The following is a 56,956-nucleotide window of genomic DNA, read 5'->3' as shown; positions in this document are numbered from 1 at the left end:
ATGACCTCCACCCGCAAAAGTGAAAACAGCAAATCCATCCGCGAGCGGGTCATTAAGGGAAGAGAGCGGCAGCGCGAGCGCTTCCAAAACAACCCCGAGGTCTACTGCAATGCCATGATGCCCTCCCACATGGTCAAGGAAATCTGCCAAATCAATGAAGCCGGAAAAGCCCTGCTCAAAACCGCCATGGAGCGGCTTGGACTATCTGCCCGGGCTTATGACCGCATCCTGAAGGTCGCCCGTACCATTGCCGATATCTCCGGCACTGCCGACATCAAAGTCGAGCACCTGGCCGAAGCCATTCAATATCGAAGTTTGGATCGAGAAGGCTGGGCGGGGTGAAAGAAAAAGTTTGAAGTTAGAAGTTTGAAATTGTAAAAAAAGGAATGCTACGGAAGTTTAACTTGATTTTTAATTGATGGCCAATACTTATACTCAAATTCACCTACACGTAATCTTTGCCGTTCAAAATCGTACCTGCCTTATTCAAAAAGAATGGAAGGAGTACCTTTTTAAAGAAATTCGAAGTAGACTTTGACCAGCGATTTATTTTACAGGAAGCGATGTATGATAATGAATAAGGTTATTCGAGTACGTGCCGCTAGGCACAGCATGTGGGTAGAAAACCATCAAACCAAAAGCATCCCGTCCCAGATGGGACGGAACAAAGCCATCAACTTATGTTCTACCTGTATGAAGCCCCTAAAGGGACTAGTGATTCGGAATTGCACAATAAATTTAAGACTATGAAATTCGGCAAAACAATAAAAATATTCCTAATTGATGGAGACCCAAACGGAAGGATGAGCTGTGAACTTTCTAATTGGTCTGGAAAAGCATCATACCCAATATCCCGAAATCCAGGTAAAAGCCTTTTCTCAAAGTCATGACCGCTTTTTATTGATAGACGGAAAGGAACTGTATCACTTGGGGCTTCACTCAAAGACTTGGGTAAAAAATGGTTTGCATTCCATCTATCCGAAAAAAATGGGATAACTTGAGGTTCCAAATTGGAACTTCAAATTGAAAATGAACTATAAGAATATGTGACAACTTGTTTCAAAACAGAAGAAAAAAAATTAAAAAAAAACAATGTTTGAATTTTAAGGAAAGCAAAACAGATTTAAGCCCTACCTTTGAGAAAAATAGAAAAGATATTATATGAGATTTATTGGTAACAAAGAATTAATAATGTCAGACATAATGAATATGTTGGATAAATTAGGCCTGACAAACAATGGATTAACATTTTTTGATGCATTTTGCGGAACAGGAGCAGTATCTGATTCTCTTAAAGATTCTTTTAATCTTATATCAAATGATTTGCTCCAATGGTGCATGATTTATACGAGAGGAAGAGTCTGTTCTAGTAATTGTTCTTTTACCCATTTAGGGTTTGATCCTATAAAGTTTTTAAATTCCAACACAAATTCTTTACAAGGATTTATTTATAACAATTATTCACCAGGAGGTTCAAACAGAATGTATTTTACAGCAGAAAATGCAGGAAGAATAGACTATTTCAGAGAAACTATAGAAAACTGGAGAACAGAAAACTTGATAAATGAAAATGAGTATGCATACTTATTGGCAAGCTTGGTAGAATCAGTTTCTGTTGTATCAAATACAGCCGGAGTTTACGGCGCATTTTTAAAACACTGGGATTCAAGAGCGCTTAAACCAATCGAATTTAAAAGAGTTTTGGCTAAATTTTCAAATCCAAATGAAACAACTTTTTTAAATACTAAAATAGAAGATATAATTTCAGACATTGAATGTGATATATTATACCTAGACCCGCCATACACCCAAAATCAATACGGAACACAATATCATTTATTAGAAACTTTAATTTTAAATGATAATCCTAATATAAGTGAAATAACTGGGTCAAGACCAACAACCCCTATGAAATCAGATTGGTCAAAAGACATAAAAACTCACATATTGTTTGATAAAATTTTAGCAAAGACAAAAGCTCAACATATTGTTTTCAGTTATAGCAAAGATGGTTTTATGTCAAAGAGTTTTATTGAAGCCAGCATGAAACGTTATGGAAAATCTGAAACATTTATTTGCAAAAACCTAAATTACAAAAAATACACAAATTCAAAATCTAAAGAAAAAAATGAACATTTTGAATATTTGTTTTATATAGAAAAGAAACCAGAAAATGAAGTCTCTTATGTTTCACCTCTAAATTACATAGGAAGTAAGGCGAAAATGGCTCAATTTATCAAGTTAAATTCCCCTAAAAAATTTAGCACATTCGTTGATGCTTTTGGTGGAGGTTTTAACGTAGGAATAAACATAAAAGCAGATAGAATTATTTATAATGACATCAATCATTTTGTTCGAGACCTTGTTTCATCATTTAAAATCAATGACACTTATCAATACGTTCTTTATTTGAAAAGAATTATAAAAAAATTTAAATTAGAAGCAGAAAACGCAGAAAGTTACATTAAGGTGAGAGATCACTACAATTCATTGCCCTCTGAAAAAAGAGATCCCAAGCTATTATACGCAGTAATTCTTTATGGATTTAACCAACAAATCCGTTTTAATGGAAATCACGATTTCAATAACCCCGTTGGCATGAGATGGTTCAATGATAAGGTATTGGAAAAAATGATAAGCTTTTCAAGAGTTATAAAAGAAAAAAATATATCGTTTGAAAGCAATGATTATAATGAGATTTTTTATGAATTAAATAAAAATAAGGAAACTTTTACCTACTTAGACCCACCATATATGTTAACAACAGGAGCATATAATGATGGTAAAAGGGGCTTTCACGGATGGAATACTGATACCGAAAAGAAATTTTTTGATTTTGTTGACAGATTGAATGATGACAACAAGTTGTTCATGATTTCATATGTTTTGGAACATAAAGGGAAATATAATTTTCAACTTAAGGAATGGATCAAGAAAAATAATTACAACATTATTGAAGTTGATCCTCAATTAGTCAATAACCGTCAAGAAATATTAATCACAAATTATATAATCAATGCCAATACCACACTTTACAATAAAAAATCATTTTCAGAAGCGACATGAGCTTTATGAAGAAATTTTGACTAAGGAAATTTTAAAAGATATTTGCAAGAAAATTACTGGACAAAATAAATTCACAGTAACTTTTGACAATATTGGATACAATATTGGAAGGTTAGCAACTTTAGAATTCAATGGGAACATTGCATATGTTTCCATCTCTGAATTTGAAATTAAATCTAGAAATTCCTTTTTCCAAAGTTTCCCAAGCGCCCTAGTTAAGTTTCATGAAGAAACAAACTCAAATAAAGCTATTTTCTTTTATTTTTTGAAACCTAATGGCAAAATTAATACAGCTTATTTCATCTTCATGTATAGGCTTATGAAAACAGCAGGTACTATTTTTTTAAATGAACATGATCACTTGGGTATTTCCATAAACCCATTTAATTCTGTATCTGACATCATAGTACAAAGAGATTTCAATAGAGGTAAAAATAAAGGAAATGCATCATCTTATGTAACCATAGATGAAAATGGAATACTTCAAATTTTTGGAAAAACATATGGAGCAAATAAATATGAAACCACCTTGCTCTGTCTTGCAATTTATGCGATTTCATCTCAGCCAATGGAGTTATATGAGATTCAAGAAAAAGAATTAATTAAATTACCAAAAGATGCAAGAAATGTAATTCTGTCCTTAGGAATAAAAGTAATTACTTCGAATCTAATTCTTGAGCGTGAGGAATTTGAAAATAATGACAGTTTACGATCTCCTACATATATATATAATCTTTTAGAGAAATTAGGAGATAAAAAATGTTGCCTATGTAGTTGTGAAATTCCCCAAATAATTCAAGGAGCACACATATGGCCTGTTGCAAGTATAAAACGAAATTCGGCATTAAATAATGATTTGAAACTTAAGCACGCCATCAATGGTGATAATGGTTTGTGGCTTTGTAACAATCACCATAAACTCTTTGATATCAATTTGCTTTACATCTCCAAGGATGGGAAAATCAGCTACAAAACAGATATTGAACAAAGTCATGAAGATTTTGTAATTAATTTTATAGCAAACAAACAACTTCCAAAGGAGATTCTTACACCCGAATTCATTTCGTATTTAGAAAAAAGAAATAGCCTACTAGAATCAACTGATTACACCCTAATTATTTAAGCTTTCAGAAAAAACCCAGCTCTATTCCAACACATTTTTTAATTTGGGATTAAATGATAATTTTACTCTTCCCCCTAATTTGATGCAAAATCAACTACTTTCAATAGAAGGTTTCCTTTTTTATATTACCCATTAACAACAGAAGGGAACTGGCTCTCCAATTTAGACACCCCACTTACTTTTCGGAATAACCAGTTTGCTTTTTTGCCAAACTAATTAGCCTCGGAGGGTAAACATATACTTTCTGAGGCTAATTAATTACCCTCGGAGGGTAGTGGTCTAGCCTCAGAAGGCAATCCTCTACCTTTTCTAGGAAACTACTTATCTACCGAGGACAAATAAAAAGGCCGGCTGCAAGCAACCGGCCCAAATGGGGTCATTAAAGCAACTTTTCAAGCATTAAGAGTCTCCAGGAGGTTTCCTTCTCCTGCCCTGCCCTACGAAGCGCTTGCCTAGATCTTCTGAGATTGGCTTGGCGTCAGGGTAGTTCATCACGGCTCCTATTTCCACTCCTTTGTAATAGCCTAGGCAGGCCTTATACAGTTCGGAGCCTGCTTCCATGATCGTATCGCTGAGATTGCTCGCCAGCTGATCAATGATGCGAAGGATGGGAACCAATTGGTTGATCGCTTTCCAGTCCTTGTCCATTTCTTCCGCGCTCAGTACAGCTGGAAGAAACTGTGGATTGGATTTGACATAATCCAAGACCTTTATCACAAAAGGTTCGGAACCGTCTCCCATCTTGAGCATCATGCGACGCTGATCGGGGGAGAGTGCGATTAAGTACTTCCGCAGGATGTCTGTGACAATCTTTAATGCGTCCTGTACTTTTTTGATATCCTCTTCCGGGATATCAAACGATACTAAGTTTTCTGCGCTCATAGGCAAAAACGTTTAATGGTGAAAAATAATTTAACTATCATAAGTTAACTAACTGATCATTAAGACAAAAAATATTTTCCGGTTTTTTTTCTTCACTGTGATAGAATCAGCATGTCAATATTCAATTCATGGAATAGAAAATCGATTATTTATACCAAAACCATATTAAAGTTGGCCATAGAAAATCTAAAATGAAATTGCAGGAAACTTGAATGATCTTTTTCTTTAGGCCTATCTAAAATAATTGATAGAGGAGGCACAGGAAATCGAGTTCAAGTAGATTGAATCGATGGCTGTATTTTTACCCCAATAATCCCTAACTTCCAGCGGGTTACTTTTCCAAATCGCTCTATGCATCACATATTCACCCGATCACCACAACTCCTTTTGCAAGCCTTCCTTGCGATAAGTTTAACTGTCGGCTGCGCCTCGCCTCCGGCAAACTATTCAGAATATGAAGACAGCACCGCACCGGTGTATGGCCCCTATCGCCTGATCAAACTTCCCATCCAGAAAGGTGTGACTATCCTCAATCCCATCCAAATCGCCCTGAGTCCAAGCGGGGACCTTTTTGGAGCAAATCAAAGCGGGGAAATTTACACCCTGATAGATTCGGATGGGGACGGCGTGGAGGATGAGGCCAGATTGTTTGCAGATCTGAATGAACTTGGCCTTCGCTCCCCCGCAGGATTGGAATTCAGAGGGGATTCGGTCTATGTCGGCACGAGCAGTGAAATCCGGATCTTCCTCGACCGGAACAAGGATGGCAAATCAGACACCTCCTGGACATTTTTTGATAAAATCCCGGTCAGCGAGCATCCCTATGAGTGGAGCAGCGCCTTGAATTTTGGACCCGACGGATGGCTGTATTTTGTCCTGACCACAGACTCCTGGAATCCCGGAGCCTCGCCGGATTCCCTGGGTCTAAGGGGCTCGATGGTGAAAGTCTCCCCCGATGGGACCTCCTTCGACATCGTGGCCACGGGGATCAGATCCGTACACGGCATGGACTTCAATGCGGATCGGGACTTGTTTTTTGCCGATAACAAAGGCGGAGGCAATGCCACGGAAGAACTCAATATCCTGCAAGTCGGGCAATTTTACGGACATAATCCCCGGAAATACGAGGGAAAATTTGACGTGGCAGTTCCTCCGGTTTTCTCTTTGGAACACGAACTTGCACCGAGTGGGTTGGAATTCAATTCCCTGGAAAATGATTTTGGAGGCTCAGCAGGAAGTCTCTTTGTAGCCTTTTACGGTCCAAGTGAGCGCTGGAACCGAGGTGGCGTGGCCCGAGTGACCATTCAGAAGACAAGTGTGGGGTACGAATATAAAGAACTCCCTGTGGTCGATATCCCGAAACTCTCCGATCTGACTTTTGGCAAAGACGGATCGCTCTATTTAGCCCAGCACGGCATTTCTGACTATTGGTACAATCCTACGGAAGTGAAAACGGGCGGATTCTACAAATTGATCCATGATCCAAGTCGGGAAGGGAAACACCTCACCAAGCGGGAAATAAAGGAAGAATCTTTCCCCGAAGCATCGCTGGAAAAAGGCAGGGAGCTCTTTGCTCTTCGTGCCTGCTCGGCCTGCCATAGCATAGACGGGGAAACCGATTTGATCGGTCCCAATTTGAATGGCGTCGGAAGGGAATTTTCTCAGGAGGAGCTTTTGGAAGAAATCAACGCCCCCTCCAACCGGATCAAAGCGAGCATGATCGCCACTAAGATCACCCTGAATGACGGCAAAGTCCTGTTGGGAAGAGTGGTCTATTCGGATGCTGACCAGATTTCCATCATGCTGGTGGGAAATCATACAGTCCAAGTCAAGAAGTCAGATATCGAAAAAACCGAGGAAGAGTTGAAATCGCTGATGTACGAAAATCTGTTGGCCGGCCTCTCCCCGTCTGAGATCCAAGATTTGTTAAATTATCTCTCGAGTCTTTGACAAGTGGTAAAACCTGTACAATACTGTTGGAGTTAACCATCTAATCAAATGACCCCACTCCCATGAAAAAATTAACGTTTCTTTTTTTGCTCCTTGCGTTTGCTGCATCGGCTCAGGATCGGATTCCTGCCCAAGGCGGTGACATTATCATCCAACCCATCCTCCACGGCACATTCGTGATGGAATATAATGGACTCACCATCTATGTAGATCCCTATGGTGGTGCAGACAAGTTTGCGGGACAAAAAACCGCTGACTTGGTTCTGATTACAGACATTCACGGTGACCATCACGATCAAAAGACTTTGGACGGATTGGACCTCAGCCAAGCCACCGTTGTTGCGCCTTTGGCTGTCGCAGAGAAACTGCCTGCCGGAAAATACAAGTCTATCGAAATCCTAGAAAACGGTGAGAGCAAATCGCTGTTGAATACCAAAATCAGCGCAATCCCGATGTACAATCTGCCTGAAACCGCTGACAGTCGTCATCCAAAAGGACGTGGCAATGGCTACATCCTTACACTGGGTGGTAAGCAACTCTACATTTCCGGCGACACTGATGATATTCCGGAAATGAGAACACTGAAAAAAATTGATGTGGCCTTTGTCTGCATGAATATGCCCTACACCATGGATGTGGAGCAGGCAGCCAATGCTGTTGCAGCCTTTCAGCCAGCTGTAGTCTATCCATTCCATTACCGAGGACCTGAGGGTTTGGCCGATACCGAAAAGTTCAAGAGCTTGGTTCAAGCAGCTGCACCAAATGTAGACGTACGGCTGAGAAATTGGTATCCTGAAAATTAATTACCTGTAGGATAGAAAGCTGGCCTGAAAAAATATCAGAGCCAGCTTTTTTTTGCCTGAAAGTCACTCCAGTTCATAGACCATGCCTTCAGCGCACAATTCCACCTCAAAATCGAGTTTGAGATTCTGCGTAGACTTTTTGAGCATTTGCTCCAATTGCTCATCTGACCGGGTAGGTTCGTGGTGAAATAAGGCCAGTCTTTTCACCTTACACATTTTTCCAAAAGCAATGGCATCCCGGACAGAGCTGTGACCCCAACCGATCTTAGTCATGTATTCTTTGGATGTATAGGCAGCGTCGTGAAACAGCAAATCTGCAGATTTTGCAATTTCATAGCCGTTGGTCCATTCCGGTTCATTGGGGAAATTGGAAGACCCCATCTGCAATTCATGATCCGAAATGTAGGCAAACACTGAATTGCCCGCCGTCAATCGATAGCCAAGTGTAGCCCCAGGATGGCAGACGTATTCTGAGTTCACCTGCACCTCACCGATTGAAAATTGGCAATTATTTAGCTCGTGGATGATTGGGTGTCTCGGCAATTCACTAAGTCGAACCGGAAATAAAGGCGGAGAAAAATAACGTCTCAGGCGGTTGACCAAGGGTTCGTTGCTGGTGGATGGTCCATAGAAATGGACTTTAATAGACGGATTGTATAAGGGGGTAAAAAAACCCAATCCCATGGTATGGTCCAAATGAAGATGAGAAAAAAGGACATGAATTTCCTTGACATTTGGATTGAGATATTTTCCCAAACGAAGAATACCGGAGCCCCCATCCAAAATAATACAGGTTTCCCCATGCGTGACCTGAATGCAGGAAGTATTTCCTCCGTAAATTGTATTTTCCGGTCCAGGGGTGGGTAAAGACCCTCTACAACCCCATACTTTTATCTTCATATTTCTTTGGTTTTCCAAAACATCGCCATTGACCCCAGTAAACGATTGGATCTTCCCATAATCGGAAATGAGGACACTGTGATTTGAATCCGCTCCCCTGTGAGACTGTTGATAAAGAACGTCCCAAAGGCAGGATTCCCGGTGCTGATTGTTTTGACTAATGGAAGATCTTCGGGTACTAAAGCATTACCATTGGCATCGGAAGGAGTAAAAACTGTAGCCCATTCCTCCACCCTCATTCCACCGGTCTCTCCAAACCGCAATCCAAAAATACTCTCAGCAGCTTCGTTGTAAAAAAGTAAATTTCCGTCAGGGTCTACCAAAAAGCAAGGCATACTTAAGCTATCGCCAAATTGCCTTGCTAAAATCAATTCCAAAGGTTGTGATGGCATATGATCTTCAGGAGCTATGTTGAAAAAACGTTAGAAGTTAAGTATTTTTCACCAATCTCAGAACTATCTACAATTTATTTGTCATTTCGGCTAATAAGACGCTATTCAAGTTGGAAATTTATCTTTTAATCACAAAAAATGACAATCGAACTTCTACTTCGCTATTTTCACTTCGCCAGTATTTTTGTAATCGTGGGGGCTTTGGTGTCAGAACACCTATTGCTGAAACCGGCCCTTGCCAAAAAGGAAATTGACAGACTTTCAAAAATTGATGGAATTTACGGACTCGCGGTACTTTCCCTACTTGCCGCAGGACTGTCCCTTTGGCTTGGAGGATTTGGCAAACCCACTGAATTTTACTCCGAAAATCCGCTTTTCCACCTTAAACTCGGGCTTTTTGTAGGGATTGGCATACTATCCATCTATCCCACTGTTTTTTTTATCAAAAATCGCAAAGGCAATGCAGATGAATTGGTCAAAATTCCCAAATCCATTATTTGGATGATCCGGTTGGAGATTTTATTGATTTTTATCATTCCATTTTTGGCTGGTTTGATGTCAAAAGGATTTGGTCTTTGATGCTGGACTAAGGTAAAAATTGGATTTTAATAGTTCTTTTAAAAAACTTGAAATAACTTATTGCTTCATTGATTCCACAGTCTTTCTCAATGCAACTAAATGAATAAAATTTTCCTTTTAATCGTCGCCTTCCTGCTCGTCCTTCCCAGGACACAAGCCCAACAGAGTCAGGAAAACAGAATTTTGATCGAAGAATACCTCCGGCAAAGTGAAAACCAGAAAAAAACAGGCTTGATCATGTTGGGTGCAGGTGCCGGATCGGTCCTCTTAGGCACCGTACTTTTCGGCACCGCATGGAATAGCGAAAGTAGTTTCGCGGGTGGTGCAAGTGTTTTTTTCTTTATTGCCGGAAGTATTTCGACCCTTGTCAGCGTTCCGATCTTGGTCAGTTCTGCCTCAAATGGTCGGAAAGCAGCTAAACTTGGGGTCGGCACAACGCAATTAATGGCACCAAGTCCAAGTGGGTTTTCACCAAAAACTTATCCCTCCTGGATTATTTCCATTCCCCTAAATTCTCAGAAACAATGAAGCATTTATTTTTATTCTTGATGCTGCTGAGCCTAAGCTTAAAGAGTTTCGCCCAAAATGCAGAACCTTCTCCAATGCAGTGGGACCTGATCCAAAAAAGTGACACGCAATACAAGGCAGGCTGGATTTTTCTGGGAGGGGGAACTGCACTTTCTTTAACTGCAATACTAATCCCAAGAAATTTTGATTACGACAGCGGTAAAAACAATACACGGGTCATTTCATTTTTGGGCTGGACCGGTGTGTTATCCATTAGCACGAGCATCCCGCTTTTTCTCAGTGCCGGACAAAATGCCCGAATGGCAGCCAGGCTTTCACTTGAAAATCAGGCAATCCATCAGCCCATTATTTTGCCAGGAAATCGCAGATCCATTCCTTCCCTAAGCCTGAAAATCCCCCTTTGAGGATTTTCAGGCGTTACCAGGGTTCATTTTTTCAGCTTTTCAAACAGCCAATTTTCAGATTTCTGCCATTGTTCAGGATAGGCCCAATGTCCTGTTTCAAGAACCAAAAACACTTCTTTTGGTGCCTTTATTTGATTGTAGGCAGAATAAAAAGAAGTTGGAGGACAGGTATCGTCATTGAATCCCCAAGTATAAAAACCCGGTGTTTTTAAGATTTTGGCAAAATTCACCACGTCGTAATAACCGATGGTCTCTAGTGTTTTGGGATTATTGAAGTTTTGCAGGTTATTCCCTGCAAAAACATGGGGCCAACCACCCGCCCTACCATGCAGGTAACCCGTCATGTCACTCAAGGCAGGATACATGGCTGTCAAATAGTTAATTCTAGGGTCCAAGGCCGCTGTAACTATTGCCAAAGCCCCGCCCTGACTTCCACCCTGAATCCCCAGGTTTTGGCCATCATATTGTGGTAAAGAAACCAAAAAGTCCACGGCGCGGATACATCCCAGGTACACCCGCCTGTAGTAGTACAAGTCTTTGTCAGATATGTTGAAGTTCCAATAGCCATTCAGTGCCCCACTGGTCAGATTGGCGTAGACTTCCGGTGCCATGTCTATGGGAATTCCATGAATCCCAATTTGCAAAGTGATTGCTCCTCTGCCTGCTTTTCCGAGATCTCCCGAGTAGGGTCGAATACCTGCACCCGGCACCTGAAGAATGGCCGGATATTTCCCATCACCTTTTGGCACAGTTAAGACCCCGTAGATTCGGCTGTTTTTGACGTTTTGAAAATTAACATGGTAGACATCCACTGTTTCCGTACTCCGTTCGGGAATATGAATCATCCTGGGATCCATGGGGATTTTGGCTAATTCAGCTTTTTCTTTCGCCCAAAAGGCTTCAAAATCGGTAGGCATCTGGACGGTCGGTTGGATTTTTTCCGGTTCAAAAGCCGCCGTACCTAAGCCACGATATTCCTTTCCGTCAATAGTAGCAAACACTTCACAACGGAGGAAACCAGGCATTTTCATTCCATCCGCAGTAATACTTGCTTTCCCTTCCTGTAGCGTTAATGGGCCCTCTTTGATAGGATCCATTTTTTCTTCCTTCACGAAGTATCTTACATTTTCCACAGAAATTGGTCTTCCGGACTGGGTGACAGAAACAATGAATTTTACATTTTCACCCAATTGGTAGGTCCAATCCGGTTTGTCTGGTAAAACAGAAATATCCAAATATTGCCTTGGCAATTGGGCTGAGGCAAACTCAGCAAAACTAACAATTGCCAGCGCAATTAGTCCGGCGAAATAATGCTTTAGATTAAAATAGTTTTTCATTTTGGGTTAGGATTAAATCAATGGAAATTAATATAAAATAACAGGAGAACGTGTAATTCACTCAATCTCCAAAAGAAATCCCCAGTCCTTTTGCCGCTTGGACCAAGGTGCCATTTGGATCCACCACGTTGTAAGCGCTGATGGCCTCCTGGATAGGGACGGAGGTGTAATCATTATTTTGCAAAACAACCAGTTGCCCAAACTTACCGGCAAGAACCAACTCAATGGCCTTGACTCCAAAGACCGAAGCAATCACACGGTCAAAGGCAATGGGCGTACCACCGCGCTGCGTATGTCCAAGCACTGTCTCTCTGATGTCTGCCTCCACTCCGGCATCTTTCAGTTGCTGACTCAAGGTGTAGCAAACTCCCCCCAAACGAACCGCTATCCTGCCCTCCTCTCCTTGGGTCGAAGTGATGGAACCTTCTATTGCATGCGCACCTTCTGCTATCACAATATTGACAAATCCGCGTCCATTGTTGTATCGACTTTTGATCCGATCGACCACTGCATTGATATTATAAGGAATCTCCGGAATAAGACAAATCTCTGCGCCACCCGAAATGGCCGTATAGAGGGCTATCCAACCCGCATGCCGTCCCATCACTTCCATAATCATCACCCGATGATGACTGTTGGCAGTAGTCACCAAGCGATCAAATGAATCTGAGGCTGTCTGAACAGCTGTCTGAAAGCCAAACGTAAAATCCGTTGAACTGAGGTCATTATCTATCGTTTTAGGTACCCCGACCACCGGCATTCCTGCCTCAAACATCGCTTGAGAGATCGCCTGAGACCCATCCCCTCCTATATTGATTACTGCGTCAAACCCTTTGTCCTTCAGTCGGTTTACTAATAGGGGAATTCGATTGACTATTTTGGTCGTACCGTCAGGTTGCTTTTCGGGAAAGCTCAGAGGATTACCCTTATTGGTAGTGCCGAGGATCGTACCGCCTCTGACATGAATACCGGAAACCGTACCTTCATCCAATCGGATCAGCCGGGTAGGTTCTTCCATTATTCCGTTCAAGGCCTCAAAGCTTCCCCAGATTTCCAGGTCTTTTTCTTGGGATCCTCGCTTAACTATTCCTCTGATTACAGCATTCAAACCGGGACAATCTCCTCCCCCTGTTGTAACAAGTATTTTCTTCATGATTGATTTTGGTTAAAAAAAAGAACCTAAAGCTAAGCTTTTATTCATTTTGGTCATTTGGCAACGGTTTCTAATTGTTAAATCCTTAACTTATTTCAACTATCAACCTCAGGATTAGCCGGGGAATTTTATACTTCCATAGACTAGAGTCCCTTTATATCAAGGAGTTTGTGAAAGATTGATGTTGATCAGTTACCAAAACCAATAAAGTCAAAACAAAATATCAACACGATGCTAAAAAGTGAAGAAGATCGAATCAAAGACTTAAAAAAAATGAGCGATAAGGACCTGATCAAACGGGCCAAAACATTTGCCAAAAAATATTACGTCGGAGAAGGTAAAAAATTCAAACTGAAGGATTACTCTACCTCCCCCAAAATGACGCTTGGCCCGGAAGACAAACCTTTGGTGAAAGAGGCTTTGGAACAGGGTGTGGATGCCCTGGCGGCACTTCAGGAAATTCTTTATGCTCAAGATCGCTGGTCTTTATTGGTGATATTCCAGGCAATGGATGCTGCGGGAAAGGACGGGGGGATCAAACATGTGATGTCTGGAGTCAACCCCCAAGGGTGCCAAGTCTCTTCTTTTAAGGCACCAAGCGCAGAGGAACTGGACCATGATTTTCTCTGGAGATGCTTCAGACGAGTTCCGGAGCGGGGAAGAATCGGAATTTTCAACAGGTCCTACTACGAGGAAGTCTTGGTGGTAAAAGTGCACGAAGCGATCCTCCAAAGTCAGAAACTCCCGAAAAAACTGATCACCAAAAACATCTGGAAACAGCGCTATGAGGACATTCGGAATTTCGAGCAGTACCTCCATCGAAACGGGACAGTGGTAATCAAGCTTTTTCTACATGTATCCAAAGAAGAGCAAAAACAACGGTTCATTGACCGAATAGATGATCCGTCCAAAAACTGGAAGTTCAGCACGGGAGATGTAAAAGAGCGAGGGTATTGGAATCAATATCAAGAAGCCTATGAAGAAATGATCAAAAACACCTCTACCAAAGACTCTCCCTGGTACGTCATTCCGGCAGATAATAAATCCTACGCCCGAATTGGAATAGCTTCAGCAATCATCAGCGCCCTGGATCAGATGGATTTGGAATACCCTCAGGTAAGTCCGGAAAAAATCGCGGAACTTCAGGAAGTGAAAAAAGCGCTCTTGGAGGAGAAGGAGTGAAAGTTGGGAGGTGGAAAGTTAGGAAGATTGGAAGTCAGGAAGTTAGGAAGGAATGAGTGATTGGTTTCCAGTCGCAGTTTTAGGCAGTCCCTAAAGGTGCTATGTTCTTGGATTCAAACAGTTTTCCCATCGCAATTTTATGTGTCTTGAGTCTAAATGCTTCTGTCTTGATACTTACGTCTTGCTACACGAGAAAATCAAATATCAAACTTAATCCCTTGTGCCAAAGGCAGTGAAGTGGAGTAATTGATGGTATTGGTCTGTCTTCGCATGTAGGCTTTCCATGCATCTGATCCGGATTCACGTCCTCCACCGGTTTCTTTTTCTCCGCCAAAGGCTCCCCCAATCTCAGCTCCTGATGTTCCGATGTTCACATTGGCGATGCCACAATCCGAGCCTGCCGCTGACAGGAAGGCCTCAGCTTCACGGATATGGGTAGTCATGATGGCTGAGGAAAGCCCCTGAGGCACTCCATTTTGCAACGCAATAGCTTCAGGCAAAGTGCTGTACTTGATCAAGTATAGAATCGGGGCAAAGGTCTCGTGCTGCACGATTTCAAAGTGGTTTTCGGCTTCATAGATTGCCGGCTTCACATAGCAGCCCGACTCATATCCTTCTCCTGACAACACTCCTCCTTCAACCACAGCCTTTCCTCCTTCAGCTTTTACTTTTTCGATAGCGGAAAGGTAATTTTTCACTGCATCCTGATCGATCAGTGGCCCTACGTGATTCTTTTCATCAAGTGGATTGCCAATGACCAATTTCGTATATGCTGAGGCCAATCTACTTTTGACCTCATCGTACACGCTCTCCTGAATAATCAATCGGCGGGTAGTAGTACATCGCTGTCCGGCTGTCCCCACTGCACCAAAAAGTGCTCCACGGATAGCAATTTCCAAATCGGCATTTTCGGTAATGATGATGGCATTGTTTCCTCCAAGTTCGAGCAAGGATCTACCCAAACGCTCGCCTACTGCTTTTCCTACTAATTTTCCCATTCTAGTAGATCCTGTTGCGGAAACTAGGGGAATTCGAGGGTCATGGGACATCAATTCGCCGATCCGATAATCTCCGATGATCAGATTCGATATCCCCTCAGGCATGCCATGTTTTGCAAAAACTCTAGCAGCAATCAACTGGCAAGCAACTCCTGAGAGCGGCGCTTTTTCGGAAGGTTTCCATACACAAACATCACCACAAACCCATGCCAAGGCGGCATTCCACGACCAAACGGCCACCGGAAAGTTAAAAGCTGAAATGATCCCGACAATCCCAAGCGGATGCCACTGCTCGTACATCCGGTGACCGGGACGCTCCGAGTGCATGGTCAGGCCATAGAGTTGGCGGGAAAGTCCCACCGCAAAGTCACAGATATCAATCATTTCCTGTACTTCACCAAGCCCTTCCTGATAGGATTTTCCCATTTCATAAGAAACGAGCTTACCCAGATCCGCCTTCACTTCACGAAGTGCATTCCCGATTTCACGTACGATCTCTCCACGTTGCGGGGCAGGTACAAGTCTCCACTTTTCAAAGGCAAGTTGAGCCTGTGCCAGGATGGACTCATAGGTTTCAGCATCGGAAAATTGGACTTGTGCAATGAGCTGTCCGTCAGCTGGTGAAAATGAGGAAAGCATAGTTTCGGCCGATTTCAGCCAGTTTTGCCCGGTAGAGGATCCTAAGTTTTCAGATTTTAAACCTATTTTTTGTAATGATTGAATAATCCCAAATGAGTCAGTCATAAAATTTGGATGGTTTTTGGTTGACCAAAGCTAAAAATAAAAAGAGAGGATATTTCGAGGGTGCTTAACCAAAAATCCTTGTGATAATATTTTTGGGATTAAATTTCGTGTAGGTTTTAGTGAATTTTGGCCCAGGATTTATTTTATAAATTAGGTGTATGCGGTAGTTTCCTGTAGTGGTGGACTGAGTAATATCCTGCTGGTTTGCAAGGTTTAGATTCTTATATAGATAACTCCCACTTATTGAAAATCGCTCCCCGTTATATCCTCCAAAACCTCTAAGAAAATATCCTGACAACAAGTCTGCTTGTCTCGTTTCTTTATCTTTTTCTGCTTTTGAAAAACCGATTCCTAAGTTGTAAGCGGCCGCACCTGTGAGAAAGAATCCTTTGCCAAACACTAAGCTCCCCGCTAAGCCCACATTGGGACCAATTTGGTAAAAATCTCCTCTGGTATAATTTCCCGGAATTGGGGAATCATGCGGAACGACAAGCGAGTCCGCACTTATTCTGACTCGATAAGCCTCGAATCCTACCATCGGTGAGAAGGCAGATTTCTTTTGAATAGAAGTCTGATGAAATGCTGCTTCAAAGGAAAGTCTGTCGCCATTGATCAAATAATTTACATTCGCTCCGAGCTTGACAACTTTGATATCCTTTCGGAGATAATCTTCCCCAGACCCCTCATGATTTTTAATATAATACCCGTTGTAGAACTGTGCAAAAATGTCAACAATCCACATATTGGGATAAATATGGGCCTGCAGGTCCAAGAACCTTGGCCATTCTTCTTTTCGATTGGGATTCAAAAAAGAGACAGGCACAGCTACATTGAGGGTGAATTTTTGAAAAGTAAATCCCAACCCCATATTCAATCCGCTATTAGGTTCATATAATCCGGCCTGATTGCCAAAATCAAGATTTGTGAATTTTCTGGAAATATAAGAACGGACGGCCAGCGTTTGAGGAAACTCCTTGATATAGGTAGTATCTATTCCTTTTGTCTGGGCCATTTGTCGCCCAGAAAGAAGAATAAAAAGTGAAAAAAACAGGAGTCGCTTCATAAGCCCGGTAGAATATTTATTCCCATTGATACTGATAAGATACCTGACTTTCGCCAAGCAGGCTCACAACAAGTATTCAGCCAAATGATTCAAATAACTTTACCTGAAACAAATGATACCGATTGATGGGCTTTTTCTTGGAATCTTCAGTTGAAAAACACGAAATTTGGGTAATTTAAGGCCTTTCTGAGATTGACAAAATCATCCAAAAATTTGTACTAACTTTTGAAATACAGCGTTTAATTAAATTTTAAATCCGTTTGTAATTTTGGTTATACTGATTTTATTGTCCAAACTAAACCTATCAATCAACCGTGTCAACCCCAAATTTGTCACTTAAACGAAGAATTCAAAATCAATGGAAAAAGTATCGATTCCATTTAAGTGCTACTCAAAGCCCACTTTTTTTAGGGTTTTATCGGTACCTGTATTCACCTAAAAAGGGGAGTCTAAGCGAATTTTTAAGCACTTACTCGCTTTCTAAAAAAGGGGATTTTACAGTAATACAGATCGGAGCAAATGATGGAATAAGTAATGATCCGATTCATAAGTTTATTAAGAGAGATAATTGGAAAGGAGTGCTTCTTGAGCCTCAGAATTTTGTGTTTACCGAATTTACTCAGAAAATCTATTCCAAAAATACGGGAATAACCGTGCTAAACGCCGCGATAGGACCTGAAGACGGAACACTTCCGATGTATAAAATCGGATTTTCCTCTACCCGATGGGCAACTGGCCTTTCCTCATTTTCCAAAGAGCAAGTTCTCAAGGCATTTGACAACGGAATCGTAGCCTACAACTGCAAAAAATATGGTGAGACTATTCCTCAAGACAAATCAAAATGGATCAGTCAGGAAGAGGTCAGGGTGATATCCCCAGAAAGTCTAATCCGGGAGTTTGGTATTAAAAACATCGATTTATTGCAAATTGATGCTGAGGGTTTTGATTTGGAGGTGATCCGAATTTTTGACTTGAAAAAGCATCAACCCAAAGTTGTTGTATTTGAAAATGCAGGCCTATCCGAAGAAGACTATCACTTAGCATTGACAATCCTGAAAGAGGAAGGTTATGTGACACGTCGATTTGGGGATAACAATCTGGCCATGAAGCAGCCTGTAAATGAATTCGAAAAATTCTTTCAATAATGTCTGATTCTCTAATTACAGTGGTGATACCTGTATATAATGGGGAAAAATATCTAGAGGAAACCATCCGCTCATCACTTGCATCCTTGCATCGCCCATTGGAAGTAATTGTCGTAAATGATGGTTCTACGGACTCTTCGCTTGCAATAGCGGACTCTCTTGCGGTGATTCATCCCGAATTAAAAGTGATTTCTCAGGAAAATGCCGGCGTATCAGCCGCTTTAAATACAGGATGCAGTGCTGCAAAAGGAATTTATCTCTTCCCATTGGGCGCTGATGATTTAATATCCGAACACTATCTAGCCAAGGCTGCCGAAGTTCTTGATTTAGACCCTGAGACAAAAGTTGTCTATTGTGAGGCAGTAAAATTTGGAGATTTTGGCACCAAACCATGGAAACTCAAGCCTTTTAGCCTTAATCTCTTGGCAAGGGATAATATGATCTTTGCCTGCTCACTTTTCCGGAAATCAGATTGGGAAAAAGTCGATGGTTTCTCTGAAGACATGAAAATGGGCCGAGAGGATTGGGAGTTTTGGATAAAACTCCTTAAGAATGGAGGTAAAGTCGTAAAGCTACCCTTCATTGGTTTTTTTTACCGGATTCATGCGGGAAGCAAAAGAAAAAAAACAGGTACAAATCAGAAAAAGCGGGAACGAATTGCTTACCTCAACGCCAAACATCCTGAATTTTTTGAGAGGGAGCTGAATGGCCCCCTTCGTTTCCAGCGAACTTGGTCCAAACCCTACAATACCTTGCTCAAATGGCTCGGTAGGCTGTAATTAAATCTTATCTAACCCCTTCCAGAATTTCAAAAAGTAGTATTTCAGAGGATTGGTGTATTTCAGTTGCTTCCAAGGCCGACTGGCATGCGGTCGATGCCAAACCGGCGCATTCATCAGGACATAGTTTTCAAAACCCAACTCAATTGACTTTTTGGAAATAAAGGTATCATACCAATCTTTTGCCTCATCCAAACCGGCAAAATCATAGCTTTTCAGAAAATTCAGCGTAAAAAGTGTACAGCAAAAACTCAGACTACGATGTGTCCTGATCACTGATTCTTTTACACCTTTAAATTTTAGATACGGAAAATTTACTACACCTGCTTCATCCACTGTGACTGATCCAACCAAACCGGATTTTGCACTTTTAACTTGCTGAGAAAGCAAACTTGAAATCGTATCATGCTTGATTACCACATCTGATTCGACTACCAGCAAGGGTAATCCCGCTTCCAAAGCCATCTTTTGCGCTAGCTGCAAAACAAGCTTATAGTTCGGCGAAGGATGATCCGTGAGGTCTTCGATGTGAATTAATTCGTACCCGATCTTGGATTGGTGATCTTCAAGGCTTGATTTGGTTTCTGCTGTACTGAAATCATTGAATATAATATGCCGGACAGAGACGTTTGACGCAGCGATTGCACTAGCCGTGTCAAGGGTTGTTTCGATTGAATTTTTCACCGGGGTGATTACCAGTACTTCTGCCATGTATTGGGATTTTGATCAAAATTAAGCCTTTCTTCCTAGGCAAAAAAATAGCCCGAACTTTCATCCGGGCCGCTGTTGATGTCCTGTTGAATTTAAGCCAGTTCGCCCAATGCCTTTTTGATTCGTTTCATTGCTTCCACCAATTCTTCATCCGATGCCGCATAGGACAATCGGATGCAGCTAGGTGCGCCGAAAGCTTCTCCTGTCACCAGGGAAACATTTGCGATAGCCAACAAATAAAGACAAAGGTCGTCGGCAGTTTTTACTTCATACCCATGTGCGGACTTACCGAAGAAAGCACTCACATCCGGGAAGAAATAAAATGCGCCTTCCGGAATATGGGTTTTGATTCCGGGAATGTCTTGAATCAAGTCCAAAACCAAATTTCTTCTTCTCAGATAGGCTTCAGCCATGGCTTTAGAGGGACCTTGATCACCGGAGATCCCGGCCAAAGCAGCCCGCTGAGCGATGCCTGTGCCACCGGAAGTGAATTGGCCTTGGATTTTTTCGCAGGCCTTAGCAATCTCTAAGGGTGCACAGATATAACCTACTCTCCAGCCCGTCATTGCGTAACCTTTTGAGAATCCATTGACAGTGATCGTACGCTCAAACATCCCGGGGAAGGATGCAATGCTGTAATTTCTACCCACAAAATTGATCAATTCGTAGATCTCATCGGCAATCACCATCATGCTTGGATGCTTTTTGACCACTTCAGCAATGGCTTCAAGTTCAGTTTTGGAGAAAACCGATCCGGTCGGATTACAGGGTGAGGAATAAATTACCGCTTTGGTTTTTGGAGTTACGGCTGCTTCGAGCTGGGCTGCTGTAGCTTTGAAGTTATTCTCCAAGGTACCTTCGATGAGGATGGGAACTCCGCCTGCCAACTTGATAATTTCGGCATAGCTCACCCAATACGGTGAAAAAATAACCACTTCGTCCCCTTCATTGATCAGGCACATGAACACATTGGCAATTGAATGCTTTGCCCCGGTGGAAACGACAATATGTTCAGCTTTTGCAGCAGAGATTTCATTTTCCTCCCGAAGCTTTTTTGCAATCGCTTCTCTCAGATCCTGGTATCCCGCCACAGGTGAGTACCAAAAGTATTTTCCTTCATCAATTGCTGCCTTGGCTGCATCCTGAATGTGCTGAGGCGTCTTAAAATCCGGCTCCCCCAAGCTCAGGCTGATGATGTCAATACCTTGAGATTTCAGCTCCCGGGCTTTTTTTGCCATAGCCAAGGTAGCGGACTCCTCCATATTCAAGACGCGATCTGATAGAATAGAATTCATTTTTTATGTGATTATTTTACAAATTCCTCAAAAATAGGCAGAAGTTTATAAAATCTAAACAATACGGGAGAATTGATGCTTTAATGTTATTTTTGGACAAAATAGTTAGCAAAAACTACCGTTTTTCATTCTATGAGCAGGAGATTATTGGTTTTTCTTATTCTTTTATTTGTTTCAGGCAAACTAGCTTTTGCCCAAAATAAAAATGCCGAGGAAAAGTCTGATCCGGATTCTACGGGCGTAGTCAATTCTGCCTTACTCCCATCCATCGCTCCCTTACTGCTTTTTGATGAGGAAAAAGAAAAAGATGAGAAAAAGGAAAAGAAGAAAAAGGCCAGAAAAAATATCTGGTTTGGAATCAAGACACAGCGTGGCTTTACCCGTCGTGAGATCCGAGGACAGTCTTATTATGAATATTTCAACTACACGGATGCGGAACGAAATCCCGATCCTTACATTCGGGACGTCTACTGGTATAATCCTAAAGAGCGAGCCATCAAAACCTCCGGCTATACAAGAGGAAGTGGTTACCTTCTTCATGGACCGTATGAGCGAATTGTCAATGAGACAGTCGTAGAAAGTGGGATGTTCTATTACGGCACCAAGCATAAAACCTGGATGCTCTTTGATGATAACAATGTCCTTCAGGACAAAAATCACTATTCGGAAGGCTGGCCACGGGAATCCAGGATCACTTATTACAATCAGGAATCGAAATCCATTGAAGAAATCATCCCGATCCAATACGGCCTCGAGGAAGGAAACTACTTTTATTTTCACGAGGATCAGCAAATTGCCGTAACCGGAGAATACAAGTATGGCGAAAAAGTGGGCCTTTGGACGGAATATTGGGACACGAACAATGAGAAAGCTATCCGCAAACGTGAAATTCAATATCAGGAGGAGCCCTATACTAAAAATTTCCGCCCCTACATCCGGGCCGAATGGGATAAGGACGGTAACTTAATCTACCGAAAGGACATCTGATTCTTTTTCTCGGAATTTACCTGTTGCCCTAGTAAAAGGCGTCTTCAAAGTGTCTGAAGTTAATCGTCCCATTCCGATCCCTGTAGACGCCCACAATATCAAAACGGATGTCTTTATGCCAATCTTTTTCATAGATGTAATGATCCGCAGCTTTGACCAAAAGCTTTTTCTTGGTTGAATCCACAAACTCCTCGGCAAAGCCAAAGCCTGTTCCTGACCTGAATTTCACTTCGATAAAAATCAGCAAACCATTAAATTTCATGACGAGATCTAGCTCTGCATGACCGTGCCGATAGTTGGTATCCAAAAGTTCATACCCTTTGCTCACCAGCCAATCTGCTGCAAGCTGCTCTGCGAGTCTTCCGTTGTCATTGTGTTCTGCCATGTTTATTTGATTAATTTTGAAAAGTCGAAGAACGTCACAGCCAAAAGCGCTGTTTAAAAGTGAATTCCGAAAGGATAACACATGAACGAAATTATCAATAAAACCGTAAAATTCCGAGATCTGGGCCGGATGGATTACCAAGAGGCTTGGGATTTTCAAGAGGCGATTTTTGCAGAAACAGTAGCGCTTAAAATCAAAAACCGCAGCCTCCCTCCTACAGAACAGGCCGCAACACCCAATCACCTGCTTTTCGTCGAACATCCTCATGTATATACCCTGGGCAAAAGCGGGAAGCCTGAAAACCTCCTGTTGGACGAATCAGGACTTGAAAAGCATGAGGCCAGCTATTACAAAATCAATCGAGGTGGAGACATCACCTATCACGGCCCAGGACAACTGGTCGGCTATCCTATTCTCGATTTGGACAATTTCTTCACCGACATTCACAAATACCTGCGACTGCTTGAGGAAGCGATCATACTGACTTTGGCGGACTATGGAATTCCGACTGGCCGAATTGATGGATTAACCGGGGTTTGGCTGGATCACGACAAGCAAATCAACCCACGGAAAATCTGCGCGATGGGTGTCAAGTCCAGCCGCTGGGTGACCATGCATGGTTTTGCATTCAACCTGAATGTGGACCTCAGCTACTTCGCTCATATCATTCCCTGCGGCATTGACGACAAAGCAGTGACTTCCCTTCATTTGGAATTGGGAAGACCAATTGATGAAGCTGAGGCAAAAGAACGGGTAAAAGGACATCTTCGGGACTTATTTGAAATGGAGATTATTTAAAAAGATATGCTGCGCGAAATAAGAGATAGGCTTTGCGAGATAATATAGAGATAGGCTTCGCGAAATATGCTGGCGAAATAGATAGATATACGCTTCGCGAGATAAATGGAGATTTGCTGCGGGCCTGCGAGATAAGATAGTTAGAGATAGAATAAGAAGATCTCTTTTAAAAGTACAATAATGAAAAAAGACATCGATTTTTCACCGGTGACAGGAGTGAAGTTAGCCATAGCTAAAATCGAAACACCAAACGGCATTGAATGGAATGTCTACATTATCAACCTCAACTTGATCGAATTGAAGACAGTCATGATCACTTCCAAAGGTTACGGAATATTGGATGGAGAAAAACGACAAACCTCCACGCTCCGTCATGTAATCGAGGAATTAGGATCGGAATCAGTCGCCAAAGTGGAAGCAATCAATCCTTCAGTCTTTCAACTGACCAATGAATTTTGGGTGAGCTACTACATTCTGGATCAGATTTTTGACAAAAAGTTTATCTTTACTTCAGGCAGTTTTGAACCTGCCCACCTCCGCAAAATCCCGGAACTCGGATTGGAGGGAATCCTTCACAGCTAAACTTTGACCAAATGGCAGACTTTTTTGATCAACTCAGCGACATTTTGTTTTTGGATATTGAGACGGCCTCACAAACTGAAAAATTTGAGGAACTTGACCCGAGGCTTCAGGAGGAGTGGATCAAAAAAGAACTCCTGATCCGAATGGAAAGCCAAGTTGAGCTTATTCCAGGGTCTTTATATTTTGATCGGGCGGGCATTCACGCTGAATTTGGACAGGTGATTTGCGTTGGTGTCGGTTTTTTCCAAACCAAAAAGAAGGACAAGAAATTGATTTTTCGGTCCAAAATATTTGGAGATTCGGACGAGCGGGAACTTCTTTTGGCACTAAAGGACTTATTAAACAAAAAAAAGTGGGTGCTTTGTGCACATAACGGAAAGGAGTTTGACTTTCCCTATCTTTGCCGGAGAATGCTGATTCAGGGAATACCCCTACCTGAACCCCTTCAGATTGCAGGCAAAAAACCTTGGGAGGTCCGTCACTTGGACACCATGGAGATGTGGAAATTTGGCGACTACAAGCATTACACCCGCCTGGAGCTTTTGGCAGCAGTTTTTGGAATACCGACATCGAAAGACGGAATCGACGGAAGTCAGGTCAACAGTACATTTTATCATGAAAACGACCTTGAGAAAATCAAAAAATACTGCCTCCGTGATGTAGAGGTGACAGCCCGTATCTACATGGCCATGCATCCACAACTCGATGAATTGGAAATTGAAATTGCCCATTCAGAAGATTCAAAAAAAGATCACAAAGATTAATGTTAAATGCATCTAAATCTTTTTTACCTTATTAAAAAACACCCCAAATCATGGGAAGAAAACCAGAACGAAAAAACTCAAAAAATAAAGTTAGAAGACCATCCGATGACGCTGCAAACTTGGCGCGCCGAATCCTTCAATTTTTAGAATCCAACTACGGAGAAGAATTCAATTCCAAACAGATCACCAAAAAACTGGAAATCCGCGACTCCCTCCTTAAAGGGGGAGTCGATCCGATTCTTCAACAATTGGTCGAATCAGGAGCTGTATCCAGAAATTCACGAAACTATTTCAGCTCGACCAAGGATCCTTCCTTCATCACTGGAACAGTCGACTTTGTAAATCCACGCTTTGCATTCATCGTTCCGGATAATCCGGAAGTGGCTGATGGAGATATCTTGGTTAAAGAAGCCGACCTCAAGCAAGCACTGGATGGCGATAAGGTCCGAGTGATGCTTTTTCCTCTCAAAGGGAAAACCGGCCGAACCGAAGGTCGGGTACTTGAAATCATAGAACGCAACCGGGATGAATTCGTCGGGCGGGTGGAGATATCTCCCCGTTTTGCATTCGTCGTGCCCGATTTCAAAAAGATGCACAAGGACATCTTCGTGCATCGTGGCGATCTTATGGGAGCCGAACACAACGAAAAAGTCATCGTCAAACTGACCGAATGGCGTGAGGACGACAAAAACCCAACGGGAAAAGTCATACGGGTCTTGGGAAAAGCAGGTTTGCACGAAGTGGAAATCCACTCCATCATGGCAGAATTTGGACTTCCCTTTGAATATCCACAAGAGCCTGATGCCGAAGCCAATGCGATTTCAGATAAAATCACCGACAAGGAAGTCAAAGCTCGAAAAGACTTCCGAGGCGTCACCACCTTCACTATCGATCCGGCGGATGCCAAGGATTTTGATGATGCGATCTCCTATCGGGAATTGGAAAACGGAAACTTGGAAGTCGGTGTCCACATCGCCGATGTGACCCACTATGTCAAGCCAAAGACTGCCTTGGAAAAAGAAGCGTTCCACCGAGCCACCTCTGTTTATCTCGTCGATCGGACAATTCCGATGCTTCCCGAACGACTCAGCAATGGATTATGCTCCCTTCGTCCAAAAGAAGATAAGTTGACTTTTGCCTGCGTATTCGAACTGGATCAGAATGCGAACGTACTCAAATATTGGATCGGGAGAACAGTCATTCACTCTGATCGAAGGTATACCTACGAAGAAGCGCAGGAATGCATCGATACACAGTCAGGAGATTTCTACAAAGAATTGACTTTGCTCAATGATCTGGCGAAAAAAATCCGAAAGAAGCGGTTCGACCAGGGTGCGGTCAACTTTGAAACCGTTGAAGTCAAATTCAAATTGGATGAAGCCGGTAAGCCACTTGGACTTTTTGTCAAAGAACGAAAAGACATCCACAAGCTGATCGAGGAGTTTATGCTCTTGGCCAATAAGTATGTGGCAGAATTCATTTTCAAGAAAAACAACGGGATGGATACCTTTGTGTATCGAACCCACGACAGTCCGGATCTGGATCGATTGGAGACTTTCTCAGGATTTGCGAAGCGTTTTGGCCACCAAATGGACGTGACCAATGTCCAGAAAATCTCGACATCCCTAAACAAATTGATGGAAGAAATCCAAGGCAAGCCCGAACAAAATGTCTTGGAACAACTCGCAATCCGAAGCATGGCTAAAGCCAAATACACCACCGAGCCCAAAGGGCACTTTGGATTGGCATTTGCGCACTATACGCATTTCACCTCGCCGATTCGTCGCTATCCGGATATGATGGTGCACCGGCTTTTGGAGCACTATCTGGACGGAGGCAAATCTCCTGAAGCCGAATCTTGGGAACAGAAGTGCCTTCATTCCTCAGAGCGGGAAAAACGTGCCGCAGATGCCGAGCGCGCTTCGATCAAATACAAACAGGTCGAATACATGTCTCTTGCGGAGCAGAAGGATTACGAAGGCATCGTGAGTGGCGTGACCGAGTGGGGAGTTTTTGTGGAAATCACAGAAACCAAGTGCGAGGGAATGATCCGAGTCCAGGACATGGATGACGATTACTATGAATTCGATCAGCGAAATATGCGACTGGTAGGGAGCAAAAATAAAAAAATGATCACTTTGGGTGACAAAGTAATGGTCAGGGTAGTTAATACCGACATTGACCGAAGAACTATCGATTTGGAATTTGCAGCTAATGACAGAAAAAAGCCTCGCTCACGCCCTTTTAACTAAGCTTGAGCATCATATTACTTCCCACAGTTACGGAAAATCACCCAGTGAACTTTACGAACCCATCACCTACATCATGAGTCTCGGAGGGAAGCGGATCAGACCGCTTCTTTCGCTTTTGGCGTATGGGCTTTATGGTAAAAATCCCGAAGAAATATTGAGTCAGGCAGCTGCGGTGGAGGTTTTTCACAATTTTACACTGATGCACGACGACATCATGGACCAAGCTCCTCTGAGAAGAGGAAAGGCGACCGTTCATGAAAAATGGAATGCAAACATTGGGATACTCTCCGGTGATGTCATGCTGGTCAGAGCCTATGATTTGCTTTTGGGGACTGATCCCAAACTCCTTCCTGAAGTCATTCGCCTTTTCAACAAAACAGCCGCGGAAGTCTGCGAAGGGCAGCAGTTCGACATGAATTTCGAAGCCTATCATACCGTGCATGAAAACGAATACCTCAACATGATTCGTCTCAAAACAGCCGTTTTGTTAGGTTTTGCCTTGCAACTCGGAGCTATATTGGCAGGAGCCAAAAAAGGTGATGCGGAAAAACTCTATGAATTTGGAGTGAATATCGGAGTTGGCTTTCAGCTCAAAGATGATTTGTTGGATGTCTTTGCCGATCAGGCAAAATTCGGAAAGCAGGTCGGTGGAGATATCATTTCGAATAAAAAGACATTTCTACTGATAAAAGCATTGGAACTTGCCAAAGGAAAGGATGCGGAGGAATTGAATCGTTGGCTTTCGCTAAAAGAATTCGATAAAGTGGAAAAAGTGGCAGCAGTTCGGACGCTTTATGAAAAACTTGGAATCAAATCACTCACAGAAGCTAAAATGAACTCCTACTTTGAAGCAGGCTTTGTTCAGCTGGAAGGCATCCAATACACCAATCGAGAATATTATCAAGCGCTCTATTCCATCACACAAGATCTGATTCACCGGGAAAAATAAGCCATGGAAGTATCCCTGACCGTTATCCTCATCGCTATCACGGCGCTCACGAGTATTCTTGCATTTAATCGGCCGGAGATGATGGTACGGTGGATGTTTATGCCCTATCGGATCAGGCATCGCAACCAGTGGGATCGATTTGTCCTGTCGGGTTTTATCCACAAGGACTACATGCACTTGCTTTTCAACATGTTCACTTTCTACTTCTTTGGTGGTGTGGTGGAAATGTTTTTGAAGTACAAGTTTGGTATTATTCTGGGTGGAGTTCTGTTTGTGATTTTTTACATTTTGGGAATAGTCATATCTGATTTACCTACTTACAGAAAGCATCAGGATGACAGCTACTATCGGGCACTGGGAGCTTCCGGCGGCACGGCTGCTACCGTATTTGCCAGTATTGTGATCATGCCGCTTTCGGACATTTGCTTTTTTGGTATCATCTGCCTTCCCGGATTTATCCTTGGGGTACTATTTCTAATTTATTCCTATGTCAAAGGGCAACAAGGCGGGGACAATATCAATCACGATGCGCACCTGTATGGGGCGATTTTTGGGATCATCTTTATTCTGATTCTTTCTCCATCGAGTGCCATGATGTTTGTAGAGCAGCTTAAGGATTTTAGGTTGTTTTAGAAATAAGACCTGTCAGGTTTTTAAAACCTGACAGGTCTGAACTATCATTTTTTGATCATCTTCCCGAGCATTTTCTTCAGTTGCTTTGCTTCTTTTCGATCTCAACTAGCTTTTTTTGGAAAGGGTCAAACGAGCAGTCGTTTGGCTAGTCTGCGGTGGTTTAGGCTGTTGGAATCCCCATTTTGGCCAAATATTTAAATTTTAATCTAAATTTTAGGCCTAATTTTTAGATTATAATCTAAACATTGAGCAATTTTAATTTCAAATCAACAGAAATGATCAATCGCAAACTATCAGAAAAGCTAATCCAAAGCTGTTTCCAAGGCAAAGTGATTCTACTTTTGGGAGCTCGGCAGGTTGGCAAAACCACCCTATTGAAAGAATTGGTCAAAGTGATCAATTCATCGTATACCTGGTTCAATGCAGATGAAGCTGATATTTTGGAAGCTTTTACTTATGCGGTTACGAGCACCCAATTGATACAACTTATCGGTACAGATTCGAGACTGGTGATCATTGATGAAGCCCAGCAAATTCCTGATATCGGGAAGAAACTAAAGCTAATTTATGACAATCGACCTGACATTCAAATGATTGTAACAGGTTCCTCTGCATTTGATCTTCAAGATCAAACCTCAGAGCCCCTTACTGGCAGAAAGAAAACCTTTCATCTTCATCCAATAAGTTATGTGGAAACAGAGAATCACACATCTCCCTTGGAGGCCAAACGTTTACTTGACACGCGTCTAATTTTTGGATTCTATCCTGATGTGGTCACTAACCCGGGAAATGAAAAAGAACTACTGATCGAAATAACCCAAAGCTATCTCTACAAAGATGTACTGAAGTTGGATGGCATCCGTAAACCAAGCCATTTGGAAAAACTCTTAAAAGCACTGGCATTTCAAGTGGGCAGTGAGGTAAGCTATCATGAATTAGCCCAAATCATCGGAAACATTGATACCGCAACTGTAGAGAAGTACCTGGATTTATTGGAGAAGGCATTCGTCGTTTTCAAACTTCCTACTTTCAACCGGAATTTGAGAAATGAAATCAAAAAAGGGAAGAAATATTACTTCCACGACAATGGCATACGTAACGTGCTGATCAATAATTTCACCTTTCCGGAGATGAGGATGGATAAAGGTACCTTATGGGAAAATTTCCTGATCTCAGAGCGGTTGAAAGCTAATTCCTACGCCGGAAGATTTGTCAACAGCTACTTTTGGCGGACACACGATCAGGCTGAGATTGATTACCTCGAGGAAACTGATGGAATCCTTCATGCATTTGAATTGAAATGGAAGGATAAAAAGGTCCGATTTCCTGCTTCCTTCCTACAGTCTTATCCCAATCATCAGACGAATGTCGTGAGTCGAAGTAACTTTGAGGGATTTGTCAGGTAAATCCAGTGAGAGCCTAAGATTCCGTTTTTGTAGCTGGATTCTTCCGCAGTTCGGATTGATTTGCAGGTTTGGCTATAAGGTTTGAAGAAAAGAAAGACCTGCCAGGTTTCAAAAACCTGCCAGGTCTAAACTATCATTTTTTAACCATCTTCCCCAGCATTTCTTTCAGCCTCTCTAATTCTTTTTCCACTTCAGTTGGATTGCGGGGGGGGATAAATGTATCCCATTTTTGGATAATAATTTTAACATATCCAAGTCGTAAAGTTCTCCTAACTTAGCTAATTGCATAACAGTTGGTTGGGTTTTTCCACTCTCCATATTGGACAAGGTCTTTTGCGAAACGCCCAAAAACTCCGCTACTTCCTGTTGACTCATCCGTTTGGATTCTCTCGCTCTCTTGAGATGATGGCCTAGTTCCATGGGTTAAAAGGTTAATTGGCTTAGTAAAAATTTACTCAATTTTAGTAAATACGGTATAGTCTTTTCAGATCGTATTGTTCAAATTTATTCAATCATTTTGAACGACAAAATTTTAGTCAATTTTTATTTCATGGCAATGGATAACTGTTTGATAGTTTGTAAAAGCTCATTAAGGTCCTTGGGAGTCCCTTTTACACCGCGTTTTCTGGTGGAAAAATTGAGCACACACCCGGAACCGGAGACTCTTTTGGCTATCTCAGATACCTTGACTGAGTACAAAATCGAAAATCTTGCCCTCCAAGTCGGGGAAGATAAATTGGATCAGCTTCCCTTGCCCTGTGTGGTTCAGATCGGCCAAAATCCATACCCCTATTTCACTTGCTTGTCTCAAGTTTCCGAGGATTGGGTCGAGTTTTTGGACGAAAAGGGGAAGCTAATTAAGCAAAGCAGGAATCTAAAATCAAATCCATGCTGGACTGGGCAGTAAAGGAGCAGATTATCCATACACCCACGATTTTCATCAATGGGTGTGAATTGCCTCCTGCTTATGCGGTGGACGACTTGTACTATGTTTTACAATAAGAAAACTGATAAGTCAGAAAAGAAATTCAATCGCGATGAATAGTCAGAGTCCTTGGCTGACTCAAATGTCCAAAGAAACAACAACAATAAACAATTGCAAAAATGAAAAAGTTAAGTTTAGTAAAAATGGAAATTTTACCAGAGGAGCAACTTGACCGGAGCCAAATGGCATCGGTTTTTGGAGGGACATTTTATCAATGTTCATGTAATAATGGTCCAACATTTACAGTTATGACTGATGGCGACCCAGAAGAAGATGCGGGTTGTGCCGAAGGTGAAACTGCAGCTTGTATTGCGGCCTAATCAATCTTATAACCGGATTAATTATTAATGGGTCACCTGTTTTAGGGTGGCCCATTTTGAAACATTATATATGCCTTCGATTAATTTCTTACACCTAGGAGAAAAGCGTATTTCTATATCAATAATTATTATATTGTTGATATTTCATAGCTGTACAAATTCAGAACCTTCTGAAATCTTAACCATTAAAGTTTCCAAAGCGTCAGAAAAGGTTTTATTGGAAGATTATATTAAATCTATTAAATATGTTCCCTTAGAAACCAAAATAGGGTCGTATATATCCTCTATTTTAGAACTTAAAGTATTTAATAGACACATTTTAATTAGAGATGTTAGTGGAAGGGTTCTAATTTTTGACTCTGAAGGGAAATTTATTAGAAAGTTAGGAAAAATTGGAGATGGGCCAGGAGAATATACCAGAGCGTATTCGATTGAAATTGATGAAGAAGCAGGGCTGATCTATTTAGGTTCAGTCAACAAACTTCAAATTTATTCCAAAGATTTCGAGTTTATTAAAGAAAAAAATCTGCCTTTTTTCGTCAATTTTTTGAGTGTATTGAACGGAGAACTATTAGTAATTACAAAAAAAGATGGGGCAAAAATGAATTCATGGGCTTCTAAAGAAACTTTTTTATATAAAATGAATAAATCTTTGGAATTGATAGATAGCACATTGTTTCGAACTGAGCAGATAATTGACAGAAAAACCGTAGGTTTTACAACCAAGCTTTATATTTCGCAAAATCAAACAGGAGCATATTTATATACTCCTGTTCTTATTAATGAGAAATTTTTGAGAGATACTCTTTATCAAATCGTAGATAATTCTATTTTACCAGCATTAAGATTAGAATTTGAAGGACCAACATTCTCAAGTGATGATTTTAAAAATATTAACATATACAATATTTTTACCTCATCATCCTATTTATTTTGTGAATATGACAGAGAAAACAAGAGAATGTTGTTTATGTATGACCTGATAAACAAAACAGGAATTAACATTATTGAAGGCCTAATAGATAAAAACGGAGATCCTAAAATGTTAAAACCAATAGATTTATCAAAAAATCTTTTTTATTTTTATTCAGAAACACAATTCAGCAATAGTGCTGAGGAAGAATTGAATCCTACATTAGTAATTGTAGAGTTAAATTAAAATGAGAAAATTTTTTCCATTTTACAAACAACCCGATTCCAAAGACTGTGGTCCAACCTGCTTAAGAATTGTAGCAAAGTACTATGGGAAGCTGATCTCCCTTAAGGAAATCCGGGAAATGTCGGAGACGACTCGGGAAGGAAGCAGCCTATTAAAGCTCAGTGACGCCGCTGAGGCCATGGGATTTAAGACCATCGGTGCCAAGTTACATTTTGAAAATCTTATAAAGTTCACCTCAGCCCACAGGGAAATGATCAATCTAAGGTAAATCAGGAATACCTAATTCAGTAACTATTTATTAAAACTTAGTAAAAATGGTATAGGTATTCGCTTGATTACCAAATAATTTAGGGCCTAATGATCGGAAGTGCCGATCAAGATCATTAAAAAAAATACGTATCATGAAAAAGTTAAGTCTAGAAATGCTCAGACTCAGCACCAATGAAATTTTGGAAAGAAGTCAGATGAAGAAGATTACCGGGGGGTATGGTAGTAGTACATGCGGATATAAAGACACGCAAGGTAGAGTGTGGTGCGGAATGTCATATTCTGAAGCAAACGAGGCATACAATAATGGTGGTGGTAACTGGTGCTGCGATAGCTGTGCCTCAAACGGAGGTTCTGCAAGTTATTGCTAATAGACGTAGGGATGGGGCTATTTTCTCATCCCTATTACTTTTGTAAAACCGATTAGAAGTCGCCCACAAAACTTGTGACGGAAACCATCGGTACATACTAACTTTATTTTTATTAAAAAATACTAATCCCCCTAATATTAATTTTAGAATCATGAAATCTAGATATGTAGTGTTTTTAATATTAATTCTTTCTGTTGGTTGTACACAAGAAAGAAAAACTATATTAGATAATAATAAGGTAAAATTACCTAAAATTATAAACCTAGAAAAGCTGGACAGTATCTCAATTGAATATATTGGAAATCCAACAGTCCATGATATTGATCCTATTACAGGAACAGTGCTTTTTATTGAGCATAAGGAGTTTTCTGAGGAGATTTTTATTGCTGATTTCGAAGGAAAAATACACTCCTCCTTTTCTAAAATGGGCGACGTTCCTGATGGATATGGAAGGTTAATGTCGACTTTACGAATAAATGGTAAAAATTCTTTTATCGTTTATGGATACAAAGGTTTTATAACCTACGACTTTGAAGGGAAAGCACTTTCTCGGGTTAAGCCGATTGATTTCCAAGTTCCAAATTATGCCCCTATAACGATGGGGTACGGATTGGAAAAAATAGAAGAAAAATATCTTTATCATGATCAGAGTTCTCCTGTGAATAACGATTATTCAGACTTAAATATATATTGGGAAATGCACTTGTTGAATTTGTTGAATCCTTCGACAGGGGAGAAAGAGCGTATAATCAAATTTCCAGAAAGTAGTATTTTTAGAAATGGTAAATATTTTTTCAGAAATGCTTGGGATCCTGTATTTCATTTGGCTGATAAAAAAATTTATGTAGCTTTTGGACTGGAACCTACTATCTATGCTTTTAATGCTAACCATCCATATGATTTAATATTTGCTCTTCCCATAAATCTAAAGGGTTACAACTATTTCAAGGGTTCTGATGGTTATTCTTCCGGTTTTTCCTTTTTCGGACTGCGATTTACTTCAGGGATGATTTTAAATATTAAAAAATATAAGGACTACTTCGTAGTAGCTTATTTTCCAGGATACAACGAATTTGATACTCAAACCAATTTTGAAAACAAATCTCTAGAGGAATCAAAGTTATTTCTCGAAAGGATGCAAAAAAAGTACCCCTCTCGTATTGCAATAGTTGATTCAACAGGAAATGTGATTAATGATTTTGTTCCTCATGGATTGGAGCCTAGCAGCATGCTTTTGCGAGATGGGCAACTCTGGATGATGGAGAAATCTGATGAGGAAGTTGAACGGGAATATTTCAGGTTATTTAGAGTAGGGCTAAAATTAGAAAACTAATAACTGATCCAAATCAAATAACTAATTCTAATTTCGCCTAGGTTTTAAACTTCATTAATAAGATAATTTGAAAGCTACTTTCCCCCAATACAAACAACCCGACTCCAAAGATTGTGGACCAACCTGCCTGCGGATAATTGCGAAACACTATGGCAAACTGATCTCACTGAAAGAAATCAGGGAAATATCCGAAACGACTCGGGATGGAAGCAGCTTATTAAAGCTCAGTGATGCGGCTGAGGCTATGGAGTTTAAGACCATCGGTGCCAAGTTACATTTTGAAAATCTTATAAAGTTCACCTCAGCCCACAGCGAAATGATCAATCTAAGGGGAATCAGGAATACCTAATTCAGTAACTCTTTACTAAAACTTAGTAAAAATGGTATAGGTATTCGCTTGATTACCAAATAATTTAGGGCCTAATGATCGGAAGTGCCGATCAAGATCATTAAAAAAAATACGTATCATGAAAAAGTTAAGTCTAGAAATGCTTCGACTCAGCACCAATGAAATTTTGGAAAGAAGTCAGATGAAGAAGATTACCGGGGGGTATGGGAGTTCTGGAACATGTGGATTCATTACGGCTTCAGGGTCGTCCTTTTGTGGAGTCTCTAGAGATGTAGCAGAAAAAAATGCGGCAGGGGGAGGCTGGTGGTGTTGTAGTCAATGTGCCACCACTTCGTATTGTGGTCCTGGAAGTGGGTGGTAATCTTAAAAAATTAATTAGAGAGCTCAAGTTAATTGAGCTTTCTTTAACATCATCAACTTTTAATATATGCCATTAAAAGTGTAAATGAATATCAATAAATGAGAAATATTTTAATTATATTGAGTGTTTTTATTTTATATTCTTGCAGTTCTGACAAAGAAAAAATAAGTGCAATTTTTGAATCTAATGAGTTAAAGATCTTTCGACTCGAAAAAATAGATAGTGTCCAAATTAATTTCATTGGAACCCCAAGAATTCACGATATTAATCCTCAATCAAAGTCGATTTTGTTTCTCGATGATGGCCCTCATCATCAAACAATAAACATAGCTAACTTTGACGGGGAAATAATTAATTCATTTACCAAATTCGGTGATGTACCTGATTCTTATGGTATTTTGTTGAGTTGTATTAGGTTAATTAATGATAAAAGTTTTTTAGTATATGGATCAAATGGCTTTTTAAAGTTTGATTTTTCTGGAAACTTACTTTCAAAGGTTAAGTTAAAAAGTTTTGAAGTCCCAGATAGAGCAGTTAATAAAATGGGGTTTGGTATGGAAAAACTATATGAAGAATATTTATTTTTTAATCAAGAATTCCCTCCAAATAGAGACTATTCAACTAAATCATTTCTCTATTCATTAAATCTCATGAAGCTATTGAATCCTGAAACTGGTGAAATAAGACCTTTCCTAAATTTTCCAGATGAAAGTATCTTTAGGAATGGTAAACACTTTTTTAGGAGTGCATGGGATCCTGTGTTTTATATTGATGAAGAATTAGTTTATATCGTTTTTGGACTTGAACCTACTATTTATGTTTATAATCCAATCACATGGGCATTGGAATCAAATATTCCTGTAGATTTTAAAGAGTTTAGAAATTTTAAAGGAGCAGAATCATTTTCTTTCGAAATTGAAGCTTTTATGGATAGATTTAGATCTGCTTTTATAAATAACATAAAAAAGATTAATGGTGTGTTTATAATAGCGTATTTTCCTGGTTATGACGCCGAAGATTTAGAAGAAAGTAGAATGAATAAAAGCAAAAAAGAGAATATGTTGTTTTATGAAAAGGTAAACAAAAAATATAAAGAAAGAATTGCAATAGTTGACTCTTTAGGAACAGTGTTGAATGATTTTGTGCCAGAGGGACTTGAACCAAGTAGTATGCTACTTCGCAATGGGCAACTCTGGATGATGGAGAGGGCTGATGAGGAAGTGGAACGAGATTATTTTAGGCTGTTTAGGGTAGGGTTAAAAATTGAAAATAAGTAGTCGAATCTTACCAGATCATTTTATTTCTTTTAACTAATTATATTATCCATCTTGATTTGCATGCTGATTTGAAATCCTCTTTCCCCCATTACAAACAACCCGATTCCAAAGACTGTGGCCCAACTTGTCTTAGGATAATTGCGAAGTACTCTGGAAAACTGATCTCCCTCAAGGAAATCCGAGAAATATCAGAAACTACTCGAGAAGTTAGCAGCTTGCTAAAGCTCAGTGATGCCGCGGAGGCTATGGGATTTAGGACCATCGGTGCGAAGTTACATTTTGAAAATCTTATAAAGTTCACCTCAGCCTACAGCGAAATGATCAATCTAAGGGGAATCAGGAATACCTAATTCAGTAACTATTTACTAAAACTTAGTAAATATGGTATAGGTATCGGCTTTATAACCAAATAATTTAGGGTCTATTGATCGGAGGTCCCGATCAAGATTCTTGAATATAAAAAATATTTATCATGAAAAAGTTAAGTTTAGAAATGCTCAGACTCTCTTCAGAAGAAGTACTCGGGCGAAGTCAGATGAAAAAGATAACTGGTGGTTACGGTGGAAGTGGTAGTTGTTCTGTCAACAATTGTTCGCCAACAGTCCAATGCTGCCCTGGGGACAAATGCAACTCAGCTGGTGATGGGCTTTGCGTAAAGGCTTAAATTACTAATAAATTCAATTTGGATGGGGCTGAGATTCAATTCGGCTCCATTCTTAACTAGTTTCTATGAAATATATAACAACCTTTCTAATTATGTATGTTTTCCTTTCTTGCCAAAGAAAATATACTGAGATTGAAAACAATGAAGCATTATATGCCATTGACACCGTTAAAATTGATTCAAAAGGACATTTGTTAGATTTGAATAGATTTATTTTAATTTCCGACTTGGATGATGAAGAAAAGTCACTTTTCTTATATAATGCGTTTGATCATTCAATTGATGAAATAAACCTTGATCGTTTAGATTTTGCAAATAAATATTTTTTTGAAAAAGAGGGGCCTAATGGGACAGGAGAGAGTTTTTATAGTTTAAATCATTTGAAGGGGGGATTTTTTTTTATAAAATCTTACAATAAATCTGCAATATTCGATAAAAATGGAGTTCTTGTAAAGAGAGTTGATTGGGTAAATTCCATTGACTCAATCGGATCAATTTATGGACAACAGCCTGAGAACGAGATCCTAATAAGTTCAAGCGATTTAAAGGTATTTGGATTGGACTTTGATGACAAAAATCGAAAAATTCATTTTGACATTTTGTCAATAGTTGACAATTCCATAAAGCGGTTAGATCTAGATTCTGAAAAGTCTTACGGTTGTTTCGTTTTGGAAGGCGAAGATTCGCAAGGTCACTTCTTTGTAAAGCCGCATGTTTACTTAAGTTCTGAGAATAATTTAGCAATAATAAGTCATGATTTTTCAAATGAGTTAATTCTATATGATTCTGTTGGAGAATTTGTTAAGAAAATAAACTATGAGTCTAGATTTACACCTTCTAGTGCAAAAAGCATAAATGGAAAAACTATTACATCCAGAGAGCATGCAGGAAAGGAATTTCAATATTTTTTAGAACAAGTAAGATTTTACCCTCCTGTATGGGATAATGTAAAAAAACGCTATTTGCGTTTGTCTAAAATTACTGTTTTCTCAGATGATCGAATAAATGGCTCGTTTCTCCCGGAAGTATTAAAAACCAGCGTATTCTTATCTGTTTTTGATTCCGATTTTACCTTGATCTATGAGTTGGCGATCCCTGGCCTGAATTACAATTTTGGAAAATACTTTTCCAAAGATGGGAAATTTTGGATTTACCAAAATTTTTCAGATGATCTTGGATTTGTAATTATTGAGATCAAGGACCTTAATTAATTTTATTTTATGTACTATTAGTTAATGTTTAGTTGTAACATACTACTCGTTACTTCTCCAAATTATACCTGTGATTCCTATTTATTTGACTATGATCCGGACTTAACCTTGACGCGGGAGACTCACCAATTGGAAGGAATCAAAATCAAACCCAAGAAAATGTTCCTCAGAGAGTCGACTTTTTACCTGGCAGTTTCTTTTGACGACGAACCGGGTTTTCTGATGTTCAAGAATCCTTTTCTCTAACCTGGCCCACCCTATGAGATCTCTATGTTTTATCTTTTTCTTTTTTACTTTTGGAAGCATAGCTGCGCAGACAGTCAGCGGAGTGGTGCGGGAAAAAGGCTCTGGCCTTCCGCTTCCTTTTGCCAATGTCTTTGTCAACAATACCACAAAGGGGATCGCCACAGACGAGGAGGGCAGATTTACTCTATCGGGAAATTTCCCATTAGAGATCGAATTGGTGGCTTCTTTCATGGGCTTTGTGACTCAAGTAAAAACAATATCCTTTGTTGGGAATAAAGAAGTTGAGGTGTTTTTTGAGCTGGCTTTTAATGAGTCCAATCTTTCTGAAGTCGAACTGAAAGCTAAGCGGGACAAGTCTTGGGAGCGAAATTTTCGAAAATTTGAAAATGTTTTTTTGGCATTGCCTGATGACCCTTATAAATCTCAGATAGAAATTTTAAACCCTTGGGTAATAGAATATGAAAAAATAAATCCTGAAAAGGGGGCGAATTACATCAGAGCGTATGCCAAGGACCCACTCTTGATAAAAAACGAAGCACTCGGATATAAGATTGAATATCATTTGCAAGATTTCAGAATGTTACGAACTGGATCTAGATTTTCAGGTCAGGTATTCTTTAGGTCACTTAATTCATCTGATTCTCAAGAACAATTTAAGTGGGAACAGGCTCGGCAATCAAGCTACATTAGTTCGCTTAGGCATCTAAACCAATCTATTTTATTGAACGTTTCAGATTCGGTTTATTTTCAAATGTTTAGAGTGGTATCTGGGCAATTAGATCGTAGAAGGACTGATGTATTTAACTTAGAATTAAACGAGACGATTATCCCCTTGGAAAACAGTTCTATCTTGAGAAGACCACTAGGAGACAATACTTTTAGAATTTTTCTTCCTGACAAAATTGAAATTCATCACTTGGGAAAAAAATGGGGGAATGATTACTATAAAGATATCTTCACCCCAATTAGCTGGATAGAAGCTCCTGATGGTTATTACGATATTGATCGAAATGGAGTACTCATCGACCCAACTAAGTTAATATTGTCAGGTTATTTGGCACGAGAGCGCGTAGCAAGGGCACTTCCACTTGACTTTGAAGTCAAATCTACCTTGGCATTGAGTAATGAAAAATCACAAGTTTCAAATTCAAAGGCTGGATTTCAATTCAATAAACTTCGGGAAAAAGTCTGGCTGACCACAAGTAAGCCCTATTTCTATCCCGGCGAGACAGCCTGGATTGGAGGGAGAGTACTTTACCAAGATCCATTTCTGGCGGATTCCCTGAGTCGGGTACTCTATGTGGATATCCTCAAACCGAATAATGAGATCGTGCAGTCTGCTACTTTTCCGATTTTGCAAGGTAAAATCTCAGGTGCCCTGGTGTTGCCTCAGGATTTAAGTCCGGGAGACTATGGGCTGAGAGCTTACACCCATTGGAGCCGTAATTTTCCCGAAAGTGATCAATTTATAGCCCCATTTATTGTGATGGAGGCTGGCTTTATCCCTGAAGTGACAGAAGCAGCGAAAGAATCCTTTCCAAGGAACATAAAGGTTAAATCAGATTATGAGCTCAGTGATTCGCTGAACTATCGAATGATGAATTTGCAGTTGACCTTTATGGATGAATTTGATAACCCTATTGCCGCAGAATTTGTGCTCTCGATCTCAGATGCGGATCAGGTGACGGAATTGACTGAAGGGAGTAGCTTGGAGCAAGCGATGGACTGGTTGGACGAAGACCTGCCAGAAAGTTTTGAGAGTGGTCTGAACTATCCTGTAGAGTATGGAATCTCCATTAGAGGTAAGTATGTGCCGGATAATCGTCGGCAACCCTTGATCACCCCAATTACAATAGTCCAAGGAGACTTGGAAGATTTTGGTCAGGTTCTTCCAGATTCGGCAGGAAACTTTTGGGCCACCGGATTAAACTTTCAGGACACTGCCCAGATTGCAATCGCGGCTGTGAATGAGAAACTTCGTCCCATTGGATCAGTGGAGCTAAATCCCATAGACAAGCCGAATTTTAATTTGACTTTCCCAAAGCCTGCTTACCGAAAAGTTACAATTCGATCCGAAGAATATTTTTTAGATACCTCAGGGGATTACATTCTTTTGGAAGAGTTTGTCAAAGAGGAAACTCGAGAGAGAGAAACCATGGCCGAGCGAAATTATGGATATGGAGCACCAACCCAAGAAGTTGGTCCAAAAGAATTGGAAAAACTATCAATGGAAGAAATTTTAGGATTACTTCGATTAAATAGAAACACAGCAAAATTTGGAAACTATAATTTTGGTGAAACCGTTGGTGCTCCCCTTTTAATTTTCGACGGATCACCTAGGCCATATATGCAAAGTGGAGAATTATTGGATTTTCTACTTAATTCAATAGAGCCGTCTCAACTCTTATCCATCAAGGTTTATTCAGACAATATCAGTAAAGCTGTTTTTGGAATGGCTGGATATGCAGGGGTAATTATGATTGAAACAAAAAAGGGTTTTAGAGTAAACCCTGAAATCGAAACAAAATTCAATTCCGAAGGCTTTCAGTTTTTTCCTGTTTTAGGTTTTACAGCTTTTCCTGAGTTTCCGAAAGCACCATCTTCAGATCGATATCTAGCCAAAAAACCAACTATTTATTGGGATCCGCTTGCGGAAACCACTGATGGAGTATTTGAGGTAAAAATCAAGGTTCCGTATGGCATTAATCGCTTTCGAATCAAAGTAGAGGGCAGAAGTTTGGATGGAGAGGTGATATTTGAAATGATTGAAATAAATAAATAGGTGTTTTTTAGGTCAAAAAAATATATTTTTTAAGTTTTACTTTTCTCAATTTGTAGATAAATCAAATTTTGATAAAAACTTTTCCCATTACACCCAACCCGATTCCAAAGACTGCGGCCGCACTTGTTTATGGTTAATCTCTAAGGACTATGGAAAGCTGATCTCCCTGAAGGAAATCCGGGATATATCGGAAAGGACCTGGGAAGGACGCAGCCTATTGAAGCTCAGTGATGCAGCAGAGGCGATGGGATTTAAGACCATCTGTGCCAAGTTAAGCTTTGAAAATTTTATAAAGAGTACCTCAGCCTAAAGCGAAGTGATCAATATTAGGGAAACTATGAATACCTAATTCAGTAACTATTTATTAAAACTTAGTAAAAATGGTATAGGTATTCGCTTGATTACCAAATAATTTAGGGCCTAATGATCGGAAGTGCCGATCAAGATCATTAAAAAAAACTACGTATCATGAAAAAGTTAAGTTTAGAAATGCTCAGACTCAGCACCAATGAGATTTTGGAAAGAAGTCAGATGAAGAAGATTACTGGAGGGTATGGGACTGGAGGGTCAGGATGTAGTAATAATTCATGTGGTGGTCCACAAATGATTTTATGTTGTTCGCCTCATGATATGTGCAGCGGTCCAACGGGAAATTGCGTAAAAAGGCCAATTGGTTTTTAGTAAACAAAGAAATCAATTAACTATACAAAATCTTGGAAGTCAACCTTTGTGTTGACTTCCACCTATCTTAATTTTTAAAACATGAAATATATTTACACTATTTTCATTGTAATTATTCTTGTATCTTGTAAGAATGATACAAAACAAAAAACATATTCCCCTGACTTGGTAATGGAATTAGATACTTTTCTTATTAATCAAAAAGGAAGGATTCTAGATTTAAATTCTCTAAAATTTTTATTAGACTTAAGCCCAGACAAAACAACTTTAATTCTATATAATAATTTTAATCACTCTGTAGATAAGGTCGATTTATTAAAGTTAGAGTTTATAGAAAATTACTCATTATCGAAAGATGGACCTAATGGCACTGGTGAATATGTAAGTAGTATTCAAATAATGAATGATAGTCTTTTTTTTATCAAATCATTTGACAAATCTGCAATATTTAATAAAAATGGAAAACTATCAAAAAGGATTACCTGGAATAGCTCAAAGAATGAAAATAATGAAATTTTTACTGGATATTTAAAATCGGAAATTATTTGCTTCAATGAGGAAAAAATTGTCTTTGGATTAAACTTCGATCAACATAAAAGATCAGTCCATTTAAATATACTTTCGGTACAAAGTAATACATTTACACAACATTATATTGATCCTGATTCATCTTATTCAAATTATATATTAACAGTAGATGACCCAAGTGATTATTCCTTCTTTGACCCTTGGGTTTTTATGAGTAAGGAAAATGACTTAATCCTTATCACACATGAATTTTCTAATGAGATTATAGTATTTAACTCAAAAGGTGTTCACACTAAAACCATTCGATATAATCCACATCTGACCAGGCCCAAAGTAAATTTTAAAAACGATAATGGAATCCCATCAATTGATTATTTAAGGTCAGTTTATCTTGATTTTTTCGAGCAAGTTTCATACGGCCCTTTAGTCTGGGATAGTATGAACAAAAAATACTTAAGATTATCTGCTTCAAGGAAATTTTCTGAAACCACTAAAGAAGGACAATTTTTCCCTGATGTAATAAAAACCGATGTGTACCTATCCTTATTTGATTCGAATTTAAATTTTCTCGATGATTTTCATCTAAAAAATCTAACTTCTATTGGAGGGAAATATTTTGCCAAAGACGGTAAACTGTGGCTGACCCAAAACTTCTTTGATGAGCTAGGCTTTATAATTATTGATTACAATACAAAATGATATTTTTTTAGTCAAGTGATGCCATTCCCACATTATAAACAACCTGACTCCAAAGACTGTGGACCCACTTGCCTGCGGATTATTGCCAAGCACTATGGGAAGCTCATTTCCTTAAAAGAAATTCGTGAAATATCGGAGACGACTCGGGAAGGAAGCAGCTTATTGAAGCTCAGTGATGCTGCTGAGGAGATGGGGTTTAAGACCATCGGTGCCAAGTTACATTTTGAAAATCTTATAAAGTTCACCTCAGCCTACAGCGAAATGATCAATCTAAGGTAAATCAGGAATACCTAATTCAGTAACTATTTACCGAAACTTAGTAAAAATGGTATAGGTATTCGCTTGATTACCAAATAATTTAGGGCCTAATGATCGGAAGTGCCGATCAAGATCATTAAAAAAAATACGTATCATGAAAAAGTTAAGTTTAGAAATGCTCAGACTCAGCACCAATGAGATTTTGGAAAGAAGTCAGATGAAGAAGATTACCGGGGGTTATGGCGGAGGTGCCGGATGTCTTGATATGAAATGCGGATCGAAGCATCCAAACAATGTTTGCTGCGCACAAACTTCCTGTTCTGATCTTACAAGTGGTTTTTGTAGGGTAAACTAAATTTAATCGAAGCCACATTTAGTGTGGCTTCATTAACCTCATTAATTTAAAAATCAAATGAGATATACTATTATTCTATTTATGGTTATTATTGTAGGGTGTGCCGAAAGGGCAAATGAATTCGATAATACTGAGGAAATTTATTCAATTGATACTGTCAGGATCAATTCCAAAAATGAAATTTTAGATATATGGGGATTCCTATCATTTTCTGATCTAGACTCAGAAAAAAAATCAATTTTCGTCTATAATTCTTATAATCATTCAATAGATGAGATTGATCTTGAAAAGTTAGAATTCAAAAAAAGGCAAAAATTTGAAAAGGAAGGTCCAAACGGTACTGGTGATATCTTTAATGAATTCAACGTTTTAAAAGGTAATCGTTTGTTTTTAAAATCATTTGAAAAGTCTGGAATTTTTGATCCAAGTGGAACACTACTCCAAAAAATAGATTGGAGAAATTCAATAGGTTTTAATGGGAAAAAATATAATGACTTCCCCAAAAGACAAATTCTTGTAGAATCAGATAGTTCCTTTGTGGTTGGCCTATCTTACGATTATGAAAATATTGAAGTCCACCTTGATATTTTTTCTATAGAAGAAAATACTGTGGAGAGATTAAAATTAAATTCAAAAACATCATATGGTGATTTAAGTTTTAGAAGTGCGAATTCAGGTAATATAATTGATCCTAGTATAGAATTCAAATATCAAAATGAAAAGATCCTTCTAAGCTACGAATTTTCTAATGAAATTGTTGTTTATGATCATCATGATAAGTCTCTAAAGTTTATAGATTATAATCCTAAACTAACACCAAAGAGGGTAATCCCCTCAAAAATTCGTATTGGAGCATTAGAAGAAATTCAAAATGAAATAAATAGTTATTATGAACAAGTTGCATTTTATCGTCCAGAATGGGATAGCAAAAGCAAACATTATTTTCGTCTTTCATCTAGAACGATTTTTTCTGAGGACATTGATCATAATATAAAACCTACCGATAAACAGATTAAAAGAAATAAGGTTTTCTTAACTGTTTTTGATTCTGAATTCAGTCTTGTTGATGAATTGGAAATCAAGGAATTGTCAGAAATTGATAACGATTATTTTATAAAAGATGGAAAACTGTGGTTATTAATAAATTTAGATGATGAATTGGGATTTGTAAGAATAAGTTTAAGTAATTTGCTTAAGCAATAAATATTAATAATTGTAATGTAATTTTTGAAAACCACCTTCTCCAACTACAAACATCCCGATTCAAAAGACTGCAGCCGCACTTGGTTATGGTTAATCTCCAAGGAATATGGAAAGCTGATCTCCCTGAAGGAAATCCGGGATATATCGGAAAGGACCTGGGAAGGAAGCAGCCTACTGAAGCTCAGTGACGCCGCTGAGGCCATGGAGTTTAAGACCATCGGCGCCAAGTTACATTTTGAAAATCTTATAAAGTTCACCTCAGCCCACAGCGAAATGATCAATCTAAGGTAAATCAGGAATACATAATTCAGTAAATATTTACTGAAACTTAGTAAATTGGGTATAGGTAAACCGGTAATGGCCAAGTAATTTGTATTTATTAATCTTGATCGGAAGGTCCGATTAAGCTACATCAAAATCAAAAATAGTAGTATGGAAAAGTTAAGCCTGGAAATGCTCAGACTCAGTTCTGACGAGGTACTAAAAAGAGAACAAATGGCCAAAATCCAAGGGGGAGATTTTTGGCAATGCAATTGCGGACATGTAGGTGATCCTGGCTATGGGTCTAATCCTATGTTAGTCATGGCAAATAATACTCAGGAGGCATTAGCTACTGCTAATGTTTCATGTGGGACGCAAGGAGTCACTTGCCTAGGACTCTCTAACTAAATCAAGGATAATACAACTTCTACAAGAGGTTTGGGTAATCTCAAAACTTTCTTTTTTCCATAGCAAAGCATATTAAATTTAAAACAACTTCAGTTTTCTCTTGAAATCATGAATTTTAGAATTGGTTTTTCAAGTGTTTTGTGGATGATCATAGGGGTCTTATTTCTTAGATGCACTGGTTCTTCAAATAATAAACTCAAGACAGTAATTATTTCCAACTTTCCCATTTCCAATTTAAAACTATCTGATTTTTCTAAATCTGTAGAATTGATTCCGCTTGAGACTCATCCAGAAGGATTGATAATGGAAATAGTTGATTTACAGATTTCTGAAGGATTAATCTTTATCCTAGATTTGAACAGTCGATTGCTAGCTTTCAATAGAAAGGGGGAATTTGTCAGTAGAATCGGAACAGATGGAGAAGGACCAGGTGAATATAAATATGTGCGAAGTTTTGCCGTAGACTCAACCAGTAGAAGGATTTTCTTGGCTACAAACAGAGGACTCTTGATTTTTTCAAAAGAATTTGAGTTTATCGAAGAGCATCTGACTCTTAAGAATTTAGATTATATAACAATTGTTGAGAATGGGGTGTGGACAATCTCCCAATCTTATGAAAAACCAGTGAAGGAAGGTTTTGCCAATGAAACTTACTTGCATTTTTTGGATTCAAAATTCCAAAATCAAGATTCGATTCCTTTCAGAACAGTCATTTTAAAAAATAAAACTGCTGCGTCATATCCCTTCAAAAATTTCATTTCCAGTCGTGAAGAATCCTATTTTTTATTTACCCCTGTTCTCACCAATGAAGAATTTATTCGGGACACCTTGTACCAAGTAGCGAACCGAAAGCTGATTCCCCATCGAAAGCTTGAGTTTGAACAGCCACACTTCAATGAAAAGGGAATCAAAAATGTTTGGATTTATAATATTTTCGTTTCAGGATCTTACCTTTTTTGTGAATACACTCAAAATTCTAAAAAGATGTTTTTTGTGTTTAATGAAGTTAATTCAACAGGCTATAATCTTGAAGGAGGATTACTGGATGAGCATGCAAATAAGCTCAAACTCCATCCTCTCAGAAACTCATTAGAGCAGCTCTATTTCGTACAAAAAGCGTCATTTTCGAATACCGCAACTGAGGAGCAAAATCCGGTTATCGGAATAGTGAGTCTCAAATGACCCCTAATTTTTTTATGAAAAAATTAGTGTTCCTTAACCTCTTTTTTACCGCAATATTCTACTCATGTGGAGAAAATTCCACTATCCCTTTTTCAAAAGACTCCTCTAAAACAGATACGCTAATCTTTTATTCAGAAAATGAAATCATCGATCTAGGAGAAGAAGGTTAATTCTTGGCTTCTTCAGCGATGTCTGATGAAGCGTCTACCTATTTTATTTTCAACTTAGAAAAGAGATATTTATACACCCTTGATTTAAAATCAAGAAAACTTCTCTCGACCTTAAAAATGCCTTCCGAAGGTACGGATGGTATTGGGGACTGGCTGATTGACTTTCAACGGCTGGACGACCAAAACTTTATCGCTCAAGGTGACAATGCATTTTATTTTTTTAATCAAGAAGGAAAATTAATGGATAAAATACGGGTAGATCACCTGTTTTATTTTAATCCTGAAATGGCCAAGAAATTTTCGAATATAGGATTTCTGTATAAAGGTGAACAATTCTACTTCACAACAGGAGAAATAGGCGCTATCGAATCACAGGTGCTTAGCTATAATCCGAAAAGCGACTCCTTTCTTCTAAGAGAAATTCCATTTGTTGATTTGATAAAGAATTCATCTATAATTTCTATGGTCAAATCCTTCACATTCTCTTCTTCCCCTTCTTTTGTGATCAATGATTTTCCCGGCGGATTTCCAATCGTAAACCGTAGTTGACCCAATATGACCGCTTACATGGATAATGGAGACACTTTAAATACCAAACCTAACAGTTCTAAATTTTTCGAAGACTTGATGCCGATTGAAGAAATTTTCAGAGCCAAAAATGAATCGGAAGAAAAGGAGTTTAAAAAAGAATTAGAAAAGCGGATGAACTTTCTCCAACCGGTAGTGGATGAAACGAATCAAAAGCTCTATAAACTTGGCTATCGGCTGGCTTTGGATGGTATTTCCTATGACACCTATTTATTTGAATTTGATTTGAATTTAACTTTGACTCGGGAAACTCAATTGGAAGAAGTCAAAATCAAACCCAAGAAAATGTTTCTCAAAGAGTCGACTTTTTATCTCGCGGCGTCTTTTGACGACGAACCGGATTTTCTGATTTTCAAGAATCCTTTTTGAAGGTTTTAATTCATCTCTAAGCAATTGAATTCAAGTGTTTTGGTCAGTATAGACCTGTCAGGTATTTAAAACCTGACAGGTCTGAAGAAAAAATGCCTCCGGGTCACTCCAACCTCCGGCAGGCAGGCCCGGAGCCTTTTTCTTTACTTTTTGATTTCAAGTTTCGTTCGCATTTCATCAATATTCAGAATGCGTGAAATCTGATCCCGTTCCAGTTTTCGGAATCTGGCCAACTGAACATCAATCTTTTCTGTGATTTCTTGTCTCACTTCCACTGCTCCATCAGTAGGCTTATAATCCCCATTTCCAACGACAGAATTCAAGTGAGCCAATTTGTTATTCAGTCGGATCGGGAAGTTCAAAGGATCCTGACCACTTCGATTTTGGGTCTGGTATAGTGTTTCTTCGATTTCCTGCATTTCAGCTTTAATCGCATCGAGATTATTTGGTTTGGTTTCCAAGGAATCCAACTCGCTTCGATAAGCTCTGATCAATTTGATGGTCTCGTGAGTTTCTGTAAGCTTATTTCTTACTCCCAACAAGAATTCGTACTGTTCGGCCAACTCAGCTTGCGTAGATTCATAGCGTGGATCCGCAAGGACTTTAAAGCTTTCTTCCTGTGATTGTCCATCCACAGTAAGCCGAACTTTGTATGTTCCCGGGATCACCTTAGGACCACGCAGGTTTGCAGCCCACATGATCAATCCATCAAAGCCCACTGCATTTTCAATTCTCAGATTCCAGTTGAATTCATTCGAACCCTCTTTCACTTTCAATGTGTCGCCGTTGATTCCTTTGGTAGAAAAGGCTCGGAGCGGTTGATTGGCGGCATCGAAAAATTCAATTTTCAATTCGCTTTTTGGCTTTTCTTTCAGGAAATAATACACCAAAACACCACCGGGACGATTGGTTCCTGCTGTGGCGCTGGCTCGCTTGATACCATCAATTCGATAGGAATCCTGTGGCTTGAACAGGTGAAATGTCTTGTTTTCAAGCCCAGGCTCGGCTTGATGCAAAACGGTCAGATCATCTATGATCCAGAACGAACGCCCTTGAGTCGCCGCAATCAGGTTATTTTCCTTGATCGCCAAATCCGTGATCGGTACAATCGGAAGATTCAATTGGAGTGAATGCCAGCTGGTCCCGTCATTTTTGGAAAAGTACATCCCGGTTTCGGTACCAGCATAGAGCATTCCCTTTTTCGCCGGATCCGCTCGGACTACCCGAGTGAAATGCTCCGGGTCAATGCCCGAGGTGATTTTTGTCCAAGTTTTTCCATAGTCCTTGGTTTTGTAAAGGTAAGGTTCATAGTTCCCGCTTTTATATCCGGTTGCTGCAAAGTAGGCTTCCCCCGCTCCAAAAGGACTCGCTTCGATACTGTTGATCTGAAGCCATTCAGGCATGTCTTTCGGAGTCACATTCTGCCAGGACTTACCATTATCCTGAGTCACATGAACCAATCCATCATCGGAGCCTGCCCAGATTACACCGGCTTTAAGTGGTGACTCGGCAACTGTAAATATCGTTGCATAATATTCTACAGAAGTATTGTCTTTGGTGATCGGACCTCCGGATGGACCTAGTTTGCTCTTGTCATTTCGCGTCAAATCAGGGGAAAACACTTCCCAACTTTGCCCGCCGTTGTTAGAGCGGTGCATCTGATTACTTGCGGTATAGAGCATCTTAGGATCATGTGGAGAAAAGAGAATCGGAAAATTCCACTGGAATCGATATTTCATATCTTCTGCACCATGCCCCATGGGATTGTTAGGGTAGACATTGACCGAGCGGGAAGTGCCTGTTCGGTGATTTTCCCGGGTCAAATACCCGCCATAGGACCCCCCGTACACGATGTCATTATCCAAAGGATCAGGAGCAATCCAACCTGACTCTCCTCCTGCCGTAGGTTCCCAATCACTTTCTGTGATGGAGCCTCCATCGTTTCTGTGACGGATTCTTATCGTGGAATTATCCTGCTGGGCTCCGTAGATCCGGTAAGGGAAGCTGTTATCAGTTGTTACCCTGTAAAATTGCGAAGTCGGCTGATTCATCAGGGTAGACCAAGTCACACCTCCGTCTTCAGAAACCTGCGCTCCTCCATCATCAGCAATGATCATTCGTTGGTTATTCTCCGGGTCAATCCAAAGGTCATGGTGATCTCCATGAGGTGCATTGGCCCCTTTGAAAGTCTTGCCTCCGTCTGTTGATTTATGATAGCTTACATTCAGGACATATAGCGTTTCCTCGTCTTGGGTATCGGCATAGATTCGGGAATAATACCAAGCGCGCTGACGGAGATTCCGATCCTCGTTTACTTTTTCCCAAGTTGTCCCGGCATCCTTAGAAGTATAGACGCCACCATTTTCATTTTCAATAATTGCAAAAAGTCGATTTGGGTTTATTGGGGAAACTGTGATGCCCATGATTCCCAGAGTCCCCTTCGGGAAAGTTTCTTTGGCAGAAAGCTCATCCCAGGTTTTGCCTCCATCGGTGGATTTAAACATTTTGGAACCTGGTCCGCCACTTTCGAGGCTATATGGGGAGCGTTTGACTTCCCAAGTGGTGGTGTATAGAATTTCAGGATTTTTTGGATCTAAAACCAAATCTACAGCTCCCGCTACATCGCTAACGAAAAGAACTTTCTCCCAAGTCTTCCCACCATCTACTGACTTAAAAACTCCTCTTGTAGCATCTGGCTTGAAGATATCTCCTAGGACCGCAGCATAGACTACATCCGGATTTGTTGGATGAATTCTCAGTCGGGAGATAAAACGGCTTTTGTCCAAGCCAGCTCTTACCCAGGTTTTACCGGCATCCTTACTTTTCCAAACTCCATAGCCAAAGGAAACATTACCTCTGACCGTTTTCTCACCACCACCGGCATAGACCACAGCTGTGTCGCTTTCCGACACGGCAACTGCCCCCATAGATCCTCCAAAAAATCCATCAGAAACGGATTTCCAAGTTCTGCCGGAGTCCACTGTTTTCCAGATTCCGCCTCCCGTAGAAGCGAAATAGTAAGAATGACCGCTTCCTTTGACACCGGTCACTCCATCAGCGCGACCACCTCTAAAAGGACCGACTAAACGCCATTGAACGGCATCATAAATTTTGGGATCAGGGATTTCTTGGGCCTGTAGGTTGGCACTAGTTAGAAGCAGTGTTAGGAAGAAACCTAACCAGCCCATTCGTAAATAAGTCTTCATATACGGTAAGATTGGTGTCAATACAATTTAAAAGTTAGAAGTAAGAAATAAACTTTCCTAAAAAAAATGATTAGAGGTGATTTACCTCAAATCATGGCAAAAAAAAAGCCCCTTCTTTCGAAGAGGCTACCTTTAGTTTGTTAAGCTTAGGCTTCAGAAGGCAAAACGCTAACATAAGATCTGCCATCCGCTTTTGTTTTGAAAGTCACCACACCTTCTGCCAAAGCAAATAGCGTATGATCTTTTCCAACTCCTACATTGAGTCCGGCATGATGCTTAGTACCTCGCTGTCTGATGATAATATTGCCGGCAATTACTGCCTCGCCACCGAATTTTTTAACGCCCAATCTCTTAGAATGAGAATCTCTACCGTTTTTGGAACTACCTACACCTTTCTTGTGTGCCATGTTCTTATGAGTTTATAATTCCTGAAAGGAATGCTTACAGAGTAATAGTTTCTATCAAAACTTTGGTGAAGTCCTGTCTGTGACCGTTCTTCTTCTTGTAACCTTTTCTTCGCTTCTTTTTGAAAACGATTACCTTGTCACCTTTTACATGATCCAGGATTTTCCCGGATACCTTGGCTCCTGCTAATAGCGGAGCGCCAACTGACACAGTGCCTTCAGCTTCCGCCAATAAGACCTGATCAAATTCCACGGAAGCGCCAGCGTCACCGTCCAGCTTGGGAGCATAGACGTACTGATCTTTTGTTACTTTGAACTGCTTTCCTGCGATGTTTACAATTGCGTACATGACTAGTTGATTCTTTTGCCGAAATCGGAGTGCAAATATAAGAAAGGTTATCAGAAGAAAAAAACATTGCTCGGAATTCCATTCTGATAAACTTGCGATTTGAAAAGATAAAAATCGGAACGCAGTGAATAACCCGATTTTAACTCCAAAAATTACAAAAAATCGAAAACTATTTTTAGAATGAGTTGAAAGGTGAAAATGGTAAACAGTTGGCTTTCAAGGTAAAACTAAGGAAAAGTCAAAATGTCACTTTTTGACTTTTGGTCAAAAAGTGAGTCAAAATATCTTGTGGAAAACTTTTTTAAAAATGTTGAAAATAAATTCAAACCGCTCAAAATGACAAAATGATTAATTTTTTACATTAGTTATTAAACTTCAATATATTGATAACAAGTATTTTATGTATTTTTCGACTCTTAGTCAAAAATTACCTTGAAGCAGTACTTTAGAGGTTTTTTTTTCAGGTTTTGCTCCACATATTTGTTAAAAGGCTGTTCTGAGGAGGCAGCCTTTTCCATCACCCGACACAAACAAAGAGCGTATTTAAAGCTTTTGGTAACTATAAGACAAATAAAACAAGAGAGAGCAAGATGCAGCAGGAACCAATTCTAGTAGAAAACAACAACCGCTTTGTGCTATTTCCGATTCAGCACAATGACATTTGGCAGTTTTACAAAAAAGCAGAGGCAAGTTTTTGGACGGCAGAGGAGATCGATTTGAGTCAGGATTTGACTGATTGGAAAAATTTAAGTGATGGGGAGCGTCATTTCATTTCTCATGTACTGGCATTTTTTGCTGCCAGTGATGGCATAGTAAATGAAAATCTGGCGGAGCATTTCGTCTCTGAAGTTCAATACACCGAAGCAAAATTCTTCTACGGCTTTCAGATCGCGATGGAAAACATTCACTCTGAAACCTATTCCCTCCTCATCGATACCTACATTAAAGACAACGCCGAGAGAGATCGTCTTTTGAATGCCATCGAGCACATCGTTTGTGTCAAAAGAAAAGCAGACTGGGCGTTGCGATGGATTGACAACGGAAACTTCCAGGAGCGTCTCATTGCTTTCGCCGCAGTTGAAGGGATTTTCTTTTCGGGATCTTTTTGTTCCATTTTCTGGATGAAAAAGCGTGGCCTGATGCCGGGTTTGACTTTTTCAAACGAATTAATCTCCAGAGACGAAGGATTACACTGCGACTTCGCATGTCATCTATATACCAAGCACGTAGTAAATCCACTTCCAAAAGAAACGGTTCGAGCGATTATCATGGATGCAGTAGCCATCGAGAAGGAATTTGTGACCGATGCACTACCCGTGCGCTTGATCGGAATGAACTCTGATTTGATGTGCCAGTACATAGAGTTCGTGGCAGACCGCCTTTTGATGGAGTTAGGCTGCGAAAAAGTCTGGAACAGCACCAATCCATTCGACTTCATGGATATGATATCCCTTCAGGGTAAGACCAACTTCTTTGAAAAGCGAGTGGGAGACTATCAGAAAGCCGGGGTCATGAAATCAACCGAAGTAGGCGAGTCATCAGCCCGTTTCTCCATCGAAGAAGACTTCTAATCACCCATTTTTCCATAATATCTAAAACCACCCGAGTATGCTTGTAATCAAACGCGACGGAAGAAGAGAATCCGTAAGATTCGACAAAATCACAGCCAGGATCGAGAACCTTTGCTATGAGCTTGACCCTAAATTTATTCAGCCTATTGAGGTTGCTAAAAAAGTAATTGATGGGCTATACGATGGAGTGACCACTTCAGAGTTGGATAATCTGGCTGCTGAAGTTTGTGCTTCCCTTACGGTAAGGCATCCTGATTACGCCATACTAGCAGCAAGAATTGCCATTTCGAATCTTCATAAAACAACGAGTCAGTCTTTCTCCAATACAATGAAAAGACTGTACACCTACGTCAATCCCAAAACTGGAGAAAATGCCCAGTTGATTGATACTGAAGTCTACGGCATCATTAAGAAGAATGCTGCACACCTTGATGAAGCCATTGATTACAAACGGGATTTTGGATACGATTATTTCGGATTCAAAACCCTCGAGAAAAGCTACCTGATCCGTCTAGACGGAAAAGTAGTGGAGCGTCCGCAACACATGCTCATGCGGGTAGCTGTAGGAATTCACAGAGAGGATATACCTTCTGTGATTGAGACTTACAATCTACTCTCAGAACGTTGGTTTACCCACGCAACGCCTACCCTTTTCAACGCGGGTACCCCTAAGCCACAACTTTCCTCCTGCTTTTTGTTGACGATGAAGGATGATAGCATTGATGGAATCTACGATACACTCAAGCAGTGCGCCAAAATCTCCCAGTCAGCCGGAGGTATTGGTCTTTCCATTCACCATGTGAGAGCAAAAGGAAGCTATATCAAAGGAACCAACGGAGTCTCCAATGGGATCGTGCCCATGTTGAGAAACTTTGACATGACCGCTCGCTATGTCGATCAGGGAGGAGGAAAAAGAAAGGGCAGCTTTGCTATTTATCTGGAACCTTGGCATGCTGACATCAAGGATTTCCTTGAGCTAAAGCGAAACCACGGAAAAGAGGAAATGAGAGCAAGAGACTTGTTCTATGCCCTGTGGATCCCTGATCTTTTCATGAAACGAGTGGAGCAAAATGAGGATTGGTCGTTATTCTGTCCAAATGAAGCTCCAGGCCTTTCTGATTGCCACGGAGAAGAATTCGAGCGATTATACGAAAAATACGAGCGGGAAGGCCGAGCAAGAGAGACCATCAAAGCACAAGAACTTTGGTTTGAAGTATTGGAATCTCAAATCGAGACAGGAACGCCATACATGCTGTACAAAGATTCCGCAAACAGAAAATCAAATCAGAAAAATCTCGGAACAATTAAGTCTTCTAACCTCTGTACAGAAATCATCGAATACACCGCACCTGATGAAGTTGCGGTTTGTAACTTGGCCTCTTTGGCCCTTCCTAAGTTCGTACAGACTGGCAAGGACGGCAAACTATACTTCGACCACGAGAAACTCTATGAGATCACCAAAGTGGCCACTAAGAACCTCAACAAGGTCATCGATGTGAACTACTATCCGGTAGAGGAAGCCAGAAGATCAAACTTCAGACATCGGCCTATTGGATTGGGTATCCAAGGTCTCGCTGATGCATTTATCATGCTCAGAATGCCATTTGACTCTCCAGAAGCTCGTGGTTTGAATGAGGATATTTTCGAGACCATTTATTTTGCGGCTGTCGAGACTTCCATGGAGCTTGCCAAAATTCAAGGCACCTATGAAACCTACGATGGAAGCCCTGCTTCTAAAGGCATTCTTCAGTTTGATATGTGGGGAGTTACTCCTAAGTCAGGCAGATGGAATTGGAGCGAATTGAAAGAGAAAGTGAAAAAGTACGGCATGAGAAACTCATTGCTCGTTGCTCCAATGCCGACTGCATCCACCTCTCAAATCCTGGGCAATAACGAGTGCTTTGAGCCCTATACTTCCAACCTTTACACGAGAAGGACTCTCTCAGGAGAGTTTATCATGGTCAATAAACACCTGATGAAAGACCTGATCAACCTTGGCTTGTGGAATGATAACATGCGAAATAGACTGATTTCCACCAATGGATCAGTGCTGAATGTTCCTGGAATCCCTCAAAACATCAAGGATCTATATAAGACCGTATGGGAAATCTCTCAAAAGGTAATTATAGATATGGCTGCAGATCGTGGTGCCTATATTTGTCAATCTCAGAGTATGAATATTTTCATGCAGGATCCCAATTTTGGCAAATTGACTTCAATGCATTTTTATGCATGGAAAAAAGGGCTAAAAACCGGTATGTATTACCTCAGATCACAGGCTGCCTCCGCAGCAATTAAATTTACTTTGGATAAATCCTCATTAGATCAAAAAGTTGAAAAAGTAAATGAAGTTGAATTGGCAAAAACACAAAAACAAGACGCAATAACCTGTTCGTTGGACGATCCGGAAGGCTGCGAAATGTGTGGAAGTTGAAATAAGTAATAAGTAGTTTGAAAAAAGCGGTTGATTAAATCAGTCGCTTTTTTCTTTTAATTCAAGAAAATGAAAAAGGAAACAATTGAATCGAGATTAAAAAATCTCACTGAAACCAGCGAAAGGCAATTTGGAATCATGACTCCCCAACATATGGTAGAGCATCTGATCCTCACTGTTAAACTTTCCTATGGCCGAATCAAAATTCCTGAGTTTGAGCCGAACGAAAAACAGCTGATGCAGAAGCAAGCTTTGATTTATTCAGAAATTCAATTTCCTAGAGGAGTGAGGGCTCCGGGTTTGGGTGAAGAATTATTAGAACTACGCTTTCCTGATTTAGAAACATCGAAATTACAGCTTTTGAAAAGTATAGAGGAATATGATTCTTTTTTCGAATCCAATCCAGAATCACAGACTATGCATCCCAGATTCGGAAAAATGACCTATGAAGAGTGGGAGCGTTTTCACAAGAAGCATTTTGAACATCACTTTGGCCAATTTGGGATTTAGCTTAATTGAAAAAATTAACTATCATCCGCAGTTAGTCCTTTGACCTATGTAAGAGGTTATATTCTCAAACTCCATTCAGAGTAATTACAAGATCGTATTTCTCCACGATAAAAATCAACAAACGCAAAAAAGCCTCTGGATTTCTCCGGAGGCTTTGAATAATGTGGCGGCGACCTACTCTCCCGGGTGTAACCCCAGTACCATCGGCGCTGCAGGGCTTAACTTCTCTGTTCGGGATGGGAAGAGGTGGGACCCCTGCGCTAGGCCGCCTAAATTGGAAGACTTAAGTAGCTAGGATCAAGTATCAGGATTTTCCATTCCTTGTCTAACTTCTTGCGTCTAATGTCTTATGTCTTTAACATATCTGGTAGAAACTGTAACAAAACTGTAGCGTAAGCTTTTGGGCAATTAGTACTGCTCAGCTATGCCATCACTGACTTTACACCTGCAGCCTATCGACCTCATCGTCTCTGAGGGCCCTATTTGGAAGTCTCATCTTGAGGGGAGTTTCGCACTTAGATGCTTTCAGCGCTTATCTCTTCCCGACGTAGCTACCCGGCAATGCAATTGGCATCACAACCGGTACACCAGCGGTCAGTCCAACCCGGTCCTCTCGTACTAAGGTCAGGTCCTCGCAAACTTCCCACGCCCGCAACAGATAGGGA

The 56,956-nt window shown here is 40.1% G+C and carries 59 protein-coding genes, 2 rRNA genes and 1 pseudogene (1 of these 62 cut by a window edge); 46 read left to right on the top strand and 16 right to left on the bottom strand.

The genetic code is table 11. The features are described 5' to 3' along the window. From C4S61_RS15200 to C4S61_RS15180, 5 genes and pseudogenes are all read left to right on the top strand, one after another. Positions 1-342 carry the end of a YifB family Mg chelatase-like AAA ATPase gene (locus tag C4S61_RS15200; protein WP_103925660.1) on the top strand. It extends 1,197 nt beyond the left edge of the window, so only the last 342 of its 1,539 coding nucleotides appear in the window; its start codon lies beyond the left edge, outside the window; it ends in the stop codon at positions 340-342. Between the two features lie 76 nt (positions 343-418). Continuing rightward, positions 419-517, top strand: a pseudogene (locus C4S61_RS22730) (IS200/IS605 family transposase); the annotation flags it as partial. Positions 518-810: 293 nt separating this feature from the next. Next, a complete protein-coding gene (locus C4S61_RS15190) occupies positions 811-996 on the top strand; it encodes a hypothetical protein (RefSeq protein ID WP_200820594.1) in 186 nt (61 codons plus the stop codon). Positions 997-1,161: 165 nt separating this feature from the next. Beyond that, a complete protein-coding gene (locus C4S61_RS15185) occupies positions 1,162-3,066 on the top strand; it encodes a DNA adenine methylase (protein WP_103925659.1) in 1,905 nt (634 codons plus the stop codon). Further along, the gene (locus C4S61_RS15180; protein ID WP_103925658.1) at positions 3,017-4,189 is read left to right on the top strand and encodes an HNH endonuclease signature motif containing protein; all 1,173 of its coding nucleotides are present in this window, start codon (positions 3,017-3,019) and stop codon (positions 4,187-4,189) included. The genes C4S61_RS15185 and C4S61_RS15180 overlap by 50 nt, the downstream gene beginning before the upstream one ends. A gap of 399 nt (positions 4,190-4,588) precedes the next feature. Here C4S61_RS15180 and C4S61_RS15175 read toward each other — a convergent pair whose 3' ends face one another. Further along, positions 4,589-5,071 carry a hypothetical protein gene (locus tag C4S61_RS15175; protein ID WP_103925657.1) on the bottom strand — a complete coding sequence of 161 codons (483 nt, stop codon included), beginning with the start codon at positions 5,069-5,071 and terminating at the stop codon, positions 4,589-4,591. 351 nt (positions 5,072-5,422) lie between these two features. On the opposite strand from C4S61_RS15175, the gene C4S61_RS15170 reads away from it, so the two are divergent. Both C4S61_RS15170 and C4S61_RS15165 read left to right on the top strand, forming a co-directional pair. After that, positions 5,423-7,021, top strand: a complete 1,599-nt coding sequence (locus C4S61_RS15170; protein WP_103925656.1) for a DUF7133 domain-containing protein — start codon at positions 5,423-5,425, stop codon at positions 7,019-7,021. A 62-nt stretch (positions 7,022-7,083) separates the two neighbouring features. Further along, positions 7,084-7,824, top strand: a complete 741-nt coding sequence (locus tag C4S61_RS15165) for an MBL fold metallo-hydrolase (RefSeq protein ID WP_103925655.1) — start codon at positions 7,084-7,086, stop codon at positions 7,822-7,824. Positions 7,825-7,887: 63 nt separating this feature from the next. On the opposite strand, the gene C4S61_RS15160 is transcribed toward C4S61_RS15165, so the two are convergent. After that, positions 7,888-8,724: an MBL fold metallo-hydrolase gene (locus tag C4S61_RS15160; protein ID WP_103925654.1), complete on the bottom strand. Its 837-nt coding sequence runs from the start codon at positions 8,722-8,724 to the stop codon at positions 7,888-7,890. Next, positions 8,721-9,116: a PAS domain-containing protein gene (locus C4S61_RS15155; RefSeq protein WP_103925653.1), complete on the bottom strand. Its 396-nt coding sequence runs from the start codon at positions 9,114-9,116 to the stop codon at positions 8,721-8,723. The genes C4S61_RS15160 and C4S61_RS15155 overlap by 4 nt, the downstream gene beginning before the upstream one ends. A gap of 138 nt (positions 9,117-9,254) precedes the next feature. Here C4S61_RS15155 and C4S61_RS15150 point away from each other — a divergent pair, with 138 nt between their 5' ends. The 3 genes from C4S61_RS15150 (at position 9,255) to C4S61_RS15140 (ending at position 10,627) form a co-directional block, all read left to right on the top strand. Further along, a complete protein-coding gene (locus C4S61_RS15150) occupies positions 9,255-9,695 on the top strand; it encodes a DUF2214 family protein (protein WP_103925652.1) in 441 nt (146 codons plus the stop codon). Between the two features lie 99 nt (positions 9,696-9,794). Continuing rightward, positions 9,795-10,223, top strand: a complete 429-nt coding sequence (locus C4S61_RS15145; protein ID WP_103925651.1) for a hypothetical protein — start codon at positions 9,795-9,797, stop codon at positions 10,221-10,223. Continuing rightward, on the top strand, positions 10,220-10,627 hold the full coding sequence (locus C4S61_RS15140) for a hypothetical protein (protein ID WP_103925650.1): 408 nt from the start codon (positions 10,220-10,222) through the stop codon (positions 10,625-10,627). Before C4S61_RS15145 ends, C4S61_RS15140 begins: the two co-directional genes overlap by 4 nt. Before the next feature lie 23 nt (positions 10,628-10,650). On the opposite strand, the gene C4S61_RS15135 is transcribed toward C4S61_RS15140, so the two are convergent. Both C4S61_RS15135 and C4S61_RS15130 read right to left on the bottom strand, forming a co-directional pair. Beyond that, a complete protein-coding gene (locus tag C4S61_RS15135; RefSeq protein ID WP_103925649.1) occupies positions 10,651-11,964 on the bottom strand; it encodes an acetylxylan esterase in 1,314 nt (437 codons plus the stop codon). Between the two features lie 61 nt (positions 11,965-12,025). Beyond that, positions 12,026-13,117 (bottom strand): 6-phosphofructokinase, encoded by a 1,092-nt coding sequence (locus tag C4S61_RS15130; protein ID WP_103925648.1) that lies wholly within the window; start codon positions 13,115-13,117, stop codon positions 12,026-12,028. A gap of 231 nt (positions 13,118-13,348) precedes the next feature. Between C4S61_RS15130 and C4S61_RS15125 the strand changes: the two genes are divergently transcribed. After that, positions 13,349-14,299, top strand: a complete 951-nt coding sequence (locus tag C4S61_RS15125) for a polyphosphate kinase 2 family protein (RefSeq protein WP_235010025.1) — start codon at positions 13,349-13,351, stop codon at positions 14,297-14,299. Positions 14,300-14,496: 197 nt separating this feature from the next. Here C4S61_RS15125 and amaB read toward each other — a convergent pair whose 3' ends face one another. Together amaB and C4S61_RS15115 are read right to left on the bottom strand one after the other, a co-directional pair. After that, positions 14,497-16,041, bottom strand: a complete 1,545-nt coding sequence (amaB, locus tag C4S61_RS15120) for an L-piperidine-6-carboxylate dehydrogenase (RefSeq protein WP_103925647.1) — start codon at positions 16,039-16,041, stop codon at positions 14,497-14,499. 64 nt (positions 16,042-16,105) lie between these two features. Then, positions 16,106-17,104, bottom strand: a complete 999-nt coding sequence (locus C4S61_RS15115) for a DUF4421 domain-containing protein (RefSeq protein WP_146064422.1) — start codon at positions 17,102-17,104, stop codon at positions 16,106-16,108. 329 nt (positions 17,105-17,433) lie between these two features. On the opposite strand from C4S61_RS15115, the gene C4S61_RS15110 reads away from it, so the two are divergent. Together C4S61_RS15110 and C4S61_RS15105 are read left to right on the top strand one after the other, a co-directional pair. Next, complete coding sequence (locus tag C4S61_RS15110) at positions 17,434-18,249, top strand: FkbM family methyltransferase (RefSeq protein WP_235010023.1); 816 nt, start codon at positions 17,434-17,436, stop codon at positions 18,247-18,249. Next, the gene (locus C4S61_RS15105; protein WP_103925644.1) at positions 18,249-19,028 is read left to right on the top strand and encodes a glycosyltransferase family 2 protein; all 780 of its coding nucleotides are present in this window, start codon (positions 18,249-18,251) and stop codon (positions 19,026-19,028) included. The genes C4S61_RS15110 and C4S61_RS15105 overlap by 1 nt, the downstream gene beginning before the upstream one ends. Here the strand turns inward: C4S61_RS15105 and C4S61_RS15100 are convergent, their stop codons facing one another. Both C4S61_RS15100 and C4S61_RS15095 read right to left on the bottom strand, forming a co-directional pair. Beyond that, positions 19,029-19,739 carry a glycosyltransferase family A protein gene (locus tag C4S61_RS15100; protein WP_103925643.1) on the bottom strand — a complete coding sequence of 237 codons (711 nt, stop codon included), beginning with the start codon at positions 19,737-19,739 and terminating at the stop codon, positions 19,029-19,031. It abuts the gene before it with no gap. Positions 19,740-19,831: 92 nt separating this feature from the next. After that, positions 19,832-21,034: a pyridoxal phosphate-dependent aminotransferase gene (locus C4S61_RS15095; RefSeq protein WP_103925642.1), complete on the bottom strand. Its 1,203-nt coding sequence runs from the start codon at positions 21,032-21,034 to the stop codon at positions 19,832-19,834. 132 nt (positions 21,035-21,166) lie between these two features. Here C4S61_RS15095 and C4S61_RS15090 point away from each other — a divergent pair, with 132 nt between their 5' ends. After that, positions 21,167-22,021 (top strand): toxin-antitoxin system YwqK family antitoxin, encoded by an 855-nt coding sequence (locus C4S61_RS15090; RefSeq protein ID WP_103925641.1) that lies wholly within the window; start codon positions 21,167-21,169, stop codon positions 22,019-22,021. A 28-nt stretch (positions 22,022-22,049) separates the two neighbouring features. On the opposite strand, the gene C4S61_RS15085 is transcribed toward C4S61_RS15090, so the two are convergent. Further along, positions 22,050-22,406, bottom strand: coding sequence for a YraN family protein (locus C4S61_RS15085; RefSeq protein ID WP_103925640.1), 357 nt, complete (start codon positions 22,404-22,406; stop codon positions 22,050-22,052). Positions 22,407-22,487: 81 nt separating this feature from the next. Here C4S61_RS15085 and lipB point away from each other — a divergent pair, with 81 nt between their 5' ends. The 7 genes from lipB (at position 22,488) to C4S61_RS15050 (ending at position 29,790) form a co-directional block, all read left to right on the top strand. Continuing rightward, positions 22,488-23,204 carry a lipoyl(octanoyl) transferase LipB gene (lipB, locus tag C4S61_RS15080; RefSeq protein ID WP_103925639.1) on the top strand — a complete coding sequence of 239 codons (717 nt, stop codon included), beginning with the start codon at positions 22,488-22,490 and terminating at the stop codon, positions 23,202-23,204. Positions 23,205-23,384: 180 nt separating this feature from the next. Continuing rightward, on the top strand, positions 23,385-23,786 hold the full coding sequence (locus tag C4S61_RS15075; protein WP_103925638.1) for a hypothetical protein: 402 nt from the start codon (positions 23,385-23,387) through the stop codon (positions 23,784-23,786). 11 nt (positions 23,787-23,797) lie between these two features. Then, the gene (locus C4S61_RS15070; protein WP_103925637.1) at positions 23,798-24,550 is read left to right on the top strand and encodes a 3'-5' exonuclease; all 753 of its coding nucleotides are present in this window, start codon (positions 23,798-23,800) and stop codon (positions 24,548-24,550) included. A 50-nt stretch (positions 24,551-24,600) separates the two neighbouring features. Then, on the top strand, positions 24,601-26,802 hold the full coding sequence (gene rnr, locus C4S61_RS15065; protein ID WP_103925636.1) for a ribonuclease R: 2,202 nt from the start codon (positions 24,601-24,603) through the stop codon (positions 26,800-26,802). Continuing rightward, the gene (locus C4S61_RS15060) at positions 26,765-27,751 is read left to right on the top strand and encodes a polyprenyl synthetase family protein (protein WP_103925635.1); all 987 of its coding nucleotides are present in this window, start codon (positions 26,765-26,767) and stop codon (positions 27,749-27,751) included. Before rnr ends, C4S61_RS15060 begins: the two co-directional genes overlap by 38 nt. 3 nt (positions 27,752-27,754) lie before the next feature. Further along, complete coding sequence (locus C4S61_RS15055; protein WP_103925634.1) at positions 27,755-28,384, top strand: rhomboid family intramembrane serine protease; 630 nt, start codon at positions 27,755-27,757, stop codon at positions 28,382-28,384. A 275-nt stretch (positions 28,385-28,659) separates the two neighbouring features. Continuing rightward, complete coding sequence (locus C4S61_RS15050; protein ID WP_103925633.1) at positions 28,660-29,790, top strand: ATP-binding protein; 1,131 nt, start codon at positions 28,660-28,662, stop codon at positions 29,788-29,790. Positions 29,791-29,964: 174 nt separating this feature from the next. Here the strand turns inward: C4S61_RS15050 and C4S61_RS15045 are convergent, their stop codons facing one another. Continuing rightward, on the bottom strand, positions 29,965-30,210 hold the full coding sequence (locus C4S61_RS15045) for a helix-turn-helix domain-containing protein (protein ID WP_103925632.1): 246 nt from the start codon (positions 30,208-30,210) through the stop codon (positions 29,965-29,967). 130 nt (positions 30,211-30,340) lie between these two features. Between C4S61_RS15045 and C4S61_RS15040 the strand changes: the two genes are divergently transcribed. From C4S61_RS15040 to C4S61_RS14920, 22 genes are all read left to right on the top strand, one after another. Further along, positions 30,341-30,697: a cysteine peptidase family C39 domain-containing protein gene (locus tag C4S61_RS15040; protein WP_146064421.1), complete on the top strand. Its 357-nt coding sequence runs from the start codon at positions 30,341-30,343 to the stop codon at positions 30,695-30,697. Between the two features lie 197 nt (positions 30,698-30,894). Beyond that, positions 30,895-31,095 carry a TIGR04149 family rSAM-modified RiPP gene (locus C4S61_RS15035; RefSeq protein ID WP_103925630.1) on the top strand — a complete coding sequence of 67 codons (201 nt, stop codon included), beginning with the start codon at positions 30,895-30,897 and terminating at the stop codon, positions 31,093-31,095. A gap of 70 nt (positions 31,096-31,165) precedes the next feature. Continuing rightward, a complete protein-coding gene (locus tag C4S61_RS15030; RefSeq protein WP_103925629.1) occupies positions 31,166-32,254 on the top strand; it encodes a 6-bladed beta-propeller in 1,089 nt (362 codons plus the stop codon). 1 nt (position 32,255) lies between these two features. Beyond that, complete coding sequence (locus C4S61_RS15025) at positions 32,256-32,522, top strand: cysteine peptidase family C39 domain-containing protein (RefSeq protein ID WP_103925628.1); 267 nt, start codon at positions 32,256-32,258, stop codon at positions 32,520-32,522. A 154-nt stretch (positions 32,523-32,676) separates the two neighbouring features. Beyond that, positions 32,677-32,892: a hypothetical protein gene (locus C4S61_RS15020; RefSeq protein WP_200820595.1), complete on the top strand. Its 216-nt coding sequence runs from the start codon at positions 32,677-32,679 to the stop codon at positions 32,890-32,892. Positions 32,893-33,043: 151 nt separating this feature from the next. After that, the gene (locus C4S61_RS15015) at positions 33,044-34,225 is read left to right on the top strand and encodes a hypothetical protein (RefSeq protein WP_235010021.1); all 1,182 of its coding nucleotides are present in this window, start codon (positions 33,044-33,046) and stop codon (positions 34,223-34,225) included. Positions 34,226-34,292: 67 nt separating this feature from the next. Beyond that, complete coding sequence (locus tag C4S61_RS15010) at positions 34,293-34,574, top strand: cysteine peptidase family C39 domain-containing protein (protein WP_235010019.1); 282 nt, start codon at positions 34,293-34,295, stop codon at positions 34,572-34,574. A 118-nt stretch (positions 34,575-34,692) separates the two neighbouring features. Further along, a complete protein-coding gene (locus C4S61_RS15005; protein ID WP_103925626.1) occupies positions 34,693-34,935 on the top strand; it encodes an rSAM-modified peptide in 243 nt (80 codons plus the stop codon). Positions 34,936-35,033: 98 nt separating this feature from the next. Then, positions 35,034-36,212 carry a hypothetical protein gene (locus C4S61_RS15000; RefSeq protein WP_103925625.1) on the top strand — a complete coding sequence of 393 codons (1,179 nt, stop codon included), beginning with the start codon at positions 35,034-35,036 and terminating at the stop codon, positions 36,210-36,212. Positions 36,213-36,268: 56 nt separating this feature from the next. Then, positions 36,269-36,562 (top strand): cysteine peptidase family C39 domain-containing protein, encoded by a 294-nt coding sequence (locus tag C4S61_RS14995; RefSeq protein ID WP_317046059.1) that lies wholly within the window; start codon positions 36,269-36,271, stop codon positions 36,560-36,562. 379 nt (positions 36,563-36,941) lie between these two features. Beyond that, the gene (locus C4S61_RS14985) at positions 36,942-38,087 is read left to right on the top strand and encodes a DUF4221 family protein (RefSeq protein ID WP_103925623.1); all 1,146 of its coding nucleotides are present in this window, start codon (positions 36,942-36,944) and stop codon (positions 38,085-38,087) included. Between the two features lie 24 nt (positions 38,088-38,111). Then, entirely contained in the window at positions 38,112-38,333 is a 222-nt protein-coding gene (locus C4S61_RS14980) for a hypothetical protein (RefSeq protein ID WP_103925622.1), read from the top strand. A gap of 13 nt (positions 38,334-38,346) precedes the next feature. Next, positions 38,347-41,115 carry a carboxypeptidase-like regulatory domain-containing protein gene (locus C4S61_RS14975; RefSeq protein ID WP_103925621.1) on the top strand — a complete coding sequence of 923 codons (2,769 nt, stop codon included), beginning with the start codon at positions 38,347-38,349 and terminating at the stop codon, positions 41,113-41,115. After that, on the top strand, positions 41,108-41,425 hold the full coding sequence (locus C4S61_RS22510) for a cysteine peptidase family C39 domain-containing protein (protein ID WP_317046060.1): 318 nt from the start codon (positions 41,108-41,110) through the stop codon (positions 41,423-41,425). Before C4S61_RS14975 ends, C4S61_RS22510 begins: the two co-directional genes overlap by 8 nt. A gap of 452 nt (positions 41,426-41,877) precedes the next feature. After that, entirely contained in the window at positions 41,878-43,023 is a 1,146-nt protein-coding gene (locus C4S61_RS14960) for a DUF4221 family protein (RefSeq protein WP_103925618.1), read from the top strand. An 18-nt stretch (positions 43,024-43,041) separates the two neighbouring features. Beyond that, a complete protein-coding gene (locus tag C4S61_RS14955) occupies positions 43,042-43,302 on the top strand; it encodes a cysteine peptidase family C39 domain-containing protein (protein ID WP_235010017.1) in 261 nt (86 codons plus the stop codon). 133 nt (positions 43,303-43,435) lie between these two features. Then, positions 43,436-43,636 carry a hypothetical protein gene (locus C4S61_RS14950; RefSeq protein ID WP_103925617.1) on the top strand — a complete coding sequence of 67 codons (201 nt, stop codon included), beginning with the start codon at positions 43,436-43,438 and terminating at the stop codon, positions 43,634-43,636. Positions 43,637-43,693: 57 nt separating this feature from the next. Beyond that, positions 43,694-44,839 (top strand): DUF4221 family protein, encoded by a 1,146-nt coding sequence (locus C4S61_RS14945; RefSeq protein WP_103925616.1) that lies wholly within the window; start codon positions 43,694-43,696, stop codon positions 44,837-44,839. A 24-nt stretch (positions 44,840-44,863) separates the two neighbouring features. Then, a complete protein-coding gene (locus C4S61_RS14940; RefSeq protein WP_103925615.1) occupies positions 44,864-45,130 on the top strand; it encodes a cysteine peptidase family C39 domain-containing protein in 267 nt (88 codons plus the stop codon). A 486-nt stretch (positions 45,131-45,616) separates the two neighbouring features. Beyond that, positions 45,617-46,690 carry a 6-bladed beta-propeller gene (locus C4S61_RS14930; RefSeq protein WP_103925613.1) on the top strand — a complete coding sequence of 358 codons (1,074 nt, stop codon included), beginning with the start codon at positions 45,617-45,619 and terminating at the stop codon, positions 46,688-46,690. A 188-nt stretch (positions 46,691-46,878) separates the two neighbouring features. Beyond that, entirely contained in the window at positions 46,879-47,409 is a 531-nt protein-coding gene (locus C4S61_RS14925) for a DUF4221 family protein (protein WP_103925612.1), read from the top strand. A 6-nt stretch (positions 47,410-47,415) separates the two neighbouring features. Then, on the top strand, positions 47,416-47,817 hold the full coding sequence (locus tag C4S61_RS14920) for a hypothetical protein (RefSeq protein WP_146064419.1): 402 nt from the start codon (positions 47,416-47,418) through the stop codon (positions 47,815-47,817). A gap of 143 nt (positions 47,818-47,960) precedes the next feature. Here C4S61_RS14920 and C4S61_RS14915 read toward each other — a convergent pair whose 3' ends face one another. The 3 genes from C4S61_RS14915 to rplU form a co-directional block, all read right to left on the bottom strand. Continuing rightward, complete coding sequence (locus C4S61_RS14915; protein ID WP_103925610.1) at positions 47,961-51,023, bottom strand: WD40/YVTN/BNR-like repeat-containing protein; 3,063 nt, start codon at positions 51,021-51,023, stop codon at positions 47,961-47,963. 146 nt (positions 51,024-51,169) lie between these two features. After that, complete coding sequence (rpmA, locus tag C4S61_RS14910) at positions 51,170-51,430, bottom strand: 50S ribosomal protein L27 (RefSeq protein WP_103925609.1); 261 nt, start codon at positions 51,428-51,430, stop codon at positions 51,170-51,172. A 34-nt stretch (positions 51,431-51,464) separates the two neighbouring features. Next, complete coding sequence (gene rplU, locus C4S61_RS14905) at positions 51,465-51,776, bottom strand: 50S ribosomal protein L21 (protein ID WP_103925608.1); 312 nt, start codon at positions 51,774-51,776, stop codon at positions 51,465-51,467. 590 nt (positions 51,777-52,366) lie between these two features. Here rplU and C4S61_RS14900 point away from each other — a divergent pair. The 3 genes from C4S61_RS14900 to C4S61_RS14890 all read left to right on the top strand — a co-directional run bounded on the left by C4S61_RS14900 (position 52,367) and on the right by C4S61_RS14890 (position 56,291). Beyond that, positions 52,367-53,347, top strand: a complete 981-nt coding sequence (locus C4S61_RS14900; protein WP_103925607.1) for a ribonucleoside-diphosphate reductase small subunit — start codon at positions 52,367-52,369, stop codon at positions 53,345-53,347. Between the two features lie 37 nt (positions 53,348-53,384). Further along, positions 53,385-55,781 (top strand): ribonucleoside-diphosphate reductase subunit alpha, encoded by a 2,397-nt coding sequence (locus C4S61_RS14895; protein ID WP_103925606.1) that lies wholly within the window; start codon positions 53,385-53,387, stop codon positions 55,779-55,781. 69 nt (positions 55,782-55,850) lie between these two features. After that, positions 55,851-56,291, top strand: coding sequence for a DUF1569 domain-containing protein (locus C4S61_RS14890; RefSeq protein ID WP_103925605.1), 441 nt, complete (start codon positions 55,851-55,853; stop codon positions 56,289-56,291). A gap of 161 nt (positions 56,292-56,452) precedes the next feature. On the opposite strand, the gene rrf is transcribed toward C4S61_RS14890, so the two are convergent. Further along, a 5S ribosomal RNA gene (gene rrf / locus C4S61_RS14885) occupies positions 56,453-56,564 on the bottom strand. A gap of 115 nt (positions 56,565-56,679) precedes the next feature. Beyond that, positions 56,680-56,956, bottom strand: a 23S ribosomal RNA gene (locus tag C4S61_RS14880); the annotation flags it as partial.

Origin of the sequence: Algoriphagus boritolerans DSM 17298 = JCM 18970, assembly GCF_900108085.1 — a bacterium.
GTDB classification, from domain to species: Bacteria; Bacteroidota; Bacteroidia; order Cytophagales; family Cyclobacteriaceae; genus Algoriphagus; species Algoriphagus boritolerans.
The sequence above is the reverse complement of the archived record's forward strand: the minus strand, read 5'-3'. Positions and strand labels throughout refer to the sequence as shown.

What these genes read in the sequence shown, in the direction of transcription:
- C4S61_RS15185 (WP_103925659.1), top strand. Translation starts at nt 1,162, where the DNA reads ATGAGATTTATTGGTAACAAAGAATTAATAATGTCAGACATAATGAAT.
- C4S61_RS15180 (WP_103925658.1), top strand. Translation starts at nt 3,017, where the DNA reads ATGCCAATACCACACTTTACAATAAAAAATCATTTTCAGAAGCGACAT.
- C4S61_RS15175 (WP_103925657.1), bottom strand. Translation starts at nt 5,071, where the DNA reads ATGAGCGCAGAAAACTTAGTATCGTTTGATATCCCGGAAGAGGATATC.
- C4S61_RS15170 (WP_103925656.1), top strand. Translation starts at nt 5,423, where the DNA reads ATGCATCACATATTCACCCGATCACCACAACTCCTTTTGCAAGCCTTC.
- C4S61_RS15165 (WP_103925655.1), top strand. Translation starts at nt 7,084, where the DNA reads ATGAAAAAATTAACGTTTCTTTTTTTGCTCCTTGCGTTTGCTGCATCG.
- C4S61_RS15160 (WP_103925654.1), bottom strand. Translation starts at nt 8,724, where the DNA reads ATGAAGATAAAAGTATGGGGTTGTAGAGGGTCTTTACCCACCCCTGGA.
- C4S61_RS15155 (WP_103925653.1), bottom strand. Translation starts at nt 9,116, where the DNA reads ATGCCATCACAACCTTTGGAATTGATTTTAGCAAGGCAATTTGGCGAT.
- C4S61_RS15150 (WP_103925652.1), top strand. Translation starts at nt 9,255, where the DNA reads ATGACAATCGAACTTCTACTTCGCTATTTTCACTTCGCCAGTATTTTT.
- C4S61_RS15145 (WP_103925651.1), top strand. Translation starts at nt 9,795, where the DNA reads ATGAATAAAATTTTCCTTTTAATCGTCGCCTTCCTGCTCGTCCTTCCC.
- C4S61_RS15140 (WP_103925650.1), top strand. Translation starts at nt 10,220, where the DNA reads ATGAAGCATTTATTTTTATTCTTGATGCTGCTGAGCCTAAGCTTAAAG.
- C4S61_RS15135 (WP_103925649.1), bottom strand. Translation starts at nt 11,964, where the DNA reads ATGAAAAACTATTTTAATCTAAAGCATTATTTCGCCGGACTAATTGCG.
- C4S61_RS15130 (WP_103925648.1), bottom strand. Translation starts at nt 13,117, where the DNA reads ATGAAGAAAATACTTGTTACAACAGGGGGAGGAGATTGTCCCGGTTTG.
- C4S61_RS15125 (WP_235010025.1), top strand. Translation starts at nt 13,349, where the DNA reads ATGCTAAAAAGTGAAGAAGATCGAATCAAAGACTTAAAAAAAATGAGC.
- amaB (WP_103925647.1), bottom strand. Translation starts at nt 16,041, where the DNA reads ATGACTGACTCATTTGGGATTATTCAATCATTACAAAAAATAGGTTTA.
- C4S61_RS15115 (WP_146064422.1), bottom strand. Translation starts at nt 17,104, where the DNA reads ATGAAGCGACTCCTGTTTTTTTCACTTTTTATTCTTCTTTCTGGGCGA.
- C4S61_RS15105 (WP_103925644.1), top strand. Translation starts at nt 18,249, where the DNA reads ATGTCTGATTCTCTAATTACAGTGGTGATACCTGTATATAATGGGGAA.
- C4S61_RS15100 (WP_103925643.1), bottom strand. Translation starts at nt 19,739, where the DNA reads ATGGCAGAAGTACTGGTAATCACCCCGGTGAAAAATTCAATCGAAACA.
- C4S61_RS15095 (WP_103925642.1), bottom strand. Translation starts at nt 21,034, where the DNA reads ATGAATTCTATTCTATCAGATCGCGTCTTGAATATGGAGGAGTCCGCT.
- C4S61_RS15090 (WP_103925641.1), top strand. Translation starts at nt 21,167, where the DNA reads ATGAGCAGGAGATTATTGGTTTTTCTTATTCTTTTATTTGTTTCAGGC.
- C4S61_RS15085 (WP_103925640.1), bottom strand. Translation starts at nt 22,406, where the DNA reads ATGGCAGAACACAATGACAACGGAAGACTCGCAGAGCAGCTTGCAGCA.
- lipB (WP_103925639.1), top strand. Translation starts at nt 22,488, where the DNA reads ATGAACGAAATTATCAATAAAACCGTAAAATTCCGAGATCTGGGCCGG.
- C4S61_RS15075 (WP_103925638.1), top strand. Translation starts at nt 23,385, where the DNA reads ATGAAAAAAGACATCGATTTTTCACCGGTGACAGGAGTGAAGTTAGCC.
- C4S61_RS15070 (WP_103925637.1), top strand. Translation starts at nt 23,798, where the DNA reads ATGGCAGACTTTTTTGATCAACTCAGCGACATTTTGTTTTTGGATATT.
- rnr (WP_103925636.1), top strand. Translation starts at nt 24,601, where the DNA reads ATGGGAAGAAAACCAGAACGAAAAAACTCAAAAAATAAAGTTAGAAGA.
- C4S61_RS15060 (WP_103925635.1), top strand. Translation starts at nt 26,765, where the DNA reads ATGACAGAAAAAAGCCTCGCTCACGCCCTTTTAACTAAGCTTGAGCAT.
- C4S61_RS15055 (WP_103925634.1), top strand. Translation starts at nt 27,755, where the DNA reads ATGGAAGTATCCCTGACCGTTATCCTCATCGCTATCACGGCGCTCACG.
- C4S61_RS15050 (WP_103925633.1), top strand. Translation starts at nt 28,660, where the DNA reads ATGATCAATCGCAAACTATCAGAAAAGCTAATCCAAAGCTGTTTCCAA.
- C4S61_RS15045 (WP_103925632.1), bottom strand. Translation starts at nt 30,210, where the DNA reads ATGGAACTAGGCCATCATCTCAAGAGAGCGAGAGAATCCAAACGGATG.
- C4S61_RS15040 (WP_146064421.1), top strand. Translation starts at nt 30,341, where the DNA reads ATGGCAATGGATAACTGTTTGATAGTTTGTAAAAGCTCATTAAGGTCC.
- C4S61_RS15035 (WP_103925630.1), top strand. Translation starts at nt 30,895, where the DNA reads ATGAAAAAGTTAAGTTTAGTAAAAATGGAAATTTTACCAGAGGAGCAA.
- C4S61_RS15030 (WP_103925629.1), top strand. Translation starts at nt 31,166, where the DNA reads ATGCCTTCGATTAATTTCTTACACCTAGGAGAAAAGCGTATTTCTATA.
- C4S61_RS15025 (WP_103925628.1), top strand. Translation starts at nt 32,256, where the DNA reads ATGAGAAAATTTTTTCCATTTTACAAACAACCCGATTCCAAAGACTGT.
- C4S61_RS15020 (WP_200820595.1), top strand. Translation starts at nt 32,677, where the DNA reads ATGCTCAGACTCAGCACCAATGAAATTTTGGAAAGAAGTCAGATGAAG.
- C4S61_RS15015 (WP_235010021.1), top strand. Translation starts at nt 33,044, where the DNA reads ATGAAATCTAGATATGTAGTGTTTTTAATATTAATTCTTTCTGTTGGT.
- C4S61_RS15005 (WP_103925626.1), top strand. Translation starts at nt 34,693, where the DNA reads ATGAAAAAGTTAAGTCTAGAAATGCTTCGACTCAGCACCAATGAAATT.
- C4S61_RS15000 (WP_103925625.1), top strand. Translation starts at nt 35,034, where the DNA reads ATGAGAAATATTTTAATTATATTGAGTGTTTTTATTTTATATTCTTGC.
- C4S61_RS14985 (WP_103925623.1), top strand. Translation starts at nt 36,942, where the DNA reads ATGAAATATATAACAACCTTTCTAATTATGTATGTTTTCCTTTCTTGC.
- C4S61_RS14980 (WP_103925622.1), top strand. Translation starts at nt 38,112, where the DNA reads ATGTTTAGTTGTAACATACTACTCGTTACTTCTCCAAATTATACCTGT.
- C4S61_RS14975 (WP_103925621.1), top strand. Translation starts at nt 38,347, where the DNA reads ATGAGATCTCTATGTTTTATCTTTTTCTTTTTTACTTTTGGAAGCATA.
- C4S61_RS14960 (WP_103925618.1), top strand. Translation starts at nt 41,878, where the DNA reads ATGAAATATATTTACACTATTTTCATTGTAATTATTCTTGTATCTTGT.
- C4S61_RS14955 (WP_235010017.1), top strand. Translation starts at nt 43,042, where the DNA reads ATGCCATTCCCACATTATAAACAACCTGACTCCAAAGACTGTGGACCC.
- C4S61_RS14950 (WP_103925617.1), top strand. Translation starts at nt 43,436, where the DNA reads ATGAAAAAGTTAAGTTTAGAAATGCTCAGACTCAGCACCAATGAGATT.
- C4S61_RS14945 (WP_103925616.1), top strand. Translation starts at nt 43,694, where the DNA reads ATGAGATATACTATTATTCTATTTATGGTTATTATTGTAGGGTGTGCC.
- C4S61_RS14930 (WP_103925613.1), top strand. Translation starts at nt 45,617, where the DNA reads ATGAATTTTAGAATTGGTTTTTCAAGTGTTTTGTGGATGATCATAGGG.
- C4S61_RS14925 (WP_103925612.1), top strand. Translation starts at nt 46,879, where the DNA reads ATGTCTGATGAAGCGTCTACCTATTTTATTTTCAACTTAGAAAAGAGA.
- C4S61_RS14920 (WP_146064419.1), top strand. Translation starts at nt 47,416, where the DNA reads ATGACCGCTTACATGGATAATGGAGACACTTTAAATACCAAACCTAAC.
- C4S61_RS14915 (WP_103925610.1), bottom strand. Translation starts at nt 51,023, where the DNA reads ATGAAGACTTATTTACGAATGGGCTGGTTAGGTTTCTTCCTAACACTG.
- rpmA (WP_103925609.1), bottom strand. Translation starts at nt 51,430, where the DNA reads ATGGCACACAAGAAAGGTGTAGGTAGTTCCAAAAACGGTAGAGATTCT.
- rplU (WP_103925608.1), bottom strand. Translation starts at nt 51,776, where the DNA reads ATGTACGCAATTGTAAACATCGCAGGAAAGCAGTTCAAAGTAACAAAA.
- C4S61_RS14900 (WP_103925607.1), top strand. Translation starts at nt 52,367, where the DNA reads ATGCAGCAGGAACCAATTCTAGTAGAAAACAACAACCGCTTTGTGCTA.
- C4S61_RS14895 (WP_103925606.1), top strand. Translation starts at nt 53,385, where the DNA reads ATGCTTGTAATCAAACGCGACGGAAGAAGAGAATCCGTAAGATTCGAC.
- C4S61_RS14890 (WP_103925605.1), top strand. Translation starts at nt 55,851, where the DNA reads ATGAAAAAGGAAACAATTGAATCGAGATTAAAAAATCTCACTGAAACC.